This window comes from Clostridium sp. AF29-8BH (assembly GCF_003478145.1).
GTDB classification, from domain to species: Bacteria; Bacillota; Clostridia; order Lachnospirales; family Lachnospiraceae; genus Otoolea; species Otoolea fessa.
This window is the reverse complement of the sequence record NZ_QUEL01000015.1, coordinates 1-56966: the sequence shown is the minus strand read 5'-3', so window position 1 is coordinate 56966 and position 56966 is coordinate 1. Positions and strand designations below refer to the sequence as shown.

The window sequence follows — 56966 nt, the reverse complement described above, 5'->3', positions numbered from 1 at the left end:
GGCGTTCTGAAAGACTTCTGTTTCATGCCAGTGATCCTTAGCAAAATACTTCGGCTCCGCCATCCACGCATCTGGCAGCCAGTCCCAGACACAGTGCCCGGAATCCTTTCCCGGATGTACCGCCTGCGGGGCAAATTCACGCAGCCAGCTGCAGGTTTCTGCCGTGCGGCAGGCTTTTTTTAAGGTCAGGGACGCCGTGTCCTTCGCACGCCCCAGCGGCGATACATAATAAGCCGCTACCGGAATCGGCGCCAGACGGTCTGCCAGAAGCTTTGCTTCCTCCCAGCCAGCCGGGGTCAGGGAATCAATTGAGTAATCAGGATCCGCATGGCGGACAATCAGAAGGCGCATAGGAAAACTCCTTTCGTAAAGAAATGTTACAAAACCAAAAAGCGCGGTGCTCATGACCAAGGGATGTATCTGGGCGCGGGCAAAATTAGAGCATCTTCCGATACTCCTGCTTCCACCCATTTAAAAGTTCTCCCGCACTCTCCATCCGCCGGACCGGATTGCGGTCAAACATCGTCTCGACCATGCGGACATTCCCGCACTTCTCTGCGGTCTGGTTCGCCTCGTCGAGTTCCCGTTTCCAGATCTTCTTCTGTTCCGGCGTCATCGCAGCCGCATGGCGCTCCTTAAGCTCCAGCTTCGGGTCAATCAAGGCAAGCTGGTACAGGTGCTTCAACATCTCCGGGCTCTTGTCGAAATTGTAGGCCATTTCATAAGCGGTGAACGCTTTCTCAAACCAGAAAATCCCGGCATACGCCGCCCCGATATTGTTCCAGATCTTCGCGGTAAATTCGTCCGTCAGCGATTTGACCCGCCAGTCCTCCAGAATCCGGTTGTAGTAATAGATCGCCGTCCCAAACTGCCGCAGGCGGAAATAGTAATCCGCCGTCTCCTTCCGGAACTCCGCCGCATTCATTTTGCGAAATGCCGCCAATTTCTGGCGGTATGCCGCAATCTCCTTTGCCGTATAATAACAGCACTCCTGCAGAATCACGATCGGCAGCTCGTCCTGGCTCTCGCCGCTCCGCTGCCATGCCTCCAGTTTGCCGGCCAGAAACGAAAGTCCCAGCTCCGAACGGATAAACTCAATCAGGCGGTCATCCACAAATCCATCCAGCACCAGAAGCGGATTCTGATAAATGACATAACACAGCTCCTGCGATGATGCGATATGGACGCCCAGCCGTTCTATGTAAAAAGGATGTCGAACCGGCTCCTGCCGGCAAAGTATCAGACTCATAATGAAACCTCTTGTTTAATCATCCGGTTTGTCGCCGGAAACAATTCTCCAAATCCCAAATCACGTATCATGACGATCATCGTGTCTTCCCCGGTAAATCCAAATGCCATCTCGATCCGGGTTGTCCGGTCCGGGCGTTTCGGGAATCCCTCGAGCGGAATCTTCACCGTCTTCTTTTTGCGCGGTTCCAGCGGCTGGAGTGAAAATTCTACTTCCGGCGTGCCCGACACGATAAATTCCGCCGTCATTTTCGTCTCATACCAGCTGTCCCCGGCGGATGCCAGCACCAGCTGTCCCTCTTTTTCACGCTCCTGAATCTTTAGGGAAACCGTTGTTTTCAGCCGCCCCTCACAGATACAGGTAAAATGGTACGCACTCTGCGCTTCACAGAGATCTTCCGATCGGATCAGCGCCCCTCGGGTAAATACATCCATCTCCGCAAACACCCGGCGCCGTTTGCAGATCTGCTGCATAAAATCTGCCGCCCAGTCCGTCTGTGCAAATCCCCTGCCGGTCAGGATGATCGCTGAAAACAGGCGCTTCTGCAGCAGCCGTTCCGCACAGGAGGAAAGAATCCGGTCTGCCATCTGGATGCCCGCGTCGCTGTCCAGCACATTTAAGTGGAATGACTCCTCCAGTTCCTCCTGATCCGCGACCACCTGCATCTGGCGCAGCCCGCGCTGCACTCTCAATTCATAATAATGAAGACCATTCTCCGAAAGTTCAAACATTCCCACCTGGTTGCTCCAGACTTCCCGTTTCTGGCTCATCACGTAATATACAAAGCTCTCCGCGTGACTGATCACATGCACCCGGCTCCGGTCGATTTCCAGAAAATCGGCACAGTACATCAGACAGTCCACCAGCTTTACCTCAAGCTTTGGCACCGTGATCACCAGGTTTTCTATCTCTTCTTTTCCGGACGCCTGTCTGGGAATCGCAAGCACCTGCTTCAGGAACATTTTCAGCAGATATAAGCCCTCGTAGCGGACGCCGTCGATCGTGGCGGTGCCGTCCTTCATCGCCAGGGAAAGCAGCTTATCTTCCACTACCATGCCCTCTAACGCGCCCCCGGCACTCTCCTCTGCCACCCGCCAGACGTCCGAATCCGGTTCTTTTCCGATCCGGGTCGGAACCGACCAGATCGTCTCCTGACCTTGACAGGATATATGTGTGCATGAATCACACAGATCCATGCCAATTATAAGTCCATTCATCTATCGTTTGTCCGTCTGTCCCTTTCCTCAGGCGATCGGGAAAAGTGCGCTTACCGCCGCATCTCTCTTCTGGTACTCCCGCATCTTTTCCCGAAGCGCCGTCTCGTTATTTACTTTTAAAGAAAGACTCATCTCATTGAGCGCCGCAAACCGGCTTTCCCGGCTGCGTCCCGGAATCTCCCGGCAGGAAATCTCTCCCTTTTCTTTCGTCTTCCGGACGCCGTCCTCTTCCTCTTCGATCTGATATTCCAGCGTCTCCCCCTCAAAAATCACCTTTTCACGGATGTAAATATCCCGGTAAACGAGACGCATTTCCTCATAGTGGAACTCTTCCTCCTGCGGCAGAATCCGCAGCCGCAGATACGGGCGCACCGCCCGGTTTCCGTGATACTCGATGATTTCTTTATCTAAAATATTGCCCGGGATATGGATAAACCGCGCCAGATCCTTAAAATAGGCAAAAATCATACCCGCATCTAAAAGCACATCCACCACCGACTGGCACAGGCGCCGCTGTTCCTCCGAAAGCTCCGGCAGCGTCGCATAATACTTTGTCAGCGCCAGCAGATAAATATCCGGGATCCGCTCCCGATCAGAGCTTCCCTGCACAGCACCCTCCAAAAATGCGAACACCTTGTCGTCCGTCGGACGGTTTTCCAGAAAATATTCCACGCTCTTGACCGTGAAATACGCGCGCACGATATTTTCCCCTGTTTTCTTGCGTGACGCATAAAGCTCGAACACCCGGTCTAACTTTGCTGTATTGCCGGTAAAGAGCATCTGCGCCACCAGCCGTTCCTCCAGATCGTACGTCTCCACCCGGAGCCGCAGCCCCTGCATCAGGACGCGGTACATCTGATCCACCGTACCGTTGAAATGTTCGCATAGATAATCGAGAATCACACTGTCCGGCTTCTCGTGTTCAAAGACATACCAGGTCAGATAAAGCAGGTGGTCATCCCGGTCAAAGAGATTTTGAAGCAGCATTCTCCCGCAAAGCCGCAGCAGCAGATTGACCGGCAGACCTTCCAGACCATACCGGCACACCATCTCATACGCCTCGCTGAAATGCCCGCACCGGATCAGCGTCCCGCAGACGCCGTTTCTCTCATCCCGCGTCAGCTGGTCCTTGTCAAGACTCAGAAGGTATGAAACACTTCCATCCTTTTTCGCATCCTCAATCCCATCCGCCATCCTCTTATAATACCGCACGATCGCTGACAGCACCTTTGCCCTAAACAGCGGGTGCAGCTCCATCTTCTGATCCGCGTGCTCCAAAAGGATCGCATCGTCCCCGGTCAGCACCTCCTTGCGGCAGGCTTTTGCACACGCATTCATAAAGAGGAACGGATGCATCGGATTCATTTCAAAACAGGTCTGTAAAAGTTCCTCCATATCCGTAAATACCGGCTGGATGGCGCAATTTACCCGCGCATACCGCGTCTCATTTTCATCCTGGAATAGAACCAGATCGCGCTCCGAAAACAGCGGCACATACGCCGTGCCCTCGTTCAGCACATACGCGTCCTCCGTCATCTGCTCCTCATGGCGCACCACCACGTATTTCATCGCCGGTTCCCGGCATTCTACCCGGCAGGATTTCAAAATCCCCGGCAGGACACGCGCCATCTGCGTATCGATCAGTTCCGAATAGATCAATTTCCGGTACAGGACCGCCAGGGCACCGTCTATCCGTTCCTTGAAAAGCTGATCCACCGCAAACTCTTCCATCGCCCGCTCGTACATCCGGTAAATATCCGAATCCGGCGTTCCATATGTAAGAAGGTTCGCATAAAGCTTCGCCAGTGACCCCGCATCCAAATTTGCCGAATACGAAAAGTATAAAAATACCTCACGCGACATCAGGCGGTCATAATTCTCCGGCATCGCATATAAATAATATTCATACAGGCGCGTCAGACTCAAATCTGCCTCCAGCGCCCGGCTATACCATTCAAAACAGGCTGTCTCCCGGCAGTCTCCCCGGATCAGCATTGCACAGAGCGCCTCCAGAATCTCCGTCTCCGGATACAGCCCGTAAAGTTCCGTCAAAAGGCGTCTGTAAAACTCCCGGTACGAACGGGACGCACGCATCACCCGGACCGCCGCCAGTGCCAGCTCGCGGCTGATAATTTTCCGGCGTGCCCCATAGTACAGGGCATGAAGCTCAAAATTGCCCGCATTGTCTAAAAGGATCGGATCACTCTCCAGAAGTTTCAGTCCCGCCGCATAGAGGAATGGGCTGTGACAGCCGTCCTTAAACTCCTGCTCCATGCTGATCAGCACCGTAACCGGATTTTTCTGCAGTTCCTCATCCAGACGCAGAAGCATCAGATAATAAAACAGGCTGCTACCCGTCTCCTCCGACGCATACTGCTGCAGCAGGCGGATCAAAGTGTCCTTCTGCTCGGCATTGCCGGTCAGCGTCACGTACAGATAGCGGTACAGGCAGTTAAGCTTCCGGTCGCCCGATATTTTAAGCGCCGCTGAATCCTGCAGTTCCTTTAAAATCGTCTGCACTTTCTCGCGCCGATCAGTCAAAAGGTATAATTCCGCCTGCAAAAGACGCAGTCCCGCGTCATAGTGCGTCATTTTCATCAGATCCAGCTCCCGCTGCATCTGGTGAACCGCCTCCGTGCCGCCGATCCCATTTTCATACGCCAGACGGGCAGTCAGATAATTTCCAAGCTCTTTCTGGAATGACATATGTGCCCGGTCGCATCCGCCCGCATCGGCAGCCGATGCCTCGATCGGGATCCGCACTGTTTCTCTGGCAGTGTGAATCAGGACGGCACCGAAATTTTTTCCGGCATGCAGCCGTTCCGCCAGAATCCGTACCGGAAGACGGAGCAGACCATCTTCAAAATCCGCCTGCGTCGCACTCTTCTTCGGCAGATGGAGGAACTCGCCGTCTGCCGTCACCTCCAGGTACACACTGCCCCAGTTATCCATCCGGATCTCGATCGTGTCCTCGACATTCTCAGCCAGCTCGGCATATACGCGCGCCCTGCCCGGAATCGTCAGACCGACCGGCTTTTTCACGCCCAGTCCAACCAGAAATTCTTCCATAAAATTTGCCCGGCTGCCGTGCCCCTTCAGGCCGTCATAGAGTGCCCGCACATGCAGATCCTGCATAAACGGCACTTCCACAAAATCCGGGTACTCCAAAAGCCGGAGCGCCGTCTCCATATCATTTTCCGCGACGCGCAGAAAATCTTCCGCCGTTTTCAGATCACCTAAAGTCTTCCCGGCGTCTGCCACCTCGACGTGAAACTCATACGGAATCTCCTCTTCCCCGCAGTTTGTCACCAGATAAAAAGAACCCGTGATCGTGTCGCCTGCCGTCAGGAACGAAGTGTCCACTTCATATACGATCCGGCACCGGAGTCCGCCAAACGAATTGTTATCCCCCGGAATCCGCACCCGCAGGTTCGAGGAATACACAAATCCCTTCACACTTAATCCATTTTCGCTCCCGATCCATAAATTTCTCTGCATCAGGGTATTCATCCGCAGCGTCTCGTCTATCTTTTCAGGCGACCAGGTCATCTTCGGCTGTTCCGAATCGATGATTCCCTTCGCCAGCCGGTTAATTTTCTCTTTCATTCCTATCACCTGCCGTTTCATTATCCTGTCCCGGTAACTGCTTCGTCTTCCCACAGTTCCGTCGGTTCGAAATCTCGCACCTTATATCATACCATATTTTGTCTGCATTTACATCAGGGAATTGGAGAATTTCGCTGATTGCCCATCCAGCATTTTTATAGAAACAAGCGCTATCGTTTTCTAATTTTTCTTAATTTCCTAATCCCAGTCGCCCACATACAGGCGTGTGCCAGTCTGCCAAGCTGTTGGTTCATAGATCGTCCAAATTGGATATGGATATGCTTTTCCTTGCAGAGAATCATCTATTGCGATCGTCTGATCAACGCCATTGGTGCCTGTTTTGGACGACAGGTCAGCGGCACCTGTCCTGGTAATACTGAAATAGCTGTCCTTTACAGAGCTGCTGTCTACATAAGGTACGCCGATGATTGCTTCGCTTAACTTCGGCAGATACCAGCATTCTTCCAGAACCGAAAGACTGCCAGCTTCCAGCTGTGCGCCCTGCCACCAGGTATTGTTCAACTGACCAATATAGTGTCCAAGGAACATTGAGGTTCCAGCCGCTTTCACACTTCCTGTTGTGTAGCAGTTCGAAAGAACCAGTTTTGCAGAATCATATTTTCCAAATAAACCGCCTGCGATAGCATTATATGTATTCGTTCCACACACATCCGCTGCACTGAAACTCTGTACTACCGAAATCGGACCATCCATCCACCCCACGAGGCCTCCGGCACACCAGCCGCCTGACACATTTTTTCTATCTGACAGCACTTCCGCACCACTTTCCGTATAACCGTAAGAGCGGTTCCGTCCGCCGACATAACTGTTTTCAATGCTGAATTCTTTCCCGGCAGTTCCGCCATTCTGGTTGTTTTTCAGGTATCCATACAAACCTCCGGCGGTTCCAGTTGTATCCACATACCCAGAGAAGAAGCTGTTTTCCAACTTCATCTGACCAGAGCTCTCGGCAAAGCCGACCAGACCTCCGCTAGCATCGGTTCCCTGTATCCGTGCATTTTTTCCTGAAACATATACGTGATTCATCACTAAATCACTTACTTTTGCTTCCCCGATCAAGCCTCCGGTTTTTCCTCCACTTATTTGCAGCGTCGGTGCATCTACAACTACATGGTCGAGTGTCAGACTGCCACTATTCGTGCTTCCAACCACCGCGCCTGTTGCCAGCGTTCCAGAAATCCGGGATTTTCTCCATATATATGGATATTTTTAATCGTTAGATAGCTGTCCGCCGAAGTGCCTGCCTGTGCCACCAGCCCTGCTGTATTCTGCCCCTGACAGGAAATGTCCGGATCCTTCAGATTCAAGTTTGATATCGTCAGATGATCCGTCTTCTGAAATAAAGCCGCACCATTCCAGGCAACAGGAGTTATCTTTAAGCCTGCAATCGTATAACATTCACCCAGTTTTGCTTTTTCTTTCTCATCCACCTCCGCATCATAAGAGATAATATCCGGGTTGTTAATCGGCCAGAAACTTCCACCTTCATACTTGGAATTTCCCGGACTGTAGATCGTCATCTCTCCGTATGCATCTTTCACCTCTTTACAATACGCTTCTGTCTGTGAGGTAATCGAATCATCCTCCTGCCAGAGAATATTATCGGTCTGAATGACCCGTGTGATCTTTAAACCACCATAGCCTTCTCCGCAGAAATTCAGATTCTGCAGATGACGTCCATTGGCGACCTTAACCGTATAGGTATCCGTTCCATCACCATTTCGTTCAATTACATCGGCAAAGCAGCTGTTGAACTTGTATGAGAGCTTTGTATTTTCTGTCGGCGGATAGCCATCCTCGCTCAATTTTACGATAACATTTTCTCCATTTATGTAACCGCCCGGCTGATAACCTCCCCAGGTACCCAGACTACAGAAATTTCCACCCTCACGTGATAAATCATCCAGATAGAAACGCAATTTCAACTTTTTCTCTTCCGTTATGCCTATTTCAAAACGATTTACCCTGTTTTCTGCAGCAAAGCTCGTCCAACTGCCATTTGCCTCATTTTCTGCACAGCTGGCAGCTTTCTCTTTCGTATCTACAAAGCAAAATTTCGATCCCGTTCTCAGAGTATTTTCCTGCAAATCACCAGTATTGACTTGGAGAACATACCACATCGTTTTACCGCTCAATTCGCCGGTAATCGAAAATATCAGATGTATTCTCTGATTTTCTTCAAGCGGAGACGGAGAGACATAATTGATATACAGCCTGTTTCCAGTATGCAGCGCCTCTTCGTTCTCGCCCTTGTCCCAGTCCCCGACATGGTTATTCAGAAACCACGAAAATCCCTTTGAAGCGTCCTGCGCAGCAAGTTTTTCCGCTACTTTCTGGATCGTCGGCATCGGATAAATCGGTATTTCTGCTTTCTTTAATTCCGGATCATACGGATATGTATTCCGCTTTTCCTCCGTATCTTTATTTTCTTCCTCACTGCTATCTGCATTCGGATCCTTTACACCAAACAGACTTGCAAGAGCCTCGTCATATGCAAGCACATACTTCTCATTCACCTTACTGCACACATAGCACCCCGGATAAACTGATTTTTTGTTCGTCCCCGTACCACTCGTCTCCGATGGAAGTATTCCATTCGTTTTACTTGCATAATCATAAAACGCAACAAATGCGGATGCCTTCAGTGCCGACGCCTCTTTCTCGTCGTCCGATTCAATTTCATTGCCGTTTCCGTCCGCCGCCGTACCGCTTCCACCTTCCGTTTCATCCGATTTTTCCTCAGCCGTCGGCGAATACACCGACGCCGACACATATGTATTCGCTATCTGACTGTCTGCCGGAAGCTGTGCGGCGAGACCCCCTGCGAATCCGCCGGTATATGCCGCTACGTTATAACGTCCGGTAAGATTCTCAAAGGCTGTATTGGCGTTTGCCCCATTCCCTGGTTTTTGGGAGGTATCAAACTTCTTGTTTGCTGTATGACCGCCGACATAACAGCTCTGAATCTGCACCGTGGAACCGCTTGCGGCGGCTGCAGCTGCTGCTTTCTCAGCAGTTCCGACCAGACCGCCGGCGTACATACCTTCCACATAGAGCGCCGCTGCGCTGTCGGTCAGGGAAATTTCCCCCTTTGCCGTGCCGATCAGGCCGCCCGCCGTTCCCTTTAAAGCGCGGATCCGGTATTTGCTTTCTTCCTCCAGCTTCAGATCGGCTGCTTTTTCTGTGCTGCTTCCCAGCTTATCACGGAAATGATTCTCCGCCAGCGCATCCTGGACGGTCAGACTGCCGCCCTCAAATGTGCCGATCAACGCACCGGCGGAAGCGCCAGTCTGCTCTGCCTGCACCTGTGGATATTCCACCTGCACCTTTTTAATTTCCACCGTTGGCAGCTTTATAGTTCCCCGGGAATCCGTTCCCGGCGTCACCGCGCCGATCAAAGCGCCTGCATTCGCCTTCGTCCGGACCACCGGCTGGCGGATCAGCAGGTTTTTAACCCTCATATCCTGCGTTACCGTTCCAAACAGTCCGCCCGTCCCATCTACTGCTGTGATTGAACTTGCCGCCGTTTTTCCTACCTGCAGACCATCAATCCGGTATGTATTTCCCTGATAGTCCAGTGGATACGGCAGGCTAAGCGGAAGATAGCTTCCCGCCTCCGTGGTATATGTCTGTGCCGTCGGGTTCGTCCGATCTGCATTCGTTTCATCCGTCACCCGGTAGGCAATCGAGATGGTTTCCGCATTCTGATTCAAAAAATTCGATCCAAATGCCGTATGCAGCTTCGCCACATGTCCGCAGTAACCGCTCTCGTCCGCAGTGTTTTCTCCCGCTTTCCAGGTCAAATCGCTATTCTGCATCGCCGTAACCGTTTTGGGCGTAGTCACCGCTCCCGTGTACAGCTGATCCGGCTCCCAGCCTGAAACCCTCTCATCCAGATTTTCCAGATGGCGGAAGCTGCCGATCCCCACGCTTCGGTCCGTACCGATCGATGCAAAGAGGCTGCTGCCTGAATCTGTATTGCTCGTCTTAACCTGCGAAAGCGCTTCATTGTTGAAAACCTGCGCGTACACAAAGATATTTTCGCCCGGAATAAAGGAGGCAAAACCTCTTTCATCCTGCTGAAATGTCATATCCGTCTGTGCCGGCTGGTTGAAATCCATAAATTTGAATCCTGTACTTCCGCCCGTGCCGGCTGGCGCCGTTATATCATCCAGAATGACCTGATACGTTCCATCCGAATCGCCCGAAGTTCCGGACACCTTCGCCACACGCGCCGAACGACTGCTTCCCGGGGCATTGATCTCGATGTAGCCGGTTGTACCGCTCTTTTCTCCCTTTACAAACAGGCTCAGCGAATGTTCATTTTTATTCGGATCCCCGATTTCCGCATATAAAATATCATCATTCACCAATTTCACTGTCGGTGCCTCGAATTTCTCCACCGGCAGTTCCGGAACTTCCAGATTTCCTGATGCGTAATATCCGATCGGCAGCTTCTGATCCTTATAATTGGAGTTAGCACCCGTAAACCGCTCCCGTTTTCCGGCATCAGACGCCGCCGCCAGAAGTGCCTCGCTTCCGATATCTGTCTGCACAAACTGATAATGATCCGAATACCACACCTCGCGGACCAGTCCTGCCTCCGGATCATAGAAAATAAGATAGCTCCCGTCTGCACGGACAGTCTCATCCATCGATCCAAATGGAAGAAGGCGCTGCCGGATCTCCTCGGTCACATTCGCAGACACCAGCGCTGCCTCACCGCCAGGCTCTTCTTGTTCCGATTCAGGCTGCCCTGCCTGTTTTTCCGGCACATAGAGAACCGCGTAGATAGTTCCCTCTTTCTCCTCCGCCAGCACTGTATTTTCTACCGAAATTCCCAGCTTTGCCTGCTTTTGATCGTCCGAAAATTCCCCCTGTGCCTCCATATGGAGCAGACGCGGAATCGTCCCATTGGAGACTTCCAGTGTCAGATGATTCTGCGCCGCCAGAAAGATCTCCTTCGCCGTCTGATCCATCTCCAGACGGCGGAGCTTTCTTTGGTAATGAATCACCGCAACAAAAGAAAGACTGGCAAGAATACCGACAATCGCAATCACCGTCAAAAATTCCGCCAGTGTAAACGCCGCCCTTCTCTTCTGTTTGTTCTGTCTCTTCTGCTCCATCTGTCCTCGTTCCTCTTTTTATTGTAACTGTTCAGTACCTTCACAGTCACGCGCAGACCTGCTGAACAGTTAGTTTTTATTTTATTTCTGATCCAGGTTGACTGCACGCACGGTCAGGTTAATCGGCTTTACCACCGCTTTCCGGGAAGTTCCCATCGTATCTTTTTTCCGGTAGATCGCCAGATTTTGAACCGTAAAGCACGCCGTCTCCTCCGAATAGGTGTAGCCGTCAAATGCCGTATAATATTCATCCGAGATCGCCGCCTGCGTCAGCAGAGGTATCTTTTTATACGCATCATCGTAAGTATAATCCCCATACCATTTTTCAATGCCCGTGCCAGACCAGTCTGTCGCACTAAAGTGCAGCCACAGGTGGCTGTTTCCACTCCGCAAAAGAGGTGTTACCATTTCTCCTGTTTCGGAAGTCCCAGCAGAATTTTTCACTTCCAGCGCATTGGCAAATTCATCGGTCATCAGCTGCGCCGTGAGCGACAGCGCCTGCTCTGCATCTGCCTGATCCTGCGTCCTCTGGTAAACATTTTTTACCATCATCACGCCGCCTCCAAGCACCGTGCCGATCGTGCCGAGAATCACAATCGCCGCCAGCAGCTCCGTCAGCGTCATACCGTTCTTTGACCGAAGTTTTTTCTGACATACTGAAAAGAGCTTCCGGTGACCCTTGGATGCCGTCTGTTTCTGCTGCTTGCAATGCCTATTTCTGCATCTGCGGCATTCACATCTCTCCTGTCCCATCTCTGTCTCCTCTATCGGTATCTGTAAAGCAGCTCTTGTAAGTTTACCTCTTCCTCTTCTGCATCCGAATCAGCCTGGCTCACATACAGCACGATGGGATACTGTCCCGTCCGGTAATTCGTCTGTGTGCCTGTCTGGTAGGCATTTGACGCCAGGCTTTTCTTCATGCCGCCGGTTCCAGATGCCTCCAGCTCCAGAACATATCTGCCCGACGCCTGTTTCGCTGTCCGGTTGTTCTCCAGCTGATTGCGGCTGTCATAATAGCCCGCCATCTGCTCTTCGCCCTGCCGCAGCATCCTGCCGGACGCCAGAAATGCACTCAGAAACATCGTCATTCCCAGAGCAATCACAAGAACCGATATCAGTACCTCTGTCAGTGTCTCGCCCGTATTGGCACGCAGCTTTCTTCCAGCTGCCCATTTCATTCTACTTATCATTCTGCAGCAGCTCCTTCTCTATTGTTCCGTTCTGCCAGCGGATCGTCGTAATGATGGTCGTCGTCGTGATCGTGTAGGAATCGTCATCGCCCTGTACTGTGACCGTCTTATGCTCGGAGCTATGTGCTGCTTCCAGCTCCAGCCGTTTCTCGCACCGCTCTTCCTTCCTGTCATCCGCCGTTACTGTATCTGAGATAACCGCCTTGATTTTATAATCATCCGCCATCCACAGACGTACACTGGTCTTTAACGGGTCAATCGTGTTCCCGCTCATTCCGTCTTTCTTCACTGACAGGGTAAAATCTTTGTACGCCATTTCTTCCTCCGACGCATCGTCCCTGTCTGCCAGCTTCCGATACTCATTATTTCTATAAATATCCACGATCAGTGAATCGAGAACCGCGCTATTCCCACTCTCTGGGCTTGACAAATCCGAATCCGTTCCATAGAACTTCTGCCACGACGCCTCATTATCCTTGTTTTTCCGGCCGCCGACGTAGTAGCAGTAAAAATCATCCTCATCGTCTTCCTCGTCTTTCCGGCTGTCATGCACGATCACTTCCTTGATCTTGACTATATTCTCCGTCTTCTGCAGTTCATCCCGCAGAAATACCGCCGCCGAGTCCACCGCATACCGCTTCTGATCTTCTCCCGGAAGATTCCGGATCTTACCAGCCGATGCAGAGGCGGACGCCAGAATGATCGACGCGCCTACCCCGCAAAACACAAAAAACAGGAGCGCCGCCATCAAGCTGGCGCCATCCTGATTTTTCATACAGCTGAAAACCCGCTTCCAGATTTCCGGGTGTTTTTCACTGTTCTCTGCTTTTTTCATGCTTTATTCTCCCAGCGCCGCCTCTGCCGCTGTCTCAAGGTCCGAACGCTGCAGGTTCGACACATCCGCATTCGCCAGTCCCGACGGTGCCTGCGCCTCTTCCGGTTCCAGATCCAGACCTTCTTCTGATTCCGCATCGTATCGGGTCTCAAAATAAGTCAGCTGGAACGTCACTGCTACCGGGTGGATGCGGATATCCTTTAACTCTTCATCTTCCAGATCTTCATCATCTTGAATGCTCAGTTCCTCGATCAGGCAGCGGTATGGTCCTTCCACTACCTCATGAAGCATCGAAACAGCGTGATCAAACGAATCCGCCGTAAAAGAAATATTCATCGCGCGGCGGATCTCCATTCCGTCCACCTGCGGCTCTGAATACTGGAAAGTAAAATCATACGCATTCGCAAAAATACGGTTCAGCTCCTCCGTCTCCGTCTTGAAATGATTGTAGGCCGGAACCATCGGCGCATTCGATGTCTTGTTTTCCTCGATCTCTTCCTCCATCTGCCGGATCTGCATCGCTTTCATCTGCTCCAGCTGAATCTGGGCATCCAGCTCCGCCGTGTCCGCCGCCTCAATCCGCCTCTGCACCGGCAGGTAAAATCCGGCATAGTAGCCGCCCGCGATCAGGGCAAAGACTACAACCAGCAGCACTATTTTCTGTGTTTTTGTTAATACATATTTCCCTAACGAATTCATTTTTCTTTGCCCTCTTCTGGTTCGTTAAAAAATACAGCCATTGACACTCCCACCTGCTTCAAGGATGCCAGAGCTCTCTCTTCGCCATCTTTCTTCACTGTTTCCTCCAGCGAAGCGGTCACATAGCGCGCATTCGGATCCGCCTGTGCATCACGGACCAGCTGCGAAAAGAGTGTACCATTGGGAATGGTTCCTTCCAATGACATCTGATCCGAGGTGATCGAAACACTCGAAACTGCCGTCAGCGGGAAAATCTGTGATTTCAGGGAATCCAGCATCATCCGGCGGTCCGGAAGCTTACTCTCTTCCTCATTCAGATACCCATTTCCATAATGCGCGTACTCTGCCAGGACCTCACCGTACACCTCGTTGGATTTCTCCAATGTACGAAGCTCCTTCTCTGTCGCCGCATAAACCGCCTCTGCCCGGTCTGCCTCCTGCAGGGGAAGCATTACGCCAAATCTCGAAAATCCGTAGACAAAAACCATAAAAACGGCAAACGCGCCCAGCTCCGCCGCTATTTTCCCTTTTTTAGTCTGCTTCTGATACAGATTGATGCGCCGTTTTTTCGGATACTTCGGACCGCCAATCTGCATATTCGCGATTGATTTTAAATCAGCCACCGCTCTTCCTCCTTATGCAAGTAATACACCGTATGCCTGTGGGCTGTCGATCCACTCGTCTTCCTCATCCAAAGAGACCTCCGGCAGAAGCTCCGCCACACTCCGCACCGGCAGATCCAGCGTTTCTTTCAGCGCATCAATCAATTCCCCGTATCGTGCGCCTCCGCCGCAATAATAGAGGCTGTCGATCGTATTATTCACATTGTTGAAGCTATAAAAGTTCAAAACTCGCATGACCTGGACGGCGCGGGTCCGGTACTGCTCCTCCAGCACAGCCGCCATCTTTTCTTTGTCGGTCTCCTCGCGGTTTTCTTCCTCCACCTCAATTCCCAGTTCCTGCATCTTGTTCTTATCTCCCAAACGGATCTGCTCGATCTCCTCACAGCCCGGCTCCATGGTACGGGTAATATCATAGATCCCCTGGCGAAAGAAATGGATCCGCAATGCTTGGGTTCCCAGATCGAGAATCGCATAGTCTTTCACAGTTTCCGATTTTTCTGCCCCCTCTGCGTTCTCTTTTTCTTCCTTTTTATGAGGTTCTGCATTCAGCTTTGTCTCCAAAGCCTTCTTCTCATCCGCCATTCTCTCTTCTGCATATTCCAGAATCCATTCCAGTCCCAGCACGGCCGGAACCAGGCCGACCAATTTCAAGTGTGCCATCTTGGCCAGTTTTTCAAATTGCTGCGACAGCTCTTTCGTACACGCCGCACCAATCAAATCCATTTTTTCCTGATCCGCATAGATCATCGCATAATCAAAGACGTACTTATCCATCTCGTTTCCGATATAATCATGGAACTCATATGGAAGATTCAGCCGGAGCTGTTCCTCTGTCATCAGCGGCAGCTCAAAGCGCCGCACATACGCATCCTCCTGCCGGATGACAAACACGACGTTCCGGCAGCGGATCGCATACTCCTTCAACAAATCCTTTATTAAATCCGCATATTGACGCATATCGTTCCGGTCGATCCCCTCGACCCGCTCGCTGATAAATTCGCGAAGCTCGCCATTTTCCGCATATGCAATCTTGATACGGTAATGTCCAATCTCAATTCCTAAACAATTCTTCATCTCTGCACTCCCTTTAAAAGAGCCCTGTATACCATTGTGTCCATATATCTCCATACAGCAGCATACAAAAACATGCCGCCGCAATCGCCGGTCCAAACGGAATTTTCTTCCTCCGACCGATGACAGAACCTGCAATTCCCAGCACACAGCTGAGAATCAGGAAAAATAATACCTCCCAGGCGGAACGCATATACAGTCCCGTCACAAAAAAAGTTTTACATCGCCGCCCCCCAAGCTTTCTTTTCCGGTCAGGCGGTCAAACAGCAGGGAAAGTGCCAGCATACTGACAGCCAGTCCGGCACCGGTCAGAACTCCCCGCAGCATCTGTCTTCCCGGTTCCGGTAAGCCCAGCGCCGTGCCGAAAAAGATCAGGATTCCGGCTATCTGAAGCCGGTCCGGTATGATCCACGCATGCAGATCTGTGAGTGTCAGACATAAAAGCACCATCCAGAGCAGAATTCCCCGCAGTGCCAGCACCGAGACATCGTACCGGTACATAATCAGGCAGCATGCAATTCCTGAAACAAGTTCCGTCCAGAATGCCTCCGCCGGGATCTTCGCTCCGCAATAACGGCACCTGCCCCGCAGGCACAGCCGTGAAAAAAGCGGTACCAAATCCAGTACTCCCAGCACATGACCGCAGGCATCACAGTGGGATCTCCCTTTCAAAACGGACGTTCCGTTTAACATCCGCCCTGCCAGACAGTCTGTAAAACTTCCGAGCGCACAGCCCAGAATAAAAGTAATCATCAAAATGTAAATTGTTAAAAATGTGGTTTGATGCAGCATCAATGGAATATCTCCTGTCCGTACCCATGTTCTGTCTGTTTGTAAATCCCCAATATTTTATATCTTCCAAGATATGTAAAACGCTATCTTTATCTTAAAACGCCCAATTTCATTTCTTTTATTTGGCGCCAAATCCCGGCTTTGGACCAAATGGATTCTGGCTGGTTCCCCCAACTTCATTTCCCTCATAGAAAGGAGCGGTCTGAAGCGGAGACGTATTCGCATATGGATTAGCCGCCGGATTTCCGATGTAAACCAGAATATCTGTACACGGTGTCTTGGCTTCCATCGCCGTCTTCCGGTATTCCTGCCCCAGGTCATTTACCTTCTTTGTTCCACTTCCCTGTGCGTACTCAATGTGCGCGTTCTCTCCCTCTGCCTGACAGACAATCTTTCCCTCTTTTACATTGTATCGGTAATAGCGGTATTGCTTCTGCGGCTGGTTCTCGTAGCGTTCCAAGCTTTCCTTGCTTCCATACAGCATTGCCACGGCCGCCGCCTTCGCCGCACGGACATTCGCCTGATTGGCTGCGATGACCGCTTTTTTCCGCTGTGCCGTAAAAATCGGAATACTGATCGCCGCCAGGATCCCTACGATCGCTATCACCACCAGCAGCTCTGCCAGTGTAAAACCGTGTTGGTTCTTTTTCATTTGCTCACCCACTTTTTATCAAAATGACCTGCTGACTTTGTTTTGATTCGTGCGTTGCAGGCCACGCTTATGTATCTGACAATGAATGGATTTTTCAATCCTGAAAAATTTCTGATGTGAACATCACTTTCATTCTAAACGTTACTGTTCACACACGTGTGCCCAGCAACGGGATTTTGCCGATGCTGCGCATTCCAAATCGGCAAAATCTGCTGCCAGAACTGTATCGTACGGAATTTTCAGTTCAGAAAATTCCTACCTGTGAACAGTTACTTCTAAACCTTCATGTGCCTGGCAGTCAGGTGTACCACCACAAATGAAAGCTCTGGCAGGCGCATTTAGCAAAAATGGATGGGAAACCCCATCCATTTTTCGTTACTGTTCTCGCATACATGCTCAGCAACCTTTTTCCACGTATGTGGTTTTATTTTGCATATATTGTAATTTTTGCACCATTAATAACGTCAGTGTCTTTCGTCTTCGTCGGTTCGATTTTTACATTAATCTGTTTATACTGCTTGCTACCCTTTTCTTCTTCAATATCACCCTGTTTATTCGCATCAGCTACTATAGACGCATCATCCTTGATTGAGGTAGCTGTACCAGTTTTTAAGTCATAATCATAAATCATTGCGGCGTCACTATTCTTATCTATCTCATCCGTCATATACTGAGCTACCGCTGCTGCTTTCGCCGCTCTCATATTGGCCTGATTCGTAGCGATTCTAGCCTTGGTCAGCTGTGCCGTAAATACCGGAATCGAGATTGCAACCAGGATGCCCACGATTGCAACAACCACCAACAGCTCAGCCAGTGTGAAACCTTTTTTGTTCTCACGAACTTTCTTGATTAAACCTTTCATAAAATCAATCTCCTTATTGTATAGTATTTTATTAATGAACAGAGAATTTCCTCTGCGCCATCCAGCCTCTGCCGTATCACATTTCACATGTGTGCAGTCAATTCTTACATCAGATCATACATTGTAAAGATAGGCAGATAAATCGACACTACAATGATACCCGCAAAAATCGCAAGCACCACCAGCATCGTCGGTTCCAGCAGTGCCAGAAGCCGCTGAATTCGATAATCCGCCTCGTTGGCGTAATAATCGGCAACATTGTCCAGTGTCTCCTCGAGCTCACCGGTTTCTTCTCCGACGGAACACATATCGACCATCGTCGGCGGGAAATATTTCTTTCCCTGCAGACATTCCCCCAGACTGCGTCCCCGCTCGATTCCTTCGCGCATGGAGCGAACATCCTCGCTCAGAAGTGCATTGTCCATGACCTTCGCCGTCGTGTCAACCGCCTGATTGATCGTGATACCCGCTGCCAGAAGCACCGACATTGTATTGGCAAATTGCGCTGCGCCGTTCATCTGGTTGATCGCGCCCACAAGTGGAAGGGATAACATGAGCTTGGCTTTCTCAATCCGTCCCTGCGGCGTATTGCCGTAGACCTGCGAACCAATCTTCAAAAACGCCAGCACCGCCAGCATCAGTAGCCACCACTTCGCAAAGAAATGGGAAGTCGCGATCAGCATCCGCGTCATCAGCGGCAGCGTACCGCCCAGATCGGCAAATACATCTGCCAGTGTCGGGATAACCTTCGCCATGACGATAATCAGGACAACCACCGCAACCGCAACGACAAACAAAGGATAGGTCATCGCTCCCTTGATCTTCTCCGTCGTCTTGTAGGACTTTTCGTAAAACTTCTGAAGCCTGTCAAAGGATCGTTCCAGCGTACCAGACTGCTCGCCTGCCCGGATCGTCTCGATAAATGTGAGCGGAAAACGGTCGCTATACTTTTCCAGCGCCGACGCAACGGTACTTCCGGCAGCTACTTCCTCTGCCGCAGCCCCCAGGATCTTCCGGATTCGCTTGTCCTCATTCTGATCTGCCAGCATACGCATCGCGTGTGCCACTGTCATGCCCGAATGAAGGGTGAGCGCAAACTGTGAACACAGGATCGCCAGCTTCTTCGTCTTGATCCGCCTGCTTCCGATCTCCATCTCCAGAAGACTGCCTTCATCAGGTCTTTTCTTCTCTTTCTTCTGGCTGATGCTCAGAAGAATCGGATAGCTTTCCCGGATTCTGGAAGCGGCTGCCGCTTCACTCTCAGCCTGGAGCACTCCTCGGACTTCTTTTCCATCCCGCCCCAGCGCTTTATATGAAAAATTCGGCATCTCTCATACCTCCAGCCAAAGGATTCAGCTGTACGCCATCTGTATGTACATCGCCATCTGCATCCTTTTTGTGATTATTTTAACACTTTTGTTTATTTTTGTAAATATACTGTCAATCTTTTAGATATTTTATACAAAAAACGTACATCTATCCCAGCTTATTTTTACCATTTTCTCTATGTACACTTTGCTTTTGCCGATCTATTCTGTATATATTTTCACCAACACATCTGACTTCTCTTTCTTTTCCAGACTATTTCTGGTATATAAACCATCAGAGCGGAAATGGTACATCCCGCCCTGACACTCCCAAAAAATAGCTCCCGTTTCTTTTTATGTTCTTTCGTAACTGTTCAGTACCTTCACAGTTGCGTTCTTTCTTATTTCTCGCCTTTCTTATCCAGCATCTCTTCCATCGTATGCCATCCCAGCACCGCGCATTTGACACGCGCCGGCATATGGGAAACATCGACCAGGGCGCCGGCTTCCTCGAGTTCTTCGATCTCCTTCTCGCTTGCCTCGCCCTTGATCATCCGCAGGAACAGATCCGCCAAATGGCGTGCTTCCTCTTCGGATTTTCCGATAATCAGATCCAGCATGATATCAGCGGATGCCTGGGAGATCGCGCAGCCGCTTCCCTCAAAAGCACCGTCTACCACCTGTCCATCTTCGACCTTCAACTGAAGAATGATGTCATCTCCACAGCTCGGATTGACGCCCTCTAATACCAGATTGGCGTCCGGCAGCTTTTCTTTATGTAACGGATGCAGATTGTGATCCGTCAGTATTTCATTGTAAAAGGTTCTATTCTCCATATCCCATTTTCCTCCGGATTTCTTTCAGGTTCTGGACAAAACGGTCGATGTCCTCCTCCGTATTGTAGAACGCAAAACTTGCACGTGCTGTTGCAAATACACCCAGATGTTTTAAAAGCGGCTGGGCGCAATGGTGACCTGCGCGCACATTGACATTTGCGGCATCCAGAATCGACGCGATATCGTGCGGATGTACGCCGTCCACGGTAAAGCTGATAATTCCGTTGTGCTCTTCCGGCTTATCGCTTCCCTGGATATGAACGCCCGGAATCTGCCGCATCGCCGTCATCGCACGTGTTGTCAGCAGCTCCTCCCGCTTCTGTACCTCGTCAAATCCGACGTTCATCAGATAATCAATCGCCGCCTGTAAGCCGACCGCACCGCCGCCATTGACGGTACCGGCTTCGAATTTGTGCGGCAGTTCGGCAAAGACTGCCGATTCCCGGCTGACCGAATCGATCATCTCGCCGCCCGTCAAGAACGGCGGCATCGCATCCAGAAGAGCTTCTTTTCCGTACAGGACGCCGATTCCCATCGGTGCCATCAGCTTGTGACCGGAAAATACAAGGAAATCTGCATCCAGTGCCTGCACATCCACCGGAATATGCGGGGCGCTCTGTGCCGCATCGATGACGATGACACCGCCCTTTTCATGCACCAGTTTCGTCAGCTTCTCTACCGGATTTCTGCGGCCAAGGACATTGGAAATCTGCGGCATCGCTGCGATCTTTGTCTTTTCTGTCACCAGGGCTTCCATATCTTCATCCCGGTAAGAACCATCCGGCTGACATTCCAGATAAACGAGCTTCGCGCCTGTCTGTCTGGATACCATCTGCCACGGCAGGATATTGCTGTGGTGGTTATCAATGCTGATTAATATCTCATCGCCTGCTTTCAGACTGGTTAAACCATAGCTGTACGCGATCAAATTCAGGCTTTCGGTGCTGTTGCGTGTAAACACAACCTCGCTCGTCTTTCCAGCATTGATAAATTCCCGCACGCGCTCTCTTGCCGCTTCATATGCCTCCGTCGCCTCGATTCCCAGCTCATAGAGCCCGCGGAGCGGATTGGCATTTTTCTTTGTATAGAAATCTTCCACTGCCTTTAATACCGCCTCCGGGCGCTGTGCCGTCGCCGCATTGTCCAGATATGCGATATCCGAACTCGCAAGCAGGGGAAAATCTTTCTTGTAATCTGTCATGTTCTGTTCCTTCTTATATATTTGTTTGTATACTTGCTGCAAAAACAAACCGCAGCCAACTTACAGTTTTTTCATTTTATTATCGCTTCTGGTTCATGAACTCCTGAACCTGCTTCTGTACTGCCTCGTCTGCTACCAGCTCATTCAGCGCGTCGATTCTCGCCCGCGCTACCATGCGCTCAGCTTCCTCTCTCGACAGTCCGCGGGAGCACAGATAAAACAGCGTTGCATCGTCCAGATCGCCCATCGAAGCGCCGTGATTTCCTTCGACATCTTCTTCCGCACACAGAATCAGCGGAATTGTCTGGTTTACGATGTCATCGCCGAGCAGCAGCACATCCTCGCGCTCAGTTCCCTTTGCCCCGGCGCATCCCGGCACGAAATCGATCGTTCCGCGGAACAGCTTGGAGGAACCGTCCTGCAAAACGCCAGAGACTTCCATCATACTCTCTGTCTTTTTGCCGCGATGGCGTACTGTATAGTTCATATCCAGCTTCTGGTTTACACTGGTGTAATAGCCGATCTTCGCGTCAAATGCGCTCTTTTTTCCTTCCAGCTCGGTCAGGCAGCCCGCGTAGACCTTGCCTGCGCCCAGTTCCAGTTTCAAAAGCTCAAATGTGGCATTTTCCCCGCAGGATGCACCGATATCACTCAGGCAGGTATATCCGACGCCGAGAAGCTGCACTTCCTGAAGCTGTACCTTTGCATTCTTTTCCGCATGGACCTTTACCTGGAACGAGGATGTTCCCTGTGCGTCCTCCCCGGAGCGGAATACGATCAGCACGTTTAAGCGGCTGTTTTCCTTTGCATCCAGGCAGAGGCGGTTCTGGTAACTGCCGTTTTTGTAATCGACGCAGAGAACCGTCCATTCTGTATTTTCATTCTGCAGCACAGCTGCCGCTTCCGCTGTCAGCCGGTAGATACTTCCCGCACCGGCATTTTCTTCTGCAACAGCCGTTCCATTTACAGTGTCCGTTCTATTTGCGCCAGCCGTTCCGCATTCCGCCGCCATTGCATCGTACTCGCGTCCCATGCCGGTCTGGATTTCATTCCACTCTTTTCCGGAGATTTCTTTTTCCCAGGTCACACCTGCTGCCAGGCGCTCCGGTTTTATCAAAACACTTTCCTCCGGCCACTCAATCTGTATCTGGCTTTCGTTCATTCCCAGCCGGTTCCAGGTTCGGGTCGGAAGAATGTTTACTATCATTTCTTTCTGTCCCATTGTTTCCTCCTGTCGTTACCATTCATGCACTTGCATGCCCCGCAGCAGAATCTGTTATTTCAAAATCCCCGCTGCAAACAGTAACCATCTATTATCCGATACTGCCTTTCATCTCAAGCTGAATCAGGTTATTCATCTCAACCGCGTACTCAAGCGGCAGCTCCTTCGATACATCATCCGCAAATCCGCTGACGATCATTGCGCGCGCGTCCTCCTCACTGATGCCGCGTGACATCAGATAGAAAACAGCCTCGTCGCTGATCCGTCCAATCTTTGCCTCATGGCCGACGTTCGCATCGCGGGTCCGGATATCCATCGCCGGGACCGTATCGGAACGTGAAATATCATCCAGCATCAGGGACTGGCAGGAAACCGATGCCTTAGAACCGGATGCCTGTTTTCCAATCTGCACACTGCTTCGGAACGTACTGATACCGCCGTCCTTGGAAATAGATTTCGTATTAATATAGGAAGAAGTCCGTTTGCCCGTGTGGACTACCTTCGCACCGGTATCGAGGTTCTGACCTTCTCCGGCAAAAGTAATGCCGGTAAATTCCATCTTTGAATCGTCACCCTTTAAAATACTCATCGGGTACAGATACGATACATGGGAACCAAAGGAACCCGATACCCACTCGATCGTGCCACCCTCTTCCACAATCGCGCGCTTGGTGTTCAAATTGTACATATTTTTCGACCAGTTCTCGATCGTCGAATAGCGGAGTTTCGCATTTTTGCCGACGTACAGCTCGACACAGCCCGCATGCAGGTTTGCTACGTTATATTTCGGCGCAGAACAGCCCTCGATGAAATGCAGATATGCCCCCTCATCAACGATGATCAGAGTATGTTCAAACTGTCCGGCTCCCGGTGCATTGAGTCGAAAATAGGACTGAAGCGGGATCGTAACCGACACGCCCTTTGGCACGTACACAAAAGATCCGCCGGACCAGACCGCCCCGTGCAGCGCTGCAAATTTATGTTCCTGCGGTTTGACCAGATGCATAAAATGCGTCCGGATCATTTCCGCATATTCGCCGTGCATTGCGCTCTCCAGATCGGTGTAGACAACGCCCTGCGCCGCTACCTCCGCGCGCACGTTATGATATACTAACTCCGAGTCATACTGGGCGCCCACGCCTGCCAGTGATTTCTGCTCCGCCTGCGGGATTCCCAGACGCTCAAAGGTATCTTTGATGTCCTTCGGAACCTCCGACCATTTAGCGCTCATCTTGGATTTCGGACGGACATAGGTTACGATGTTATCCATGTCCAGATCCTCGATATCCGGTCCCCAGTTCGGAACCTGCAGGGAATTGTAAATCTGTAAGGACTGCAGACGGAACTGCTGCATCCATGCCGGGTCATTTTTCTCCTTAGAAATCTTCTCAACGATCTCCGGGGTCAGACCCGCTTTTACTTTATATGCGTCATTTTCTTTGTCTTTTATATCGTAGACGCTGCGATCAATGTCATCTACATACGTTCTTTCTTTCATGTTTGATGCCTCCATATTACCCGTGCTGATTCGTTATTACTGTCGCATTATCCTACAGCACTTTCGATTCCAAAAATGCCTGCCTGCGAACAGTAACGATTAGTTCCGGGCGTCTGCCACACCCGCCTCACGGATAAAGGATTCGTAGCCTTCCTGGTTGATCTTATCAACCAGGGAGCCGTCACCGGTTGCCACGATCTTTCCATCTACCATGATGTGCGTATAGTCAACATGCAGTGCATCGAGAATCCGGGTGCTGTGCGTGATAATAAGAAGCGCGCCGTTCTGGTTCTTCTGGTACTCTTCCACACCCTTAGAAACCAGACGGACTGCATCAACATCCAGACCAGAGTCTGTCTCATCGAGGATTGCCAGACTCGGATTTAAGAGCATCAGCTGTAAAATCTCAGATTTTTTCTTCTCACCGCCGGAAAAGCCCACGTTTAAGCTTCTCTGTGCATACGATTCATCCATCTGGAGAATGTCCATCGCCTTTTTGAGCTGTTTATGAAATTCCCAGATCTTTAAGTTCTTGCCAGTCTGCTGGCGCATCGCGCTCCGCAGGAAACTTTCCAGCGAAAGTCCCGGTACCTCCAGCGGCTCCTGGAAAGACAGGAACATACCGGCTTTGGAACGCTTGTCCGTGGACTCATGTGTGATATCCTCACCCTTAAATAAGATCTGACCGCCCGTGATCTGATATCGCGGGTTTCCCATCAGGACGTTTCCGAGCGTCGATTTGCCCGCGCCGTTCGGTCCCATCAGGACATGTACCTCTCCTGCGCCGACGCTCAAATCAACGCCGTGCAGGATCTCTTTTTCTTCTATATTTGCTTTTATCTGATTTACTTCTAACACCTTTTCTGCCATAAAGCACTCCATTTCCGGGACCGGCTGAGACATTCATGCTCGGTCTGTCTGATCTGTGACAGCCGCCTCGTCACGAAAGCGGTTATCCCTCTTAGCAAACGTCCATCTCTCTGGTTCCTTTTTTCTATAATAAATCTGACTGTTCAGACAGCCAGATTACCCTATGGCTATTATAGGTATTTATTTCCGGATTGTAAACCCTCATTTTTCACAAAACAAGAAAGATTCTTATTATATTATTGAGACTTTTTTTCGTTTATTATTGAGTCAGCATCATCCACCCCCAATACACAACCCCTAATCCCCACGAACTCAGAATCCCATACAGGATCACCGGACCCGCGATTGTAAATATTTTGCATCCGACACCAAATACCTGCCCTTCCGCCTTGTATTCCAGCGCCGGGGATGCAACTGAATTGGCGAATCCGGTGATCGGAACCAGCACACCAGCCCCAAAAACGCGCGCCAGCTTCTGGAATACATTTGCCCCTGTCAGGATAACGCTGAGCAGAATCAGTCCCAGCATCGTCCAGAGCGCCGCCGTTTTCTCCTCCATGCCTGTCTGAACCAGACAATTTGTGCTGATCTGCGCCGCCAGGCAGATCAGCCCGCCGGAAATGCCCGCCATCAACACATTTTTCCATGTACTGTGGACGGGCGTAACCGATTTGACATATGCTTCATATTGATCTTTTCTGGCTTCCATGGTTTCTCCTCTCTTCTACTGTTTTCCAATTCCATGTAAGAAATAATACAGCGAACCCGCACATTTCCCCGCCGCAATCGCGAGAAGCAGATATGGCAGCCCCACTGCCAGACGCAGGCGGCGGCTCAGCACCGGCAGGGCTTTCAATGTCTCTGCCAGCGACATGACGAGGCAGCCCACAAAAATACCACAGGAAAGTCCCGCAGCCGCTAGAAGCAGCTGTCCGGAGACATTTCCAAACATCACCAGAAATCCAGCACCAGCTCCCGTTCTGCCACCGCCTTCTGCTGCCTTCTGCCACAACTCTGCCTCCGGCATTGCCGCTGGCCACGCTATTCTCAGAAAACTCCCGGTCAGCTGTTTCACTTTCTCTGTAAATAAATCCACCACATTTCCAAACAATCCTCCCAGCGCGATAATCGTCTCATACAAGAAGATTTTCCCCTTCGACGCCGTCGCCGTCTTTCCAATCAGGCGCGGATAAACGCCGATGACCACCAGAAAGGCGTAGACTCCTGCTGCCACCGTGCTTCCCGCCGCCAGCCCCGCCAGCAAAAGCAGCGCTTCTTTAAGAAACATCGATGTCATCCTCCTTCCGCTCCTCGTTCTGAATCAGCGTTTTATTGACATTTTCCTCATACAGGCGCATTTCTACCTCCAGCGGCGTCGGATCGAGACTGAATTTCCACGAAGTAAAATGGTTAAAAAACAGCAAAATCCCCACCGGAAGCCCGATCGAATAACCGACCTCCAACGCCGTTGTTCCGTCCGACGCCTGCCCCGTCGTGATCTCATATATTTTCCTGAATACATCCAGCACATTTGCATCGTTGTTGAATGTCATGATCGCAAATGCCGCCCCGAAAAAGCAAATCAGGCAGACGAACAGCGTCTTGCACCACTGCCAGACAAGCGCCTGACGGCGCGGCGGCTGATAATGAATGACATAGTCCGTCTCCCCCAGATTCTGCACCGATGTCCCCGGAATTTCCCGTTCAATCTGCTGGATAATCTCCATGACGTTTCCAACCAGACGGCTTTCGCGCTGTTTCCCGCCGCCGCGGATCCTCTTCACGATCATCGCACGACAGCGGCTTTCCACGCTTTTTTCACTGCAATAAACTTCTCCCAGGCTTGCAAGCGGTACATTTTTCTCATGTACCTGCGTGATCTGGCTAAGTTTCAGATAGACCGTCTGTGTCATAATGCTGCCTTCTCCGTCTGTGCCTCCGGTCTCAAAAATGCCTCCGCGCTGTCCCCGGAATGCTGTACGAAGGTTCCGTCAATGTAGACGCTGTCCCGCCCCACTGCCATCAGACAGAGACAGAGCGCTGCCACAATCAGAATCATGCATCCGACCCAGATACAGATTCCCATCTTTTTTTTCATTGTCACTTTCACATTTCCCGTCATTTTTTTCCATCCTTCCTGTGTATTCTGGAAACTCCAAAAGTTCCTGTATCCAGTAGTATGGCTGTCTTTCAATGGAGTATGCACATTCATATATTCTGAATTATGAGCCTGTCTTTTTTTCTCATGTTTCTTCCAACTTTGCGCGCATCTGCCCTAATATTTTCCGCTCGATCCGCGACACCTGTACTTGTGAAATGCCGAGCTGCGCCGCGATCTGAGTCTGTGTCTGATCATAAAAATAGTGCCGCACAATGATCTCCCGCTGCCGTCCATTGAGCATTTTCAGCAAATCTCCCAAAAGCATCCGGTCAAGCAGAACCTCATTCTCCGCTGTCTCCCCAGCAATCCGGTCCTGAAGCAGAAGGCCAGTTTCTTCCCCGGCGCTGGCTGGTGCAGAGAGCGATTCAACCGGACTGTCCGCCGCCATTGATGCGGCAGCTTCCTCACAGCTCACTCCAATCTGCGCCGCCAGCTCTTCCAGCGTCGGCTCCCGCCCAAGCGCCGTGCAGAGCGCTTCCCTCGCTGCCCGGAGCCGCTGGTTTTGCTCTTTGATGGAACGGCTGACCTTGATGATCCCGTCATCCCGGAGAAAACGTTTGATCTCCCCCGCAATCATCGGCACCGCATACGTCGAAAAACGCACCTCATATGATAGGTCAAACTTATCAATCGCCTTCAAAAGCCCGATACTTCCGATCTGAAATAAGTCCTCCGTCTCACACCCCCGCCCCGCAAAGCGGCGGACGATGCTCCATACAAGCCCCAGATTGTCCTTTACCAGCGCCTCCCGCGCCGTCTTATCGCCCTGGTGTGCCCGTTTGATCTGCTCGATGGTTTTATCCATAGAACTCCGCCGTTTCTTTTTCTTCCTGTTCTTTATTCATATATTCCCTTCCAATTCGCTTTTTCATCGTCACACACGTTCCGCAGCCCACCCTGGACTCCACCTCGACCTCATCCATAAACGCTTCCATAAACGAAAAGCCCATCCCTGAGCGCTCGCCGGTCGTGTCTGTCGTATACATCGGCTCCATCGCCTTTTCCACATCCAGGATTCCTTTTCCCTCATCCCGGACCGAAATTATCAGTTCTTCTCCCTCAATCCGCGCTTCTATGTAAATAATTCCGATTTCATCGCTATACCCATGAATCACCGCATTTGTCACCGCCTCCGAGACCGCCGTTTTCACATCCTCCAGCTCTTCCATCGTCGGATTCATCCGGCTCATAAAGACTGCCGCTGTGACACGGGCAAACTCCTCGTTCGATGAATGGCTGTCTATCTCCAGGTGCATCCACGTGCCATTCTTCTCTGCTTGTCTCTGTTCATTCTGTTCAAATTTTCTGTATTCTTCTGAATTTTTTATTTTTTTAAGTTTTCCTTTCACTTCCGTTTCTGATACAGATATATCATCCGCATACATATTCATCTCTCCTTTAATGTCTCCCATCCAGTGCCTCCTCTCTCGTCCGGTACGACTGCACCAAACGATACACGCCGCCGATCCGCAAAATCCGGCGCATCCGCTCGCCTGCCCCGTACACCGCCACCGTGCCGCTGCTACCCTCCATCTGCTTATACCGGTTGAGAATTACACCGATCCCGGAACTATCCATAAATTCCGTCCCTGAAAAATCAAAAATAATCCGGTTAATATAATTTTCCGCCAGAAGCAGGTCTGTTTCATATTTGAGTGTCAGGCAGTTATGATGATCTACCTCCTTCGGCAGATGAATCACCAGCGCCGAATCGATCGCTTCGTATGTAAACATATTTCGTTCCATATCAGGATTCCCCCTTTTTCGATTTTTTATGCAGCCTTTTCCTATATACCTAAAAAGAATGTGCTTTGGCACATTCGGGCGTCTCGCGCGGTCGCTTGCGACATGTTTCTGCTTCGCGCGAGTGCGCATCCTCGCGGAGCGTTTTTTGTTTCATAGGACGTAATTTCCTATGAAACAAAAAAGCACCGTAAAGTTTTTATCTTTACAGTGCTTTTCTTCTTAATTATCTGCCGTATTATATTTGTACTTACTGCGCCGCTTGCGTCTCCGCTCCGCTGCCTGCTGCCGTTTCATCCGCCGCAGTCTCTCCCTGACTGATGATGGACTGACCTGGAACTGCAGCCTGCTGGTTATCCGGCGCAAGCTCGGCGAGCTGCTGTCTTGCCTTGTCCGCCTGCTCGGAATCCGCATACTGGGTCACAATCTGCGTAAACATTTCGACCGCCTTGTCTGTCTCGCCCTGTGCCCGGTAAATCATACCCATGCTGAAGATAACCTTCGGGTTTGCCGGACGGATCGCCAGACAGGTCTGGTAATCTGCCAGTGCTTCCGCCATACGGCCTGCCGACCACATCGTGTATGCCAGATCCTCCAGCGTCTGGTAGCCATTTGTCTCGATGTCCTGCTTTACCCCGTTGGCAATGGAAACGACCGTCTCGTCCGTAAATAATGACGGATCAAAGCCCTCATAATAGGTAACCGCCTCTGCCAGGTTATTGTTGCGGTATGCCTGCAGCATTTTGACGAGCTTCGCATACTGGTTCAGAACGCTGTCATTGCTGTTGAGCATCGTATCCAGCTTGTTCTCCGCCTCTTCTTTGTCCTTTTTCGAGGTCTCAATGCTCTCATTTAAACTGTCAATCTCTTCATTTTTCTGATTGAGCTGCTCATTGTACTGGAGCATTTCCTGCGTATGTGCATTATTTGCCTGCTTAATCTTGGCTGGCATCACCAGGAAAAAGATAACTGCCGCGCCCAAAAGCAGTCCCGCGCCGATATTGAGTACCGACTGCAGTCCCGTATTCTCCTTGTACGTCGGCGGCATAATGACATCATCATCCTGCATCTGGCGGTGGGAAAATGCGTTTTTCAGCTTTCTCCGCTCGATATCCGCCTTGCCGGTATGTTCCTTAACAATCTCCATATACCAGTTCGCCTTGGGATTGTTTTTATCAATCTTGAGTACCTTATACAGGGATTTGCCCGCTTTCGTATAATCCTCATGACTAATATGCAAAAGAGCCAACAGAAGATGTGCTTTTACAAATCTCGGATTAGCTTCTACAACTCTTGTAAGCTGTAAGGTCGCCAGATCGTCGCTTCCGGTCTGCGCCTGCAGAAGCGCCTGATTATATTTCTGAATCGTCGCGCTCGCCTGATCCAAACGATCCTGCTTGCGCTGAATCTGGTCTAAATAATAATCAGCCCGGTTATCCTGCTCCCTAAAGTTCATGCTGATAACCCACTGCACCAGCGCCTCCGACACCTCACCCATCTCATAATAGATAAGTCCGAGAAGATTTCTGGCATCAATATGATACTTGTTCAGGTTCAGGCATTTTTTCAGATACTCGACCGCCCCTGTTAAATCCCGTCTCTTTGCCCGTTCCAGCCCGGCATTGTAAAAGCTGTTGGAAATCAGGCGAATTTTTCTTGTTCGATCCATCATGTCCGCCTATTCCTTCATATGTTTTAAAAGTTCCATCATAATATCCGACATATCTGTCAGGTCACTCTTCACGATCGCCTCGCCGACCTCCTCGACCTCCAGACTCGGTTTAAAATGTTCGATTTCTTCTTCGAAATTGATTGTCATTCCTTCGCCACTCATGTTTTTCCTCCAGAGTTTCTTCCTTTATTACATGGATATACATTCCCGCTAATCTTACACCATTCTGGCGGTGCTGTCAAATCCAGTTCGGGAAATCTTTTTCTCCAGCTCTCCGATTAAATACAAAGAACCCACACAGAAGCAGGTATCCTCCGGACGTTTTTCCTGAACCAGTGTCTGATAAGCTGTTTTTACATCTGGTATACTTTGAACCTCACAGCCATCTGCCACCCGGTGTGCTGCTTTTTCCATCGCCTCCATCGAAAGTGCCCGCGATGTATATAAATGAGTCAGCACCAATCGATCCGGCTTCAGTTTCCGCATCAGTGTTTCCAGCATCGATTCATAATTTTTATCTGAAACGGCTGCAAACAGCAGAAAAATCCGACCATCTTTCCCGGACTCTTCTCTTCTGCGCGCTGCCACCTCTGCCGCCGCGCCCACAAACGCACGGATTCCGCCCTCATTGTGAGCGCCATCCAGATAAACTCCGTCCTGGATCTCCTCCATGCGTCCGTGCCATACCGCATTCCGAATGCCCGCTGCCGCTGTCTCCCCGTCCACTGCAAGAAGCCGCGCCGCCTGGTAAGCGATGCAGGCGTTGACCGCCTGATATTCCGCTTCGAAGGGAATAAACAGACGCTGGCTTTTCTCTTTTATCCTTAGAATCATCCCGCCATGTTCCCGCCGAAGATCCGTATACACTGCCGGGCTGATCGGATATGCCGGACAGGAAAGTTCCGCCGCCCGATTTCTGATAACTGCCGAAGCCGCCGCATCCGTATCATCGTACACCACCGGCATATTTTTTTTCAGGATTCCCGCCTTTTCGCCCGCGATCTGTGTCACCGTGCCGCCCAGGTATTCCATATGGTCAAGGCTGATTGAAGTGATGACCGTAAGCGCTGGATGCTCGATGCAGTTCGTTGCATCCAGCCGTCCGCCGAGCCCCGTTTCCAGAATCACATACTCCGGCTTTTTCCGGCGCACCATCCACATGAACATCAAAAACAGATATTCAAAATACGTCGGACGCCCCAGTCCTTCCTGCTCAAAATGAACATATGATGCCTTAACCGCCTCAAATGCCTCCAGGAACAGTGCATCGTCTGCTTCCTGTCCATCAAAAGAAAAACGCTCCGTCACGCGCACCAGATGAGGAGACGTAAACCGCGCCGTCCGCTTCCCGGCTTTCTGCAAAACCGCATCGAGAAACGAGCAGACCGACCCTTTCCCATTCGTTCCGGCCACATGTACGATTCTTTCCTCCTGCGGCAATGCATTCAGGTATGAAAGCATCCTGCGAAGCCCCTCCGCCGTATGTTTTTCACTGGTAAATTTCGGTATCTCATTCAGATATGCATCTGCCGCTTCTACCGTCCATTCTTCTTGTCTCATGGCATGAAATATCCTTTCCTGGCAAACGGAAGCGGCAGTACGAACTCTGCCGTCTGCCGCCTTGTCTTTTGTATGTTATTATTTTATATCATTTGCGGAGATCGTGCAAGTGGTTATATGGAATAAAGGCCGTACCTTCTTGTGTAATAGTAACTGTTCACAGGCAATGGAGAATTCCAAGGTATTTCCTATTATGCAAGAAACCCCTCTTGATAATCAAGAGGGGTTCCACTCATCAGCTCCCTGCCGGACTTGAACCGGCGACCTACGCATTACGAACGAGAAGAAAAGCCTTTTCACGCTCTGCAAAAAGTCTTGAAACCATTGATTTATAAGGGTTTTTCGAATCCTATTTTCTCTACTTTTTCATAACTTTTGGGGACTTTTTACGATTTCAGTCCCCAAACAGTCCCTAAAAAACATCACTCTACCAGATGCAGCGCGGCGCGTTCGGTGCTGCTTGTCCATGTTCTCTGAAAAAGTCCTACGCCATTCCCCCGCAGTCCATCGCCGTATATTTCTTCGTACTCTGGCAGGAACCGCGCCAGGCGCTCCCGATAGTCCCAGCTCCGCAGCTTCCGGATCGCCTTGCTCTGCTTTGTCCGTGCCTCTGATGCCGTCAGACCGCACAGCCGCCCCGCCTCTTCCAGTGTGGCGCTATATTGGTACCTCGCCCGGATGATCGCCGCCTGCTTCGGCTCCAGCTCATCCACACACGCCCACACTTCGCGGCTGCATTCCTCGCGCTGGATACGCTCTATAACATCCTCTTCCAGACTTTCAGCAGATGCAACCAGTTCGCCCGCTGTGGCATCCTCTGAACCATCGCGCCCTGTTACAGGTGCTTCCAGACTTCGCAGATTCATCATACAGGCGTTTTCCCGAAGTCCCTCGACCTGTTCAAGGGTAAGACCCATAAAGCGGCAAATCTCGGCATCTGACGCATCACAACCATGTTTTCTGTAATATTCGGCTTGATATTTCTGCATCTTCTGAATCTGTTCCAGGCAATGCACCGGGAGCCGCACACAACCGCCGCTGTTCTGCAGATAGCGCCGCATTGCCTGCCGGATCCAAGGTGCTGCATAGGTAAGGAACTTACAGCCTGCATCCGGATCGAAGTTGTCTATAGGCGGATACAATGCAAGATAGCCTTCTTGCTCTAAATCTTCCATTTCTCCGCTGTCCCGATACTGCCAGGCAATCGACCGAATAAAGTTTTTTACCTGTCCATACAGAAGCGCCATGTTGTTTTCCACATCCTCCCCGGACTGGATCCGGATCACAAGTTCCTCGTTCGTCATGTCCTTACCCCTCTTTGTTATTTATCCCATTTTCCTGCAATCCAGCGCCCCAGCCAAACCCCAAGTACGATCGCAAGCACCTTCAGAATCTCATCCACTCTCTTTTCCTCCTTTCATCCGGCGATCAACGTATTCTTTCCCGTACTCTTCCACCGCGTAATCATAGCCGTAAATATTCAGCTCTACATCAAACATATCTTCTATTTCGCAGCGCTGCAGGCGATTAAATCTCCTTTCAAGGCTTTCTATCCTATCCATTGCCCTCTCCTTCCTCGCTCTCTCTGATAAGCCGTTCAAGCTCATCAATCCGGCGTTTCTGTTCGTCTGTGCGAATGGATGACAGAACCGCATTACAGCCAACTATGATTGTATTTCCGGTCTTGCTGTCCATTTCTCCGTTCGCGACCATGTTGATTACCCGTGATATAGTCCGGCGCACCTCCGTTGCACTGTTTGTCCGTAATCTTATTTTTCCCATCTACCACCTCACATAAAAAAAGCGCCCCGAACAATCCAACAGGAAAGCCCGAAGCGCTCTTTTATTATTCCGGCTGTGCCTGATAATAAATAGCCTTTGTTTTATTATCCAGCACAAACGCATCATAGACGATACGCCCCTCTACCAGATCACCACTGATTCCCGGCGGATCCTGGTGGATTTTATAGTCAGCCAGTTTGGTTGGTGCTACCGTCGCGGATGGATGAGCCAGCATGAAACCGAAGTGTTCCGGAAGTCTTACCGCCGGCACCTTGATCACGTTCGTGCCGTCAAGGTTGGCAATTACGCCGCGGATCCTTAAATCGTTCCCGATCTCCGTTTCCATTGTGATATCCTTGCAACGCTTCATAAGCTGGTACACTTCCGGGCTGACAACAAGCTGTCTGTCAGTCTCCGGCACTTCCTCATCATCCAGCGCCTTGCTCGCTTTCAGAATCTCCGTATAGATATTTTCAGCGGTAAGCGCTACCGCATCCGGTTTATTGCCCGCTTTCGTTGCCATCGCTTTATAGGTGTATGCGTCCACTTCCGGAATCACTACCTCACGGAGCTGTCTGGCAAGTGCCTTTGCCGCTGTGAGCTGCTGGTTTGTTTCGTCCGCATCCAATTTGTCAATCGTGAATGTGAACGATCGATCTCTTGTCATTTCAAAACTTTCTGTAGTGGCGTCAAGGTCTTTCGCTGTTCCGTATCTGGAAGCCGCATAGTCAGAAACCGGATGGCGGACATAATCGTTCATTTCCGCGGTACTGATTTTATAAACTTTGACAATGCGGGCACCTACGAAATCAAAGTCCTGATTCGTAAGCAGTGAAATTTTACTTTCTGCCTTAAATTTTTCGTCCGTATACGGGGCGAACTTTGTCGCTAAATCAATCGACATTCATTAACTCCTTTCAGTCTAAGCCGAAAGCCTTTCGAACATCCGCTTCTTCGCTCTCTTTAAGAGTGCCCGGAGTCACGCTCACCACCCGCGGAATCGGTGCTGCGTTCGGCGCCTGGATCTGCATCGCTGCCAGTTTCCCGACATTCTCCATGAACGTTTCAGCGTTTGATGTATCAAGGATATCTAACAATTCTTTCGGATATCCTGCTTCCGTCAGCTTTTCGGCACATTTCATTCTATTTTCTCGCCGGGTAAGATCCAATTCTCTTTCCTCGATAGTCTGCCCGGTGCCTCTTCTTTCTCTTGCTAATCTGTCCTGAACGATTCTATTCACTTCTTCCTGTGTGAACGTCTTCGGTTCTGTGCTACCCCCCGCTATCTGCTGGGTGTTATTTCCCTCTGTCTGAGTGTTGGTATTGTTATTTTCCATTCCATTTCCTTTCCCGTTTTACGCCCGGTGGGCTATTTTAAGCAAACAAAAAGGCGCAAAAACAACTTCGTTCATTTCTGAACTAAGCTATTCCCGCGCCATTCTATCAAAGGCTTCCACAGTTTGGAGAGTAAACAGGCACACACATTTTTTCTGTGGGGTACTTATCAATATTCGTTTGCCTATGTTTATTGTACCATAATAGGGGGATATATTCAAGAAAACCATTGATTTTACAAAGGATTCCGGCTGTTTTTCAAGCCATTTCAAAGAAAAAACAGGGGATAGGCTACCTTTTCCAAGTGCCCAGTCCCCTGCCAAAATCTTATTCCATTGTCACATATGCCTTTAAGAATCTGCCGTCCTGCTTCCTAGCCACCTTTAAATTCTTCACATTCGGCGCCAGCCTTTCAAGGACTTTCTGCAGCTCTTCCGGCCGCTCATACGATATTTTTATCTTTATCACGTTTTTCCTCCTTTTCCGTCGCGCTTTCCGACTCTATTTCACGAAGCAGAACGCCAGCGCAAACAGAAAATTGATAAACAACGATGCTTTCAGGAACTCCCATGTCATTCTTTCATTCATTCCTATACCTCCGATGGTGTCGCGTTTCGCTACTCCATTTATTCCTCCAAGGGTGTCACATATCGTTACTTCCCGCACTATCGCAGCGGTCAGCGGTTCAGTCTAATTAAATCTATGTAAAACCGTTCGTTACAGAGTCCCATTCTGGGAATCTGCCCACTGTCTCATATCTGCATCCTGCAAATCATTCACGATTCTGTCCAAGTGTGTAGATACGCCGAAAAGTGCTTTCTGCAAAGAGTCAACCGTCAGCGTGTCCGTCTTTTTATTATCCAACTGATTCGACAGCCCCGATACTATTCTCGAAATCCCGATTATTTCCGCTGATAAATCACATAAATTTATTTTTTCTTCTCTCATGTCTTTTCCTTTCCGCCGGGCTGTGGTATTATATTTTAAATGGTTTTTTCACAGCTCCGGCTGTAAGCCTTGCCCTTATGGATGCGCCAACATCCCAAGGGCTTTTTTTATTTTACTTTTTCAATCGTTCGTACAAAGTCGCCCGCTTCCGCTGGTACTCTTCTGAATCCGTATAGCCGGTGTTCTTCTTTGCTGTCTGCCTGTCACTGATGCAAGGCGTTATAGCTGAATCTGCCGTCCTCTCTTCCAGCTTCTCCGGCTCTGCTGAACGCTGCAGAGCTTCCAGCGCTGCCTTTGGTATCGCCTGCCGTTTCTGTTCCCGCTCTAAAACAATCTTGTAATCGTTTATAAAGTCCCTGCGGGCGTATGTTTCAATGTTCGGAGTCTCTGCCATTCCCCAAGTAAGCAATAAGCTAAACGGAACTGTTTTCCGGGTCAGCTCCGGAAGAGCGTTGTAATCTTCCTGTGTTGCCACACTTGCCCGGCAAACAATCTTTTTCCATACTTCGCCCCATGCTTCTGCTGCCAGCTCGTCCAGGTTGCCTATATTTCCCCGGATTCTGGCAACAATCTGCCCCGGCTTCGGCTCATACTGATGATTTTCTGACATATACGCCCGGATCCCCATCTGCACCTGTTCAAAGGTGTAATCTTGAAGAATGTCCCGGTAAATGACCGCTTTCCGCTCTGCCTCTTCCGGCGATACATCCCGATAATTCTCTTTATAAGCTGTTTTAAAAAGCTGGATAATCTGTAAAGCCTGTTCCTGTGTTATCATTCGCATTACCTCCGTTTATTCTCTGTTGTAAATAGCTGTCTAAATCATACGATGCATTCTGTCGGCTGTTTCCCCTCTGGTAGCTGCCGCCCTTGTCCTGTTCCCTTTTAAGCCAATTAGTGATAAAACGCACTACCCCGTTTCGGGTTTTTCGCCTTGTCGGGTTCGCATCCGCCCACGCTTCCATGTTCCGGATCTCCTGTTCCACATCCACAGCCGGATAGGATTCTTTCCAGAAATTCAGCTTTTCAAGCGGGATTTCATAAAAGCTCTTATCAAGCAAGATAATCTTGTAGCCACTTGGAACCGGTTCTACTTCTATTGTCTCCGACTTTTTATCAGTTTTTGGCGGCGGCTGGCGTTGAGGTGTCTCTGACAGCTCTACGCAGTATATACTCTTTATCTTACTCTTATCTTTATCTTTCTCTTTATCTATATCTTTATCTATATCTATATCTTTATCTATATCTACGTTACATTGTGCGCCGTCCGCGTTACACTCCGTTACATCCGCGTTACATTGTAACGCCTGCCGCTCTCTGAATCTTCGAACCCGTTCGGCTGATACGCTTTCAGAACCAACCAACTCCAACGCCTCCGGCAATATAAAACCGTGCTCCGTTCGTTCCAGTTTCTTGTTTGCCTCCAGAAAAGTGAGTGTTTTCTTTACCGCTTCCGCGTCCTCGCCTATTTCCTCAGCTATTTCATCTTCTACGGAATCATAAACCCCTTGAAAGATGATCTCCGCGTCCTTATCGATACAGTAAAGCAGCAACTTCAAATAAATCAGCTGCATTTCTGCCCCGTCCGGCTGCTTCCTCATTTTCTTCTGGATCAGCTGCCCGAAGTAGTCACTTGGTAGCTTCATCCAGTAAAAGCGTCTATTTGCCATCGTTCGCCCTTTCTCCTGCTGCCTGCTCCGGCTCTTCGCCGTTCAACTGACTTTCAGACAGGTAATATTTATAGCCGCCCGCATCTTCCAGTATGTAACCACCTGCTGCCAGCTTCCAGAAGCGCACAGCATCCAGCGTATCATTCGGCAGATTCGCAAAACGGCTTTTCATGAGCCACTGCCGAAGCGCCGCCCGCCGTGCTGTTATCTGCTCCGCTGTCATTTGTACCGCCTTGAAGTCTAAACGTCCTTGTTTCTTCACACGCAGCGCCATAAGATCAACTATCTGCATCTTACCGCCTCCGCTCCATGCTGAACACGCCCAAGCGTTCCATTTCGTAGTGAACGCTGTTTAGCTTCTGCAGAAACATCTTGGAAGCACGTTCTAAATCGCCCTCATTCCCGGACAGAAGCGGCACAACCTCCCACAGCCAACAATAAGCCGCTTTCAAGTCCTCTTTCCGCTGCTCCGTCCCTGTGATGCCTGGATCGCGCGTCTTAACGTTGCACACAATGCTTTCTGGAGATACTTCCGGAGCGCCCGCCCAAGCTCCAACAATGTTCACAGCCTGGCAGAAGTCCCGTATCTGGTCGTATTCCGGGCAGTCCTCAACCTTGCCACATTCGACATACTGCCGCCGGAATTCCGGTATAAGCCATGATTCTGCAGATTGCCACATTTTCTCATAAAGCTGTTCATTCATAACCTCGCCCCCTTACTGTCTCGGATCGCCGTTGTTAAGATATTCAACCAGCTTTTCAAAGTTAATCAGATACCGGCATCCCGCCGTGATATACACGATCTTCTTTTCCAAGCATAAGCACCGCAACCGGTTATAGGAAATTCCGGTTTTTTCAGATGCTTCCTTGATTGTAACCATAGTTGGTACTGTCATATTCCTGTTTCTCCTTTCTGATGCCCTCTGTGCATCCCAGACGCCCCAGCCCGGATCGTCTTGTTAATCTTCGATAATTTCGGTTACATCCACGCCCAACGCCGAAGCAAGCCGCCCCAGCGTAGCAGGTTTGCAAGTTGCGCCGCCTACAGCACGGCGATATGAAGCATAACAAACGCCCGCTTTTTCACACAATCCATACGGATTTATGGCTTTTCTTGCCATTATTAATAGCAACTTTTTTGAATCAACTTTCATATTAGTTTTTTCCTTTCTTTTTAGTTTGCATATTAACTTTATCATCATTCAATAGTTAAGTCAATATATTCTAGTAATTTTATTTACTTTTGTTTTATTCTTATTATGTTACATTTGACTTGTGCGTATATTCTATGTATAATCAATGTACACTTAACTAAATCTAACGGAGGTTATTATGAGTGAAAAAGAATTGCAAATTTTTTCAGATAGATTGAAAGAATTTAGAACTTCCCGAAAAATTAGCCAAAAAGATTTTGCAGAAAAAATAGGCATTACTGCATCCGCACTGTCACAATATGAAAAAAATACAAAAAACCCTTCTATCGGCGTTGCAAAGCGGATCGCCGAAGTGTTCCATGTGTCCGTTGATTGGCTATGCGGCTTATCATCTGAACAAAGCATAAAAGGGGAACCTATCACTTACGCCGATCTACTTCGTTTAATTGTAAAAGTAGCTGACACTAAGCCCAACGGTTCAACATGGTTAATCAGATACGATCGAAACGCTCAAGAAGATTCTTTTGATGTATCGTATTATCCATTTTGCCTTATGCAGACCAGTGATGATACAATATGTGAATTTTTTGAAGATTGGGAAAAAATGTACACTTTATACCAGAATGGAACTATCGACAAACACCTTTATACACTTTGGTTAAATGATCGAATATCCAAATATGACTATTTGGCATTGAATGGTGGATTTACAAACGTTCCCGACGATGTTCCGGATGAGGGTTTACCATTTGACAACTAATCTCAACTACCATTCCGGTATTCGAGCTTTAATCCTCTGTTTGTCCCAGACGCCCCAGCCCGGCAGGAACAAAGGAGAGTTAAACGATGGCATCAATTAAAAAAACAGGCGAAAACGCCTATCAAATCGTTGTGAGCTGTGGATATAACAGCATCGGCAAGAAGATCCGCCGAAAAATCACATACAAGCCGGAGCTGTTGACGGCTAAGGGAAACCCCAAAAGCGCGGCATCTATCGAAAAAGACGTTGCCGCCTTTGCCGCCGATTTCGAGCGCAAGGTATTAACAGGTCAGTACACAGACGGGCATATTATGACGTTTGAGAAATACGCCGCCAAATATCTGTCAGAATACGCCGAAGAGAACCAGGCACCGCGGACGCTTCAATCTACAGAATCAGCTATCAAGGAATTTATAAGCGCGTTCGGGTATATGACATTGGAAAACCTCACGCCGCTCTATTTACAGGAATATGTGAATGCGCTGTTGAAACGTAAAAAGGCAGACGGATCCGGGGAAACACTTTCATGCGGTACCGTCAAGCGCAAGGCTGCTGTTCTGTCCGCCATGCTCTCGCAGGCTATCCGCTGGAATCTTCTATCCGCGAACCCGATGGAGCGCGTACAGATAAAAGCACCAGACACACCGGAGGATGAGAAGATCGTGTTCTTCTCACAGCCGGAAGCCGAACGCTTCCTTGAAGCCCTGGAGAATCCCGCCTATTATACCGCATCTGGTAGGCTGGCGCGACCACTCGACACCACAGCGCAGCGCCTCGATGATCTCCGGGCAAACCGGCGCAGCATGACGCAATATAAGTTTCTCTTTTACCTGGCAATCTTTACCGGATGCAGGCGCGGTGAACTTGTCGCCCTCACATGGGACGATCTGGACTTTACGAACGCGACTATCAGCATAGTGAAAAGCGTTTGCCGTGTAAAGAAAAAAATCATCATAAAGAGTACCAAAACAAAAAAATCTGCCCGCACTATCTCACTTCCGGAGATCGTTATCTCCCTTGCACAGGAATGGAAGAAGGAACAGGAATATTACAGGCTTTCGATTGGCTCCCAATGGAAAAACGGCGGATATATCTTTACCCGCTGGAATGGGGAAATGATGGGGCTTGAAACACCTTACCAGATTTTACACCGTGTTATAAACAATTACAACGCCACGCAGACAGACGAAAGCGCCCTGCTGCCGCTTATTCCTCTGCACGGACTCCGGCACACCGCCGCCACTCTGCTGATCGGCTCAAACGTCAATATCCGCACGGTTGCAAGCCGTCTAGGACATTCTGACGTAACAACAACACTAAATATTTACAGTCACGCCTTAAAAGAACTAGATCGAAAAGCCTCTGACGCTCTGGCTGATACCTTATCCAAAAAGGCTAATACAAAAAATTCAGTCCCCGAATAGTCCCCAAAAACACAAAAAGCCGCCCTTTTCGGACGGCATTTTTTATATCCAGATACAAGAAAAACCCTTGATTTACAAGGGTTTTCACTCATCAGCTCCCTGCCGGACTTGAACCGGCGACCTACGCATTACGAATGCGTCGCTCTACCAACTGAGCCAAGGAAGCATTTTAATTTGAAAAATGCTCTGGAAAACCCAAAGCAACTTTCGATGACCTGTCCGGGAATCGAACCCGGGTTTACGCCGTGAGAGGGCGTCGTCTTGACCGCTTGACCAACAGGCCGTATGTTTTATAATAGAATCGAGGCGACGTGATTCGAACACGCGACCTCTGCGTCCCGAACGCAGCGCTCTACCAAACTGAGCCACGCCTCGATTACATGACGTAGTATAATATAAATCCAGGAGAATGTCAACACTTTTTTTGAAGAATTTTTAAAAATATTTATTATGTTTAATATTTCGCTATAGTTGCTTGTGTTTGCTCAATTCAATAAATTTATATTTACTTCATCAGCTTCTGAATCGTCTTGCACAGCTCCTCAACCGCTTCTTCCCCATTTCCCGCCTCTATATCATCGACCACACAGGTTTTGATATGGTTGGACAGCAGGACTTTGGAAAAACTGTGCAGCGCCGCCTGAACCGCTGATATCTGGTTTAATATATCGACGCAGTATCGCTCGTCTTCCACCATCGCCTTCACACCGCGCACCTGTCCCTCGATCCGATTTAAACGTTTCAGCAGATCTTTTTCTTCGGTCAGGTTTCTGTGTTTGTGGCGTTCCGTCTCTCCTCCCTGACAGACCTGCGCTTGTGATTCACATTTACAACAGCCCATGCTTTTCTCCTATCTTTTATCAAAATGCTGCGAAATGGCATATTAATTCCACCATTTCACAGCTTTTTTCATCCTACTGAATCGAGTCCACCTTATAATCCTGTGCCTCAACTGCCTCTTTCAACGTATCGTCCGCCACATCCGCACTCATGCTTACGACCGCGGTTCCTTTCTCATGACTGACCTCTGCGCTCTCCACGCCTGCCAGTGCCTCCAACGCTTTCTTTACGCGTGCCTCACAGTGTCCACACATCATTCCTTCGATATTCATTGTCTTTGTCATCGTTATTCCCTCCATATTTTTATCATTTTTTTGATTCTCACTTTTTTGCAATTCTTTTGAAACAGTTTCATTTTCATTTGCTGTTTGCCCAATTGACCGGGTGTCTTCTGCCTCCGTCCTAACTGCACCTGCGTTTTCTGCTTTATCTCCGCCTTTATTAGCAGCCTTCTCAGCCCTCTTCCGCATCGGATGATCCTTCGATGCATCGTGCATCTTAAACAGATTCAGCCGCAGCGCGTTCGTCACTACGCAGAAGCTGGATAAGCTCATCGCTGCAGCGCCGAACATCGGATTTAATTTCCATCCAAAGATAGGATACCACAAACCGGCTGCAAGTGGAATACCCACAACATTGTAAAAGAATGCCCAGAACAGGTTTTCGTGAATATTTCGAAGCGTCGCACAGCTTAGACGGATTGCCGCCGGAACATCACTCAAACGGCTCTTCATCAGCACCACATCCGCGGCATCAATCGCGATATCTGTACCGGCTCCGATCGCGATACCTATATCGGCACGCGTGAGCGCCGGGGCATCATTGATACCATCACCGACCATTGCCACCTTGCCCTGTTCTTTCAGGCTGCGGATGACACTCTCTTTCCCATCCGGAAGTACTCCGGCAATGACTTCATCCACACCAGCCTGTGCCCCAATCGCACGGGCGGTCCGCTCATTATCTCCGGTCAGCATGACCACACGGATTCCCATGTTCTGCAGTTCCTTGACCGCCTGCGGGCTGTCTTCCTTGATGATATCTGCCACGGCAATCATACCAGCCAGACGACCATTTTTCATAAAGCACAGCGGCGTCTTGCCTTCCGATGCCAGACGCTCAAAGGATGCCTGTTCCTGTGCGGACACCGTCGTATGTCCGCTGATATAGGAAAAACTTCCGCCTGCCAGTGAAGCGCCGTCTAACGTACCGGAAAGTCCATTACCCGGCAGCGCCTGGAAATCAGCCGCCTCCGGCGCATCAATCTGCTGTTCTTTTGCATAGAGAAGAACAGCTTTCGCCAATGGGTGCTCACTCTTCTTTTCCAGGGAAAGCGCCAGGCTTACCAGCTCCTTCTCAGTCACACCTCCAGACGGGATGACGTCGGTCACACGCGGCTCGCCGCTGGTGATCGTACCCGTCTTATCAAGCGCTACAATGTCCATTTTTCCGGTTTCTTCCAGCGAAACAGCTGTCTTGAACAAGATTCCGTTTTTCGCGCCCATGCCGTTGCCGACCATAATCGCAACCGGCGTAGCCAGTCCCAGTGCACACGGGCAGCTGATAACCAGTACGGAAATACCTCGCGCCAGTGCGAATCCAAACGTCTGTCCTGCCAGTAGCCAGATAATCGTTGTCACCACTGCGATCGTGATAACCGCCGGGACAAACACGCCGGAAACCCGATCTGCAATCTTGGCGATCGGCGCTTTCGTCGCCGCCGCGTCGCTGACCATGCGGATGATCTGCGACAGGGAGGTATCTTCACCGACTCTGGTCGCCTCACAGCGCAGATAACCAGACTGGTTGACCGTTGCCGCCGAAACCGGGTCACCCTGTGCCTTATCCACCGGAATACTCTCGCCGGTCAGTGCTGCCTCGTTGACCGCGCTTGCTCCTTCCAGAACCACGCCGTCCACCGGGATATTTTCACCTGGGCGTACAACAAATACATCACCTTTCTTTACCTCTTCAATCGGAACCTTTGTTTCCACTCCATCCCGGATGATAACAGCTGTCTTCGGTGCCAGTTTCATCAGTCCCTTTAAGGCATCCGTCGTTTTTCCCTTGGAACGCGCCTCCAGCATTTTTCCGACTGTGATCAGCGCCAGAATCATTGCCGCCGACTCAAAGTAAAATTCATGCATGTAGGACATGACTGCCGTGCCGTTGCCCTTTAACTGTGCGTCCGTCATCGCAAACAACGCATATGTGCTGTAAATAAACGACGCGCCAGAACCAAGTGCTACCAGCGTGTCCATGTTCGGGGCGCGGTGTAAAAGTCCCTTGAAACCGCTGATAAAGAATTTCTGGTTAATCACCATGATAATTCCGGCCAAAAGGAGCTGCAAAAGTCCCATCGCCACATGGTTGCCATCCATAAAGTGCGGCAGCGGCCAGCCCCACATCATATGTCCCATCGACATATACATAAGGACTGCTAAGAATCCCAGCGATGCGATCAGACGGTGTTTTAAGACCGGCGTCTCCCGATCTTTTAAGGCGTCCTCTACCTCCGACGCGCTCTGCGCCTGCGCTACAGTGCCCTGTCCTTTCAGGGATGCGCCATATCCGGCATCTTCCACCGCATGAATCACGGTCTCCGGGGGCACATCGCCCTCGACGCCCATCGAATTTGTCAGCAGGCTGACCGAGCATGCCGTGACACCCGGCACTTTCGATACTGCCTTTTCAACCCGGCTGCTGCATGCCGCGCAGCTCATGCCGGTTACTGTATATTGCTTCATGGTCTCCTCCTATCTCTTAACTGTCCTTATAATATACCCCCATAGGTATATGTCAACCCCAATTTCATTTATGATCTCTTTTTCTCAACAAAATAATAATGGACGCAAAAAGACTCTGTCCGGAGAATTTCCCCTTACAGAGTCTTTTATACATTCGCATCCATGCCGCCCTTTTGCGGGCATAGACATTATTCCATTTTTATCTGCGCATCATCCAAACAGCACGCCCAGCACGCCGTAGGACAGAATCGACATAATCACCGTCGCCAGCGCGATACCGACTAAAATCGCGCCAAATGCCTTGCCAAATTTCATGTGGAGCAGGGATGCCACCAGCGCGCCTGTCCATGCGCCGGTTCCCGGAAGCGGGATGCCGACAAAGAGCATCAGCCCCCAGAACTCATATTTCTCGATCTGCCCTTTTTTGCTCATCGCTTTGCGTTCCAGCCACAGCGCAATACCACGGAAACACGGAACCTTCTTCATCCACTCCAGCACATGGCGGATCAGAAGCAGGATAAACGGGATCGGCAGGATATTTCCCACGATACAGATCGGGATCGCCCGCAGGATCGGCACGTTTAAGAGTGCCGGTGACGCAGCCAGAAGCCCGCCTCGAAGTTCCAGAATCGGAATCATCGAGATAATGAAGATAATTGCCTCCTTCGATATGACTCCGGATAAATTAGCTGTAAACCATTGTACCAGTGAATCCATAAATTATGCCTGCTCCCCGCTGTTATTTTCATTCTGTGCCGCAGTATCGGTGGTGTTCTCCGAAACAGAGTCCGAAGCATCCGCGGAATCCGCGTCTGGGCCAGCCGTGCCTTCTGTTTCTGCGTTGTCAACCGCCTTATCTGCTGCAGCTTCATCCTTCTCTTCAAAGATAGTCTCCTGCATCTCCTCTGGTTCTTCCGGCTCATGCACATCTGCAGATGTCGTCGAATCCATCGGCGCACCGCACCGGCTGCAGAATGCCGCATTTTTCTCCACCTTTGCGCCGCACTCCGCGCAGACTCTTGTGCCCTCTAACTCGGCAATCTCATCCTCCAGGGACGCAATCTTCACAAGCCCTGCCTGGATAGTGTGGAACTCATCTGCAAATTTCCCTTCCAGCTCGCCCTCATGTCTGTCATAGTATGCTTTTCCCAGTGTGATATATGCCTTATTAATCTTATCTTTCTCGGCGGACAGCTTCGATTTCAGCTGTAATACGCCTGTGATGTCCTTTACCCGGTTCGCAGCTTCCTTGCTCTTATCGCTGATCACCTTTCCAAGTTCATCGAAAAATGCCATATTTCTTCCTCCTCTGCGGGATATGTACGCCTCAAATTTCGTTCTGCCTGATGGGACAGTGCATCGCTGTTCTAAATGCAACGGCAGGTTCATGCAAAACCAAGGCATCTGATATTTTCTCATAACGATTCAGCCGGTTTTTGCATCAAATACATAAACCGGCTGAACCGCTACGTTTCCCCCTATTTTAGCCCCTACAGAGGAGAAAGTCAATCTTTTGCATCCCTAAATCAACTCTAGGCAACTTTTTTAATACGCAAACACCCGGTTCAGCCGCATCAATTCCGGTGTCAGGCCGAAGGTCGATTTCACAAACTCCGGAACCTTGCCATAGCGGAACGAGCGCTGGTAGATGCCATACTGACCCGATTCATCCATTTCATAGTCCGCCGCATATTCCCCATCATACAGGACATTCTGACCGGCATCCACCGTATATGTCTGACCTATCTCATTTTCCTCCATTGAATTTACCGAATCCCTCAAATCATCCTCTGAAACTGCCCCTGTGTCCTCTATACCGGACACATATACTGCAATATTGATCCCCTGATATGCCTCCGCCATTTGATTGATCTGCACCATATCATCCGAAGCGGAGTTTGCAAGAATTTCTGCAATCTGTTCCGGATCTGTAATCGTTACCTCGCGTCTGCTGTTATTCTGAAGATACTCCCGCTGGCGTTTTCCAAGCTCTGTATCTGCCGGTGCCAGCTGATCCTCCGGAATCTTGCCGCCCTGATACTGAAGCACGATTTTTTCTGTATTTTCCGGCGTCACCTTGCTGCCGACCTCGGTACCACACTGTTTCAAAATCGCGATCGTCTCCTGGAAGGACGGATAAATCGGGTAATAATCAAACTGGTTAAATGTGTCATAATAGCCGCCATTTTTACGAATCACATCAATCATCGCCTGCATCTCATTTGTCTTAAACTGAATCTCCGCGATCGGCATCTCCTCCCGGCGCATATCTGGCGTCAGAGCCATCAGCTCTTTCTGGTATGCAGCAAGAAGCGCCGCCTTCGTCTGCTCATCCGGAAGCTTCACATGGCTGCAGTCCTCTTCCTCTTTGTAATTGATGCCTGCGGCATCGTCTGCCTGTAGGGACAGCACCGGGTACATTCCCAGTTTATAGCTCTGATTTTCATAAATGGAATCTAGCTGTTCCCGCAGCTCCGATACATTGATCGTGCGGTAATTACGGTAAACGGTTTTTCCATTGTTCAGATGCCAGGACAGCACGATCGAATCATAGCGTGAATCCAGATCCGCCTCACTCATCCAATCCTGTCCGCCGTTCAAATGCTTCCGCTGTCTGGAAGCTGTCTCGATGCCCTGCGCGCCAATTTCCCGCAGGACACGGATTCCATCCTCATCCGAGATCTGCATTTTATCTGCCACATCTCCCTGGGACGCCCATTCCATTCCAACACTGTAGCCATCCCTATACATTCTCGGAGTCACATGGTAAGCCCCTGCCGCATTGTTGTCCAGCGCATCACAGTAAATACCCGCGTATGCAACCTTGTCAGCATCCGGCAGATAGCTGTCATATCCTGCCACATCCAGGCGGAACCCTAAGAAAATGGCTGCCACTGCCACCGCACTGATGGCAAGCTGTCTCTTATGCGCAAACAAGCTCTTAAAATCGAAATGATAGATAATTTCGATCAGGCAGCTGGTGATGAGCAGTCCGCAGATCAAGCCAAACACGGTCCAGATATCATCATTCAGGATTGATCGGAAAATCATTCCGGAAAACAGCGAGATCGGCACAACCAGAAGGAAACGGATCACCGGCTCACTTACCTTAAATGCCATCGCTCTTCCAGCCGCCTCAGACGGGCGTTTCCGGTACAGGAACATTCCCAGGCCAAAGAGCAGGGCTGCCACTGCCAATGCAATGACTGCCATCCGGGTGGGATGATCAGAACCAGTTGCCGTGCCGTACCAGAAAACCGGTGAGGTACGCTCGCACCAGCGCAGCAGGAAATTGCCATTGTCATAAAACGTCATGAAGTATTCAGAAAAATACGTCGATATCACTGCAGCCACGCCCGGTCCCCAGCTAAAAAATACGCCGGTTCCAAGTAATCCTACGATCAGATTGCCTGTCAGAATCACTGCCAGCACCACCGTCATGTACACCAGGGTAAAAAAGCACATATGCTGTACATACCCAATCAGCAGGGTTCCCCATGAAAATGGCGCGCCCTTCACCTGCAGCATCACACCTGCCACCAGCAGAAATACCAGATACGGGACTGCCAGATACAGGATACCGTCCAGGCAGGTCACAGTATAAAGCATTTCACGGCTGATCGGAAGGCTGTGAAAAAAATCCGTTTTCTTTTTCGAATGGAGATACGAAAAACCGGACGCTGCCAGCACCACCGCCGTCACAATCAGGATAAATACCAGCATTGCATTCTGGATCGAATACATATGCAGCATCTCATTGGTCAGCTTTAATTTTGCTTCTGCTAACGCCGCTTCGACGCTCAGATCTTTAGACAAGTTATCCGGACGCAGCATTATGCTGGTTTCCAGCGCTGTCAGGACTGGAAACAGAAAGAAGCACAAAAGTGCGGTAAGCGCCACGCTCCAGAGACGCTGCTTCGTATTTTCTCTCATATATTTAAAAAACAAGCCTTTTGATGTCATAACCAGCCACCTCCGTTTCACTGATAAAGATCTCTTCCAGGGAAAGCGGTATCATTTCAAAAAACACCGGATGATACGCCTGTAAAATTGTCTGAATCTCTTCCCGTTTTCCGCGCACAGTAAGCGTCAGGAGACTTCCCCTCTGTTCCGTCTTTATAATATCGATTCCCTGCAAATCGCTGCTCCCCACTCCCGCCGGAAGCACACACTGAATCTTGTGAATATTTAACTTCATATCGTCCAGATCCTTTGAGAGAAGCATTCCTCCCTTGTGAAGCAGACCTACATGGTCGCAGATATCTTCCAGCTCCCGCAGATTATGGGAGGCGATGACCGGCGTGAGGTTCCGCTCCTCGATATCATTGGCAAAAAGACTCTTGACCGTCTGCCGCATGACCGGATCCAGCCCGTCAAACGTCTCGTCGCAGAACAGATAATCGGTTCCCGCGCAGATGCCCAGCAGCACAGCGAGCTGTTTTTTCATACCCTTCGAAAAGGTCTGCACCTTCCGCCGGCTTTCCAGTTCAAAATTCTTTAGCAGTTTATCAAACCGGGCTGCATCAAACTTCGGATAAATCCCCTGATAAAATACTTTCATGTCTTCCGCCGTTCCATTGCTTAAGAAATACGGCTCATCCGGGATATAAAAGCATCGTGCCTTTACCTTTGTATTCTCAAATACTGTCTCATCATCAACCGTAATGCTCCCTTCGTCCGGCTTTAAAATACCGGCTGCCATCCGCAAAAAGGTACTTTTTCCGGCGCCGTTAGTTCCGATCAGACCAAAGACACTTCCATTGTGAATCTCCGCATGGATATGATCGACTGCCACTGTATCATAAAAACGCTTCGTCAGATTCTCAGCCTTTATCATTCCTGTTTCCTCCTTCCTCACTTCCATAGCTCTGGATGACCTGCTCCTGGAACTCCAGCATCGTGATGCCGGTTCCTTTTGCATCCCGGATCAGAAGTTCCAGCTGATCCCAGATCTCCTGCCGCTTCCTCTCCCGAATCTGCCGGTTATCCGCCACAAAACTGCCCCTGCCCTTAACCGAATAAATATATCCCTGGCGTTCCAGCTCTTCATACGCCCGCTGGATCGTATTCGGATTCATCGACAGCTCCGTTGCCAGACTCCGCACGGATGGAAGCTGACTGTCCTGCTCCAAAATCCCCCGGACCATCAGATCCGACAGCTTCTCAACAATCTGCTCATAGAGAGGTCGTCGATCTTTATAATCAATCAGAATCATGCTCACATTCTCCTTTCCTCCATTCTGCCCTGTATCAAAAATCATAAGTGTATTAGTTCGTTTAATACAGTTATAGTATACAAAAAGGGCAGCCGATTGTCAACCGACTGCCTCTTACGATTTTCTTAACAACCTTTTCGGTTATATCCGAATAGAAACAAACTTCTGCAATCAAAGATTGATTACTGAGCCTGTGTCTCCTCAGCTGCCTCAGTCTCTTCTGCTTCAGCCTCAGTCTCCTCAGCTGCCTCAGTCTCTTCCTCAGATGCCTCTTCGGTCTCTTCCTCGGAAACTTCCTCAGTCTCTTCTGTTTCAGCCTCGGTCTCCTCAGCTGCCTCAGTCTCTTCTGCCTCTACAGTCTCCTCTGCTGCTGCAGTTGTCTCCTCTGCTTTGCTGCCGCAAGCGGTCAGAGCAGATGCTGCTACCATTGCACTCATAACTAAGATTGCTGCTGTTTTTGTAAGATTCTTTCTCATAATTATTCTCTCCTCTTTAAAACATACGATTTATGTTTTCTTGTACCTCATCGGTACGTGACCTATAATAAAAACAAATTATGTCCAAAATATGAACAGATAATTAACATTCACTAAATAAATCCCGTATTTCTTACAAAAATCGAAAGTTTTCGTAAGAAAAGTCCTTGTTTCTGTTGACTTTACATTATTTTTTAAGGTCTTTAAATCTTAATATATATGCAGCAGTTTTCTTGTTTCAATGCTGTTTTTTCCCGATTTCCGGCTTATTTTTATTCTTTTTTCGTTTCTTTATGAACAAGGTTCTCGATTTTGTGTTTACGATTTGTTCACAATTTAGCCAAATTTGAACGGTTGGAACCGAACTGAAATTCCGTCATATATTTCCGGTAGCGAAGCGGCAGATGCATCCGCTGACAGGCTGGATTTTCCCGCTCCTTAATTCCTATCTGATGAAAAAATGCACTCCAGAGCGCCGCATATTCGCTCTGATCGGTTCTCCCGGAAAGCGCCTGCAGGGTTCTGTCTCAGCCCCACGCATCATATACCACCGCCCCTTTCCTGTCCAGACTCCCGCTTCCTGGTGATTTTTATCATAGATAATAAATGGTTCCGAGGGCAGGCGATCTGTAAAATACGGCATCAGCAATGCCGTCACCCGGTTTTTCGGACCAATCTCAGAAAATAGTACATGATCGGAATATTCTGCAAACCGCAGAAATTCTGTCTGCAAATGCGCTTCATTGGCAACCGCACGGTTGATCTGAAAGACTGTCTGCACCGCCGGTATCTGTAAATTTTCCGTGATACGCCTCCCTACTGCCCCTGCGCTAAACCCACAGACCAGAAAGCGGTAGACCGCCTCTGCCCGATCCTCCCGCTCACTCAGCGCCGTGCGGTAAATCCAGCTGTACGCCAGTTCTGACAGGGATCGGCGCACCGAGCGCACGACTTTCTGTGCCTTGAGCCGATCCACCGCCACCTCTCGATACTCCGAAAACAGGCTGTAATTATATTCGCCCTGTACTTCCAGCCGCACGTTCTCATGCCCTAAGCGGCTGTTCCAGGCATCATATACTCCTGTGAATATACCTTCCGGACTGTCTTCGCATACAAATACAACCATTGTTCTCTCCTCCGTCTGCTTCATGCCTGCGCCATATGAAAATCATCAAACAGCGACATCTGGCGGTACAGCCCGCTCTGTGACAGCTGCCACTGCTTCCGCTTCTCTTCACTGATTAGCTGTGCCGCGATCGCATCCTCATGGATCTGCACCGGTACATCATCCGCCCTGAACAGGTAATGAAGTATACTGCCCGCTTCAGCACAACTCCCATCTTCTTCAAATCTTCAAACCGAAGCGCCACCTGTTTTCTCGCTGCGACAATCCGCATCGCAGACTTTACCCCGATGCCCGGAACCCGCAGAAGTGTCTCATACGGTGCCCGGTTTATCTCCACCGGAAACTCACCCAGATTCTGCAGCGCCCAGTCGCACTTCGGATCCAGAAACACATTAAAATTAGGGTGCTTTTCACTCAGAAGTTCCGATGCCCGGAAGCCATAGTAGCGCATCAGCCAGTCCGCCTGGTACAGACGGTGTTCCCGCAGAAGCGGCGGTCCGTCCGGAAGATCCGGAAGCAGGCTGTCCTCATTCACCTTGATAAACGCCGAATAAAAGACCCTCTTTAATCCAAAATTCCGATACAGCGCTTCCGCGACCGCAACCATCTGATAATCACTCTCCGGAGTCGCCCCGACAATGAGCTGTGTGCTCTGACCGCCGGGGACGAAATAATTCTTGCGGTTTGAGATATTTCCCAGTCCGAAACTGCCATAGATCGATCGTCCTGGGATGACACGGGGGATCTCCGGTGTATGTGTCCTTCCAACCCTTTCATCCATTTCCCCCGGCTCTTTCGACCTCATAAATCCTTTTACCTTGTCTCCATTCCGCCCCCAATCCATCTTTGTCTCTGTCTGATTCGGACTCAGAATTCCCTTGTCAGCCTGCAGACATTCCCTTTCCCCTTTTCCTATCGCTTTACCACCAATTCCATATCTCCCGTCTCCCGGAATCTGAATTTCTCCGCGCTCTTTCTGCGGAAGCCATGCCCCTCTGCTCTCCAGACGCCCTTCCTGCTCCAGCTGTCTCGCGATCCCAGTCTGGATCTGGCGCATCGGGCGCAGTATCTTGTCCCGCGTCTTTCCCGGTGCCAGGCGCGCCAGACCATCAGCCGTCGGAAGCTCCAGATTCACACTCATCCGGTCCGCCAGAAAGCCCACTCTCTCAATCAGCTCCGGATCTGCCCCCGGAATTGCTTTCACATGGATGTAACCGTTAAATCGATGGACGCGCCGAAGGCGGTACAAGGTCTGATACAGCAGTTCCATCGTGTGATCCGGTGTCTCCAGCACACCGGAACTTAAAAACAATCCTTCTATATAGTTGCGCCGGTAAAATTCCATCGTCAGACGGCAGACCTCCTCCGGCGTAAAGGAGGTACGGACCGTGTCATTGCTCCGACGGTTGACACAGTAATGACAGTCATAGATGCACTGGTTCGTAAATAAAATTTTCAGCAGGGAGATACAGCGCCCATCCGAGGCAAAACTGTGGCAGATGCCGTCCACCCGGCTGTTTCCAAGAAAGCCTTCCTTTCCCTTTCTACCCACGCCGCTGGAGGTGCAGGCGGCGTCATACTTTGCCGCATCCGATAAAATACTTAACTTTTCTTCGATTGAAAGATTTTCCTGTATCAGCATGAGATTCTGCCTCCTCCCGTTTCTCGAACATTAGTTCTGTGCTTATCATATCACACTCTCTTTTTAAATGCAAGCTGTTTTTCGAACACACATTCTATTGTCATGCACACTGTATCCAAGCCTTTCCAATCTACGCAAAGCATTGTTAAATTTCCTCTTAAAATATAATTTCGATAACACATGACAGTATTTCTGATTGTTTTCCTCGCAAGCCGCGTTTATAATAATAAAGAAGGATTGAAGGTATAGAATGAATTATTTTTATAGGTAGGATGAAGGAGGAGTTTACAATGGCTATTTTAGTTACTGGAGGCGCCGGTTACATCGGCAGTCATACCTGCATCGAACTTTTAAACGCCGGATATGAGGTCGTTGTCATGGACAACCTTTACAATGCCAGTGAGGAAGCGCTGCGCCGCGTGGAGAAAATCACCGGCAAGCATGTAACCTTTTACAAGGCAGATATGCTGGATCGCGAGGCAGTCAATGAGATTTTTGAGAAAGAATCCATCGATTCGGTCATTCATTTTGCAGGCTTAAAGGCAGTCGGAGAATCCGTTGCGAAGCCACTGGAATATTACCACAACAATATCACCGGAACCTTGCTTCTCTGCGACGTAATGCGCAATCATGGCGTCAAGAAAATCATTTTCAGTTCCTCCGCTACCGTATACGGAGATCCGGCATTCGTCCCGATCACCGAAGAATGCCCGAAAGGCAAAATCACAAACCCTTACGGTCAGACAAAGGGAATGCTTGAGCAGATTTTAACTGACCTGCACGTGGCAGATCCGGAATGGAATGTCGTTCTGCTCCGCTACTTCAACCCAATCGGTGCACACAAGAGCGGTCTGATCGGCGAGGATCCGAAGGGAATCCCGAACAACCTGGTTCCTTATATCGCACAGGTTGCTGTCGGCAAGCTGAAATGTCTCGGTGTCTTCGGCAATGATTACCCGACTCCGGACGGAACCGGTGTGCGCGATTACATCCACGTAGTTGACCTTGCAGTCGGTCATGTAAAAGCACTCCAAAAATTTAACGATAAGCCAGACGTATATATCTACAACCTCGGCACCGGCAAAGGCTACAGCGTACTCGATGTTGTCAAGGCTTACGAAAAAGCCTGCGGCAAAACAATTCCTTATGAAATCAAGCCACGCCGCGCCGGCGATATCGCAACCTGCTACTCCGATGCTACCAAAGCGAAAAATGAACTCGGCTGGGAAGCTCAGTACGGCATTGAGGAGATGTGCGCTGACTCCTGGAAATGGCAGTCGATGAACCCGAACGGATATCGGGACGCTGAGGACTAAGAGATGAAAAAGAATGTGCTTGGCACATTCTCGCGCCGAGCGCGGTCGCTTGCGACATGTTTCTGCTTCGCGCGAGTGCGCATCATTGGCACGTTAGTGCCTTTTTGTGTAATAGGGAATTCCAGGAAATTTCCTATTACATGACAAAAGCGACTGACAGATGTCCACCCTAACATCTGCCAGCCGCTTTTTCTGTTCTTTATTTGTGTTCCGCAAATCCCCGCCGCATTTTTTCCAGCGCCCGCTTCTCGATCCGGCTCACATAAGAACGCGAGATTCCAAGTCCGTCGGCAATCTCCCGCTGCGTCTGTTCCTTTCCGCCAAACAGCCCGTACCGGCTGCGTAAGACGATTTTCTCTGTTTCTTTTAAACACGCCTCATAGGCGCGGTAAAGCTGTTCAATTTCCTGCTTTAAAATAATGGTTTCCAGAACTTCTTTTCCTTCTGCCTCCAGCACATCCATCCGGCTGACGGTTTCTCCATCTTTATCTACCCCGATCGGGTCATATAACGAGATATCCTTTGCATATTTTTTACCAGCGCGGAAGGTCATCAGAATCTCATTCTCGATACATTTCGCCGCATACGTCGCCAACCGCGATCCCCGCTCCGGATGAAACGTATTGACCGCTTTAATGAGCCCGATGGTGCCGATCGACAGGAGATCTTCCATTTCATAATCTGTACCCTGATATTTTCTGGTCACATGCGCCACCAGCCGTAAATTTCGCTCTATCAGAGTATTGCGTGCCTCATGGTCTCCCTCTTTCATGCGTTCCAGACAGGACCGTTCCTCTCCAGGTGTCAAAGGCTTTGGAAATGTATGCAAAGAAAAAGCCACCCTGAAGCTTACTTACTGATAGTTTATGCTTCGGTGGCTTTTCCAGTGCACCACTTGCTTTTCCGATTTTAGAAAGGGCGCTAAAAATCATACCATCCAGCCGGTTATAAATCCGCTGCGTGTGAACTACTCGGTAACTAAGTTACCAGAGCATCTGAAATCTGGCGGGATACCGCCTTTTTTCAGGGTGCGTCCATGACACCACTACTGCTTGCCTTTCGGCTATACAGCTACTTTTATTATTTCTGGATTCTTTAGTCCGGTTACGGACAGTTCTTTCTGTTTTCCGGATACGGAAAGATATTTTCGCAGGATATTAAATGCTCCTACCGCATCCGCATTATGTCTTACTCCATCCGTTATATACATGCCCCGCTCTTTTCGGTTTGATGCCTCTGCATATCTTTTTGATACTTCTGGTGAAAACGGGCTGCACTGGCTGGTATAGCTTTCTTCCTGTTTTATCAATGGTATTCCATACAGTTTCAGTTTATATTCCAACATGATATAAAGTTTATTATACGGCAGTCCGTGAAACTTCTGGTTTGTCTTGTGCCCTATATCTTTTCCTTTACGGATATTTCGAATATCTCCTATGATTACACAGCTTATCCCTTCTTTTTTACAGTATTCTGCAAACCATCTGGTCACCTTATGAAGGTAATCCTTTACTGCATTCTGTTTTTTCCGATAAAGCCTCTTGATGTGTTTCGAGGAGCTGAGATATTTTATGCCGTTTTCCACCTGCTGTGCATACCATATTGATTGAACCCTGCTGATTTCTTTGTGAAAGTACCTTTCCAGCGAAAGATATTTCCTTCCCAGAATAAAAGTTTTTCCATTTCCGGAATCATAACAGGTCATCAGATTATGAAGTCCAAGATCAATTGATAAATAATGGCCATTCTGAGGAAGCGGTTCTGGCTCCTTGACCTCATAGATAACAATAAGGTCACATTTTCCATCTTCCGGTGGATAGATCCGCAGCTGTTTTATGTGATCCATGTTCCTGAAAATCTTATTTTCAAGATATAGAAATTTTTCATGAATCCCATAAGCTTCTTCCATATAGCTTTTCAGATCCTTTGACAGAGACAGCCGCAATTGGTCGGAACCTTTCTCGTGCCGGATTCCCATCTGCATGTAAGTGATCGGTATATTGTCCTGTTTAAATCGCGGCGGATTTGGATCTTTGATCCCACCGGTCTTTTTAAGGACATAAAATGATTTCCAGGCTTTATCCAGCTGCTTGCAGGTCTCCTGCGCCGTCTGGGACGGAAGCTGTCTATACCACAACTCTCCTTTATGCGCTTTCTTCTGATAATACCAGTCAGGATACTTCTCCAACCCCAATTCTTTATATCGACGGCGTTCATAGTTGCAGACATTCCAGAGTTTGGAAGCAGCATAACACATATGCCCTATAATATTAGAATATTCCGGCCGGATATTGACCGATGTTCTGTGCGACAGCAGCATTCCCCTTCCCCCCTTCAGACAGCCATGCATATGAATATTTACAATTCACATTGAATTAATACGACTTGCTCTGATGTTCAATATAACAGCGAATATTTTCCTCAGATACGGATCCGATCGTTTCCACATAATAGGAATGGTTCCACAGTTCTCCCTTCCACAACTGGTTTCTTATTTCCGGAAAACGTTCGAATAAT

At 49.6% G+C, this 56966-nt stretch carries 61 protein-coding genes and 3 tRNA genes (1 of these 64 running past the window's edge); 3 read left to right on the top strand and 61 right to left on the bottom strand.

The genetic code is table 11. The features are described 5' to 3' along the window. The 45 genes from DWZ16_RS09980 to DWZ16_RS09775 form a co-directional block, all read right to left on the bottom strand. On the bottom strand, positions 1-351 hold the 5' end (the start) of the coding sequence (locus DWZ16_RS09980) for a histidine phosphatase family protein (RefSeq protein ID WP_118522719.1). It extends 378 nt beyond the left edge of the window; only the first 351 of its 729 coding nucleotides appear in the window; the start codon lies at positions 349-351; its stop codon lies off the left edge, out of view. Positions 352-436: 85 nt separating this feature from the next. Beyond that, entirely contained in the window at positions 437-1249 is an 813-nt protein-coding gene (locus DWZ16_RS09975) for a hypothetical protein (RefSeq protein WP_118522718.1), read from the bottom strand. After that, complete coding sequence (locus DWZ16_RS09970; protein WP_118522717.1) at positions 1246-2466, bottom strand: DUF5716 family protein; 1221 nt, start codon at positions 2464-2466, stop codon at positions 1246-1248. Before DWZ16_RS09970 ends, DWZ16_RS09975 begins: the two co-directional genes overlap by 4 nt. Positions 2467-2493: 27 nt before the next feature. Next, positions 2494-6072, bottom strand: a complete 3579-nt coding sequence (locus DWZ16_RS09965; protein WP_118522716.1) for a DUF5717 family protein — start codon at positions 6070-6072, stop codon at positions 2494-2496. A gap of 198 nt (positions 6073-6270) precedes the next feature. Next, positions 6271-7245: a hypothetical protein gene (locus tag DWZ16_RS09960; RefSeq protein WP_147353414.1), complete on the bottom strand. Its 975-nt coding sequence runs from the start codon at positions 7243-7245 to the stop codon at positions 6271-6273. Further along, positions 7215-11219, bottom strand: a complete 4005-nt coding sequence (locus tag DWZ16_RS09955; RefSeq protein WP_118522714.1) for a prepilin-type N-terminal cleavage/methylation domain-containing protein — start codon at positions 11217-11219, stop codon at positions 7215-7217. The genes DWZ16_RS09960 and DWZ16_RS09955 overlap by 31 nt, the downstream gene beginning before the upstream one ends. A gap of 81 nt (positions 11220-11300) precedes the next feature. Next, a complete protein-coding gene (locus tag DWZ16_RS09950; RefSeq protein WP_118522713.1) occupies positions 11301-11972 on the bottom strand; it encodes a type II secretion system protein J in 672 nt (223 codons plus the stop codon). A gap of 11 nt (positions 11973-11983) precedes the next feature. After that, a complete protein-coding gene (locus tag DWZ16_RS09945) occupies positions 11984-12409 on the bottom strand; it encodes a hypothetical protein (RefSeq protein ID WP_147353413.1) in 426 nt (141 codons plus the stop codon). Further along, positions 12399-13244: a hypothetical protein gene (locus DWZ16_RS09940; RefSeq protein ID WP_118522711.1), complete on the bottom strand. Its 846-nt coding sequence runs from the start codon at positions 13242-13244 to the stop codon at positions 12399-12401. Before DWZ16_RS09940 ends, DWZ16_RS09945 begins: the two co-directional genes overlap by 11 nt. A 3-nt stretch (positions 13245-13247) precedes the next feature. Next, the gene (locus DWZ16_RS09935; RefSeq protein ID WP_118522710.1) at positions 13248-13943 is read right to left on the bottom strand and encodes a hypothetical protein; all 696 of its coding nucleotides are present in this window, start codon (positions 13941-13943) and stop codon (positions 13248-13250) included. Beyond that, positions 13940-14566, bottom strand: coding sequence for a hypothetical protein (locus tag DWZ16_RS09930; RefSeq protein ID WP_107000045.1), 627 nt, complete (start codon positions 14564-14566; stop codon positions 13940-13942). Before DWZ16_RS09930 ends, DWZ16_RS09935 begins: the two co-directional genes overlap by 4 nt. Positions 14567-14578: 12 nt before the next feature. Further along, entirely contained in the window at positions 14579-15640 is a 1062-nt protein-coding gene (locus tag DWZ16_RS09925) for a pilus assembly protein PilM (protein ID WP_182426172.1), read from the bottom strand. 13 nt (positions 15641-15653) lie between these two features. Further along, positions 15654-15845: a hypothetical protein gene (locus DWZ16_RS15480; protein WP_182427332.1), complete on the bottom strand. Its 192-nt coding sequence runs from the start codon at positions 15843-15845 to the stop codon at positions 15654-15656. Next, the gene (locus DWZ16_RS09920) at positions 15842-16429 is read right to left on the bottom strand and encodes a prepilin peptidase (RefSeq protein WP_118522708.1); all 588 of its coding nucleotides are present in this window, start codon (positions 16427-16429) and stop codon (positions 15842-15844) included. The genes DWZ16_RS15480 and DWZ16_RS09920 overlap by 4 nt, the downstream gene beginning before the upstream one ends. A gap of 118 nt (positions 16430-16547) precedes the next feature. Continuing rightward, positions 16548-17081 (bottom strand): pilin, encoded by a 534-nt coding sequence (locus tag DWZ16_RS09915; RefSeq protein WP_107000048.1) that lies wholly within the window; start codon positions 17079-17081, stop codon positions 16548-16550. 424 nt (positions 17082-17505) lie between these two features. Next, positions 17506-17943 carry a prepilin-type N-terminal cleavage/methylation domain-containing protein gene (locus tag DWZ16_RS09910; RefSeq protein ID WP_118522707.1) on the bottom strand — a complete coding sequence of 146 codons (438 nt, stop codon included), beginning with the start codon at positions 17941-17943 and terminating at the stop codon, positions 17506-17508. 104 nt (positions 17944-18047) lie between these two features. Continuing rightward, positions 18048-19271 carry a type II secretion system F family protein gene (locus DWZ16_RS09905; protein WP_118522706.1) on the bottom strand — a complete coding sequence of 408 codons (1224 nt, stop codon included), beginning with the start codon at positions 19269-19271 and terminating at the stop codon, positions 18048-18050. Positions 19272-19651: 380 nt separating this feature from the next. Then, entirely contained in the window at positions 19652-20086 is a 435-nt protein-coding gene (gene sufU, locus DWZ16_RS09900; RefSeq protein ID WP_118522705.1) for a Fe-S cluster assembly sulfur transfer protein SufU, read from the bottom strand. Continuing rightward, on the bottom strand, positions 20076-21287 hold the full coding sequence (locus DWZ16_RS09895; protein WP_118522704.1) for an aminotransferase class V-fold PLP-dependent enzyme: 1212 nt from the start codon (positions 21285-21287) through the stop codon (positions 20076-20078). Before DWZ16_RS09895 ends, sufU begins: the two co-directional genes overlap by 11 nt. Before the next feature lie 79 nt (positions 21288-21366). Further along, positions 21367-22509: a SufB/SufD family protein gene (locus DWZ16_RS09890; protein WP_118522703.1), complete on the bottom strand. Its 1143-nt coding sequence runs from the start codon at positions 22507-22509 to the stop codon at positions 21367-21369. Positions 22510-22600: 91 nt separating this feature from the next. Beyond that, on the bottom strand, positions 22601-24007 hold the full coding sequence (gene sufB / locus DWZ16_RS09885; RefSeq protein WP_118522702.1) for a Fe-S cluster assembly protein SufB: 1407 nt from the start codon (positions 24005-24007) through the stop codon (positions 22601-22603). A gap of 99 nt (positions 24008-24106) precedes the next feature. Further along, on the bottom strand, positions 24107-24877 hold the full coding sequence (gene sufC / locus DWZ16_RS09880) for a Fe-S cluster assembly ATPase SufC (RefSeq protein ID WP_107000429.1): 771 nt from the start codon (positions 24875-24877) through the stop codon (positions 24107-24109). A gap of 259 nt (positions 24878-25136) precedes the next feature. Next, on the bottom strand, positions 25137-25586 hold the full coding sequence (locus DWZ16_RS09875; RefSeq protein ID WP_117795708.1) for a SpoVA/SpoVAEb family sporulation membrane protein: 450 nt from the start codon (positions 25584-25586) through the stop codon (positions 25137-25139). A gap of 15 nt (positions 25587-25601) precedes the next feature. Further along, positions 25602-26165, bottom strand: coding sequence for a stage V sporulation protein AB (locus tag DWZ16_RS16220; RefSeq protein WP_243021993.1), 564 nt, complete (start codon positions 26163-26165; stop codon positions 25602-25604). Continuing rightward, positions 26155-26790, bottom strand: coding sequence for a stage V sporulation protein AA (locus DWZ16_RS09860; RefSeq protein WP_117795710.1), 636 nt, complete (start codon positions 26788-26790; stop codon positions 26155-26157). Before DWZ16_RS09860 ends, DWZ16_RS16220 begins: the two co-directional genes overlap by 11 nt. After that, positions 26787-26999, bottom strand: a complete 213-nt coding sequence (locus DWZ16_RS09855) for a hypothetical protein (RefSeq protein WP_022358678.1) — start codon at positions 26997-26999, stop codon at positions 26787-26789. Before DWZ16_RS09855 ends, DWZ16_RS09860 begins: the two co-directional genes overlap by 4 nt. Positions 27000-27120: 121 nt before the next feature. Continuing rightward, a complete protein-coding gene (locus DWZ16_RS09850; RefSeq protein ID WP_118468787.1) occupies positions 27121-27843 on the bottom strand; it encodes a SigB/SigF/SigG family RNA polymerase sigma factor in 723 nt (240 codons plus the stop codon). Next, positions 27836-28294 (bottom strand): anti-sigma F factor, encoded by a 459-nt coding sequence (gene spoIIAB, locus DWZ16_RS09845; RefSeq protein WP_243021995.1) that lies wholly within the window; start codon positions 28292-28294, stop codon positions 27836-27838. Before spoIIAB ends, DWZ16_RS09850 begins: the two co-directional genes overlap by 8 nt. A gap of 142 nt (positions 28295-28436) precedes the next feature. Continuing rightward, positions 28437-28784 carry an anti-sigma factor antagonist gene (locus DWZ16_RS09840; RefSeq protein WP_022358681.1) on the bottom strand — a complete coding sequence of 116 codons (348 nt, stop codon included), beginning with the start codon at positions 28782-28784 and terminating at the stop codon, positions 28437-28439. Positions 28785-29031: 247 nt separating this feature from the next. Beyond that, positions 29032-30453, bottom strand: a complete 1422-nt coding sequence (locus DWZ16_RS09835; protein WP_243021992.1) for a tetratricopeptide repeat protein — start codon at positions 30451-30453, stop codon at positions 29032-29034. Between the two features lie 6 nt (positions 30454-30459). Continuing rightward, positions 30460-30615, bottom strand: coding sequence for a hypothetical protein (locus DWZ16_RS15475; protein WP_022358683.1), 156 nt, complete (start codon positions 30613-30615; stop codon positions 30460-30462). Between the two features lie 54 nt (positions 30616-30669). Continuing rightward, the gene (locus tag DWZ16_RS09830) at positions 30670-32013 is read right to left on the bottom strand and encodes a bifunctional folylpolyglutamate synthase/dihydrofolate synthase (protein WP_118522701.1); all 1344 of its coding nucleotides are present in this window, start codon (positions 32011-32013) and stop codon (positions 30670-30672) included. A gap of 422 nt (positions 32014-32435) precedes the next feature. Continuing rightward, on the bottom strand, positions 32436-33317 hold the full coding sequence (locus tag DWZ16_RS09825) for a sigma-70 family RNA polymerase sigma factor (protein ID WP_118522700.1): 882 nt from the start codon (positions 33315-33317) through the stop codon (positions 32436-32438). Positions 33318-33407: 90 nt separating this feature from the next. After that, positions 33408-33575, bottom strand: coding sequence for a hypothetical protein (locus DWZ16_RS15470; protein ID WP_181357150.1), 168 nt, complete (start codon positions 33573-33575; stop codon positions 33408-33410). Further along, positions 33568-33795 (bottom strand): hypothetical protein, encoded by a 228-nt coding sequence (locus DWZ16_RS09820; protein ID WP_107000061.1) that lies wholly within the window; start codon positions 33793-33795, stop codon positions 33568-33570. Before DWZ16_RS09820 ends, DWZ16_RS15470 begins: the two co-directional genes overlap by 8 nt. Positions 33796-33859: 64 nt before the next feature. After that, positions 33860-34699, bottom strand: a complete 840-nt coding sequence (locus DWZ16_RS09815) for an encapsulin (protein ID WP_118522699.1) — start codon at positions 34697-34699, stop codon at positions 33860-33862. Between the two features lie 13 nt (positions 34700-34712). Beyond that, positions 34713-35132 carry a hypothetical protein gene (locus DWZ16_RS09810; protein WP_118522698.1) on the bottom strand — a complete coding sequence of 140 codons (420 nt, stop codon included), beginning with the start codon at positions 35130-35132 and terminating at the stop codon, positions 34713-34715. A 325-nt stretch (positions 35133-35457) separates the two neighbouring features. Beyond that, positions 35458-35598: a hypothetical protein gene (locus DWZ16_RS15465; protein ID WP_182427331.1), complete on the bottom strand. Its 141-nt coding sequence runs from the start codon at positions 35596-35598 to the stop codon at positions 35458-35460. Between the two features lie 249 nt (positions 35599-35847). Then, positions 35848-36078 (bottom strand): hypothetical protein, encoded by a 231-nt coding sequence (locus DWZ16_RS09805; RefSeq protein ID WP_118522697.1) that lies wholly within the window; start codon positions 36076-36078, stop codon positions 35848-35850. Positions 36079-36190: 112 nt separating this feature from the next. Continuing rightward, on the bottom strand, positions 36191-36856 hold the full coding sequence (locus tag DWZ16_RS09800; RefSeq protein ID WP_182427330.1) for a replicative helicase loader/inhibitor: 666 nt from the start codon (positions 36854-36856) through the stop codon (positions 36191-36193). Beyond that, positions 36813-37748, bottom strand: coding sequence for a phage replisome organizer N-terminal domain-containing protein (locus tag DWZ16_RS09795; RefSeq protein ID WP_118522695.1), 936 nt, complete (start codon positions 37746-37748; stop codon positions 36813-36815). Before DWZ16_RS09795 ends, DWZ16_RS09800 begins: the two co-directional genes overlap by 44 nt. Beyond that, positions 37738-38040, bottom strand: coding sequence for a hypothetical protein (locus tag DWZ16_RS09790; RefSeq protein ID WP_118522694.1), 303 nt, complete (start codon positions 38038-38040; stop codon positions 37738-37740). Before DWZ16_RS09790 ends, DWZ16_RS09795 begins: the two co-directional genes overlap by 11 nt. A 1-nt stretch (position 38041) precedes the next feature. Further along, positions 38042-38452: a hypothetical protein gene (locus DWZ16_RS09785; RefSeq protein WP_118522693.1), complete on the bottom strand. Its 411-nt coding sequence runs from the start codon at positions 38450-38452 to the stop codon at positions 38042-38044. 12 nt (positions 38453-38464) lie between these two features. Beyond that, entirely contained in the window at positions 38465-38644 is a 180-nt protein-coding gene (locus tag DWZ16_RS09780) for a helix-turn-helix domain-containing protein (protein WP_233430162.1), read from the bottom strand. Between the two features lie 63 nt (positions 38645-38707). Beyond that, positions 38708-38902 (bottom strand): hypothetical protein, encoded by a 195-nt coding sequence (locus DWZ16_RS09775; RefSeq protein WP_118522692.1) that lies wholly within the window; start codon positions 38900-38902, stop codon positions 38708-38710. Positions 38903-39080: 178 nt separating this feature from the next. On the opposite strand from DWZ16_RS09775, the gene DWZ16_RS09770 reads away from it, so the two are divergent. Beyond that, entirely contained in the window at positions 39081-39662 is a 582-nt protein-coding gene (locus tag DWZ16_RS09770) for a helix-turn-helix domain-containing protein (protein WP_118522691.1), read from the top strand. A gap of 86 nt (positions 39663-39748) precedes the next feature. Continuing rightward, positions 39749-41086, top strand: a complete 1338-nt coding sequence (locus tag DWZ16_RS09765; protein WP_118522690.1) for a tyrosine-type recombinase/integrase — start codon at positions 39749-39751, stop codon at positions 41084-41086. A gap of 93 nt (positions 41087-41179) precedes the next feature. Here DWZ16_RS09765 and DWZ16_RS09760 read toward each other — a convergent pair. The 14 genes from DWZ16_RS09760 to DWZ16_RS09700 form a co-directional block, all read right to left on the bottom strand. Further along, positions 41180-41252, bottom strand: a tRNA-Thr gene (locus DWZ16_RS09760). 45 nt (positions 41253-41297) lie between these two features. Continuing rightward, positions 41298-41369, bottom strand: a tRNA-Glu gene (locus DWZ16_RS09755). Positions 41370-41387: 18 nt separating this feature from the next. Further along, positions 41388-41461 (bottom strand) — tRNA-Pro (locus DWZ16_RS09750). A gap of 130 nt (positions 41462-41591) precedes the next feature. Beyond that, complete coding sequence (locus DWZ16_RS09745) at positions 41592-41927, bottom strand: metal-sensing transcriptional repressor (RefSeq protein WP_118522689.1); 336 nt, start codon at positions 41925-41927, stop codon at positions 41592-41594. A gap of 73 nt (positions 41928-42000) precedes the next feature. Continuing rightward, positions 42001-44673 carry a heavy metal translocating P-type ATPase gene (locus DWZ16_RS09740; protein ID WP_118522688.1) on the bottom strand — a complete coding sequence of 891 codons (2673 nt, stop codon included), beginning with the start codon at positions 44671-44673 and terminating at the stop codon, positions 42001-42003. A gap of 210 nt (positions 44674-44883) precedes the next feature. Continuing rightward, on the bottom strand, positions 44884-45390 hold the full coding sequence (locus DWZ16_RS09735) for a COG2426 family protein (protein ID WP_022358562.1): 507 nt from the start codon (positions 45388-45390) through the stop codon (positions 44884-44886). A gap of 3 nt (positions 45391-45393) precedes the next feature. Further along, a complete protein-coding gene (locus tag DWZ16_RS09730; RefSeq protein WP_118472868.1) occupies positions 45394-45969 on the bottom strand; it encodes a zinc ribbon domain-containing protein in 576 nt (191 codons plus the stop codon). Positions 45970-46218: 249 nt separating this feature from the next. Beyond that, positions 46219-48636, bottom strand: coding sequence for a DUF6449 domain-containing protein (locus tag DWZ16_RS09725; protein ID WP_118522687.1), 2418 nt, complete (start codon positions 48634-48636; stop codon positions 46219-46221). Continuing rightward, a complete protein-coding gene (locus tag DWZ16_RS09720) occupies positions 48611-49510 on the bottom strand; it encodes an ABC transporter ATP-binding protein (protein ID WP_117795722.1) in 900 nt (299 codons plus the stop codon). The genes DWZ16_RS09725 and DWZ16_RS09720 overlap by 26 nt, the downstream gene beginning before the upstream one ends. Then, on the bottom strand, positions 49497-49889 hold the full coding sequence (locus tag DWZ16_RS09715; protein WP_118522686.1) for a GntR family transcriptional regulator: 393 nt from the start codon (positions 49887-49889) through the stop codon (positions 49497-49499). The genes DWZ16_RS09720 and DWZ16_RS09715 overlap by 14 nt, the downstream gene beginning before the upstream one ends. 182 nt (positions 49890-50071) lie before the next feature. Next, on the bottom strand, positions 50072-50365 hold the full coding sequence (locus DWZ16_RS09710) for a hypothetical protein (RefSeq protein ID WP_107000077.1): 294 nt from the start codon (positions 50363-50365) through the stop codon (positions 50072-50074). A gap of 445 nt (positions 50366-50810) precedes the next feature. Further along, on the bottom strand, positions 50811-51491 hold the full coding sequence (locus DWZ16_RS09705) for a TIGR03915 family putative DNA repair protein (RefSeq protein ID WP_412694329.1): 681 nt from the start codon (positions 51489-51491) through the stop codon (positions 50811-50813). Between the two features lie 20 nt (positions 51492-51511). Further along, complete coding sequence (locus tag DWZ16_RS16860; RefSeq protein WP_284525690.1) at positions 51512-51643, bottom strand: hypothetical protein; 132 nt, start codon at positions 51641-51643, stop codon at positions 51512-51514. Continuing rightward, on the bottom strand, positions 51607-53133 hold the full coding sequence (locus DWZ16_RS09700; RefSeq protein WP_118522685.1) for a putative DNA modification/repair radical SAM protein: 1527 nt from the start codon (positions 53131-53133) through the stop codon (positions 51607-51609). The genes DWZ16_RS16860 and DWZ16_RS09700 overlap by 37 nt, the downstream gene beginning before the upstream one ends. Before the next feature lie 290 nt (positions 53134-53423). Between DWZ16_RS09700 and galE the strand changes: the two genes are divergently transcribed. After that, positions 53424-54449: a UDP-glucose 4-epimerase GalE gene (gene galE, locus DWZ16_RS09695; RefSeq protein ID WP_118522684.1), complete on the top strand. Its 1026-nt coding sequence runs from the start codon at positions 53424-53426 to the stop codon at positions 54447-54449. Between the two features lie 199 nt (positions 54450-54648). On the opposite strand, the gene sigK is transcribed toward galE, so the two are convergent. Beyond that, positions 54649-55278: an RNA polymerase sporulation sigma factor SigK gene (sigK, locus tag DWZ16_RS09690; RefSeq protein ID WP_118472874.1), complete on the bottom strand. Its 630-nt coding sequence runs from the start codon at positions 55276-55278 to the stop codon at positions 54649-54651. A gap of 234 nt (positions 55279-55512) precedes the next feature. Then, positions 55513-56769: a transposase gene (locus DWZ16_RS09685; RefSeq protein ID WP_412694328.1), complete on the bottom strand. Its 1257-nt coding sequence runs from the start codon at positions 56767-56769 to the stop codon at positions 55513-55515. Between the last annotated feature and the right edge of the window lie 197 nt (positions 56770-56966).

Excerpts from the sequence above, each read along its gene's own strand:
- DWZ16_RS09975 (WP_118522718.1), bottom strand. The coding sequence starts at position 1,249 with ATGAGTCTGATACTTTGCCGGCAGGAGCCGGTTCGACATCCTTTTTAC.
- DWZ16_RS09970 (WP_118522717.1), bottom strand. The coding sequence starts at position 2,466 with ATGAATGGACTTATAATTGGCATGGATCTGTGTGATTCATGCACACAT.
- DWZ16_RS09965 (WP_118522716.1), bottom strand. The coding sequence starts at position 6,072 with ATGAAAGAGAAAATTAACCGGCTGGCGAAGGGAATCATCGATTCGGAA.
- DWZ16_RS09955 (WP_118522714.1), bottom strand. The coding sequence starts at position 11,219 with ATGGAGCAGAAGAGACAGAACAAACAGAAGAGAAGGGCGGCGTTTACA.
- DWZ16_RS09950 (WP_118522713.1), bottom strand. The coding sequence starts at position 11,972 with ATGGGACAGGAGAGATGTGAATGCCGCAGATGCAGAAATAGGCATTGC.
- DWZ16_RS09945 (WP_147353413.1), bottom strand. The coding sequence starts at position 12,409 with ATGATAAGTAGAATGAAATGGGCAGCTGGAAGAAAGCTGCGTGCCAAT.
- DWZ16_RS09940 (WP_118522711.1), bottom strand. The coding sequence starts at position 13,244 with ATGAAAAAAGCAGAGAACAGTGAAAAACACCCGGAAATCTGGAAGCGG.
- DWZ16_RS09935 (WP_118522710.1), bottom strand. The coding sequence starts at position 13,943 with ATGAATTCGTTAGGGAAATATGTATTAACAAAAACACAGAAAATAGTG.
- DWZ16_RS09925 (WP_182426172.1), bottom strand. The coding sequence starts at position 15,640 with ATGAAGAATTGTTTAGGAATTGAGATTGGACATTACCGTATCAAGATT.
- DWZ16_RS09920 (WP_118522708.1), bottom strand. The coding sequence starts at position 16,429 with ATGCTGCATCAAACCACATTTTTAACAATTTACATTTTGATGATTACT.
- DWZ16_RS09915 (WP_107000048.1), bottom strand. The coding sequence starts at position 17,081 with ATGAAAAAGAACCAACACGGTTTTACACTGGCAGAGCTGCTGGTGGTG.
- DWZ16_RS09910 (WP_118522707.1), bottom strand. The coding sequence starts at position 17,943 with ATGAAAGGTTTAATCAAGAAAGTTCGTGAGAACAAAAAAGGTTTCACA.
- DWZ16_RS09905 (WP_118522706.1), bottom strand. The coding sequence starts at position 19,271 with ATGCCGAATTTTTCATATAAAGCGCTGGGGCGGGATGGAAAAGAAGTC.
- sufU (WP_118522705.1), bottom strand. The coding sequence starts at position 20,086 with ATGGAGAATAGAACCTTTTACAATGAAATACTGACGGATCACAATCTG.
- DWZ16_RS09895 (WP_118522704.1), bottom strand. The coding sequence starts at position 21,287 with ATGACAGATTACAAGAAAGATTTTCCCCTGCTTGCGAGTTCGGATATC.
- DWZ16_RS09890 (WP_118522703.1), bottom strand. The coding sequence starts at position 22,509 with ATGGGACAGAAAGAAATGATAGTAAACATTCTTCCGACCCGAACCTGG.
- sufB (WP_118522702.1), bottom strand. The coding sequence starts at position 24,007 with ATGAAAGAAAGAACGTATGTAGATGACATTGATCGCAGCGTCTACGAT.
- sufC (WP_107000429.1), bottom strand. The coding sequence starts at position 24,877 with ATGGCAGAAAAGGTGTTAGAAGTAAATCAGATAAAAGCAAATATAGAA.
- DWZ16_RS09875 (WP_117795708.1), bottom strand. The coding sequence starts at position 25,586 with ATGGAAGCCAGAAAAGATCAATATGAAGCATATGTCAAATCGGTTACG.
- DWZ16_RS16220 (WP_243021993.1), bottom strand. The coding sequence starts at position 26,165 with ATGTTTCTTAAAGAAGCGCTGCTTTTGCTGGCGGGGCTGGCGGCGGGA.
- DWZ16_RS09860 (WP_117795710.1), bottom strand. The coding sequence starts at position 26,790 with ATGACACAGACGGTCTATCTGAAACTTAGCCAGATCACGCAGGTACAT.
- DWZ16_RS09855 (WP_022358678.1), bottom strand. The coding sequence starts at position 26,999 with ATGACGGGAAATGTGAAAGTGACAATGAAAAAAAAGATGGGAATCTGT.
- DWZ16_RS09850 (WP_118468787.1), bottom strand. The coding sequence starts at position 27,843 with ATGGATAAAACCATCGAGCAGATCAAACGGGCACACCAGGGCGATAAG.
- spoIIAB (WP_243021995.1), bottom strand. The coding sequence starts at position 28,294 with ATGCACCTGGAGATAGACAGCCATTCATCGAACGAGGAGTTTGCCCGT.
- DWZ16_RS09840 (WP_022358681.1), bottom strand. The coding sequence starts at position 28,784 with ATGGAACGAAATATGTTTACATACGAAGCGATCGATTCGGCGCTGGTG.
- DWZ16_RS09835 (WP_243021992.1), bottom strand. The coding sequence starts at position 30,453 with ATGATGGATCGAACAAGAAAAATTCGCCTGATTTCCAACAGCTTTTAC.
- DWZ16_RS15475 (WP_022358683.1), bottom strand. The coding sequence starts at position 30,615 with ATGAGTGGCGAAGGAATGACAATCAATTTCGAAGAAGAAATCGAACAT.
- DWZ16_RS09830 (WP_118522701.1), bottom strand. The coding sequence starts at position 32,013 with ATGAGACAAGAAGAATGGACGGTAGAAGCGGCAGATGCATATCTGAAT.
- DWZ16_RS09825 (WP_118522700.1), bottom strand. The coding sequence starts at position 33,317 with ATGACGAACGAGGAACTTGTGATCCGGATCCAGTCCGGGGAGGATGTG.
- DWZ16_RS15470 (WP_181357150.1), bottom strand. The coding sequence starts at position 33,575 with ATGGATAGGATAGAAAGCCTTGAAAGGAGATTTAATCGCCTGCAGCGC.
- DWZ16_RS09820 (WP_107000061.1), bottom strand. The coding sequence starts at position 33,795 with ATGGGAAAAATAAGATTACGGACAAACAGTGCAACGGAGGTGCGCCGG.
- DWZ16_RS09815 (WP_118522699.1), bottom strand. The coding sequence starts at position 34,699 with ATGTCGATTGATTTAGCGACAAAGTTCGCCCCGTATACGGACGAAAAA.
- DWZ16_RS09810 (WP_118522698.1), bottom strand. The coding sequence starts at position 35,132 with ATGGAAAATAACAATACCAACACTCAGACAGAGGGAAATAACACCCAG.
- DWZ16_RS09805 (WP_118522697.1), bottom strand. The coding sequence starts at position 36,078 with ATGAGAGAAGAAAAAATAAATTTATGTGATTTATCAGCGGAAATAATC.
- DWZ16_RS09800 (WP_182427330.1), bottom strand. The coding sequence starts at position 36,856 with ATGATAACACAGGAACAGGCTTTACAGATTATCCAGCTTTTTAAAACA.
- DWZ16_RS09795 (WP_118522695.1), bottom strand. The coding sequence starts at position 37,748 with ATGGCAAATAGACGCTTTTACTGGATGAAGCTACCAAGTGACTACTTC.
- DWZ16_RS09790 (WP_118522694.1), bottom strand. The coding sequence starts at position 38,040 with ATGCAGATAGTTGATCTTATGGCGCTGCGTGTGAAGAAACAAGGACGT.
- DWZ16_RS09785 (WP_118522693.1), bottom strand. The coding sequence starts at position 38,452 with ATGAATGAACAGCTTTATGAGAAAATGTGGCAATCTGCAGAATCATGG.
- DWZ16_RS09780 (WP_233430162.1), bottom strand. The coding sequence starts at position 38,644 with ATGACAGTACCAACTATGGTTACAATCAAGGAAGCATCTGAAAAAACC.
- DWZ16_RS09775 (WP_118522692.1), bottom strand. The coding sequence starts at position 38,902 with ATGAAAGTTGATTCAAAAAAGTTGCTATTAATAATGGCAAGAAAAGCC.
- DWZ16_RS09770 (WP_118522691.1), top strand. The coding sequence starts at position 39,081 with ATGAGTGAAAAAGAATTGCAAATTTTTTCAGATAGATTGAAAGAATTT.
- DWZ16_RS09765 (WP_118522690.1), top strand. The coding sequence starts at position 39,749 with ATGGCATCAATTAAAAAAACAGGCGAAAACGCCTATCAAATCGTTGTG.
- DWZ16_RS09745 (WP_118522689.1), bottom strand. The coding sequence starts at position 41,927 with ATGGGCTGTTGTAAATGTGAATCACAAGCGCAGGTCTGTCAGGGAGGA.
- DWZ16_RS09740 (WP_118522688.1), bottom strand. The coding sequence starts at position 44,673 with ATGAAGCAATATACAGTAACCGGCATGAGCTGCGCGGCATGCAGCAGC.
- DWZ16_RS09735 (WP_022358562.1), bottom strand. The coding sequence starts at position 45,390 with ATGGATTCACTGGTACAATGGTTTACAGCTAATTTATCCGGAGTCATA.
- DWZ16_RS09730 (WP_118472868.1), bottom strand. The coding sequence starts at position 45,969 with ATGGCATTTTTCGATGAACTTGGAAAGGTGATCAGCGATAAGAGCAAG.
- DWZ16_RS09725 (WP_118522687.1), bottom strand. The coding sequence starts at position 48,636 with ATGACATCAAAAGGCTTGTTTTTTAAATATATGAGAGAAAATACGAAG.
- DWZ16_RS09720 (WP_117795722.1), bottom strand. The coding sequence starts at position 49,510 with ATGATAAAGGCTGAGAATCTGACGAAGCGTTTTTATGATACAGTGGCA.
- DWZ16_RS09715 (WP_118522686.1), bottom strand. The coding sequence starts at position 49,889 with ATGATTCTGATTGATTATAAAGATCGACGACCTCTCTATGAGCAGATT.
- DWZ16_RS09710 (WP_107000077.1), bottom strand. The coding sequence starts at position 50,365 with ATGAGAAAGAATCTTACAAAAACAGCAGCAATCTTAGTTATGAGTGCA.
- DWZ16_RS09705 (WP_412694329.1), bottom strand. The coding sequence starts at position 51,491 with ATGGTTGTATTTGTATGCGAAGACAGTCCGGAAGGTATATTCACAGGA.
- DWZ16_RS09700 (WP_118522685.1), bottom strand. The coding sequence starts at position 53,133 with ATGCTGATACAGGAAAATCTTTCAATCGAAGAAAAGTTAAGTATTTTA.
- galE (WP_118522684.1), top strand. The coding sequence starts at position 53,424 with ATGGCTATTTTAGTTACTGGAGGCGCCGGTTACATCGGCAGTCATACC.
- DWZ16_RS09685 (WP_412694328.1), bottom strand. The coding sequence starts at position 56,769 with ATGCTGCTGTCGCACAGAACATCGGTCAATATCCGGCCGGAATATTCT.